This is a genomic window from Brachyspira innocens ATCC 29796 (genome assembly GCF_000384655.1).
Classification (GTDB): domain Bacteria; phylum Spirochaetota; class Brachyspiria; order Brachyspirales; family Brachyspiraceae; genus Brachyspira; species Brachyspira innocens.
In genome coordinates this window covers 1-57671 of record NZ_ARQI01000127.1, presented here as the reverse complement: position 1 = coordinate 57671, position 57671 = coordinate 1, and the positions used below count along the sequence as shown (strand labels likewise).

Sequence of the window (57671 nt, the reverse complement as noted above, 5' to 3'; positions counted from 1 at the left end):
AGTAAACACATAAAAAATAATAGCAATAAATATTTATTTCTTAATTAGAGCCATTAATAGCATGTTTAAACCAATCTTTTCCTTCAACTATTCTTGAAACTAACATACCAGCCACATTATCACCAACAGAATTAACCATAGTAGCAGGAGGGTCAACTAGTATACCAATAGTAGCTATTAGAGGGAAAGCCTCTGGAGGAAAACCGTATATAGAAACTATTAACATTTCACTGATAAGTCCTCCGCCCGGTATTGCACCGTTAGCCATACCAGCAAGCACTACAAATACTATAGAACCAACCCAAACATCAATACCTGTAAAATTCATTCCAAATACACCGTAAAGAAAAGCTATTTTTAAGATTCCGCTCAAACAAGTTCCGTCCATATGAGCAGTTGCACCTATAGGTAAAACTATATTTCTAACATCTTCACTTATTCCTATTTTTTCAGATGCTTCCAAGTTTATAGGAAGTGTAGCAATAGAACTTTGAGTTGATAATGATGTTATCATAGGAGTTATCAAATGCTTCATAGATTTTACACCATATTTTCCAGCGGCAATATAACCGTATATAGGGAAGAAAATAATAAAATATAAAAATGCAGCAGGATAATAAACCGCACATGCTCTGGCATAAGTACCTATCAATTCTGGTCCGAACTTTCCTACTAAATTGGCAAAATAAGCACCCAAACCTATAGGAGCATAATACATTATAATACTTACCAATTTCATCAATGCCAATGTAGCACCGTCAATAACAGCAACAAGTGGTTTGGCTTTTTCTCCTACTAGCTTTATAGAAAAACCAAAGAATAAAGAAAATACTATAAGAGGAAGCATGTTGCTTATAGAAAGCAAATCTTTAAAATCTGTAACTGTTATCATTTTTACCAACTGTTCTGATACTTTAGGAGGATTAGGCTCTTCTACCTGAGTTATAGGAATTTGGAAACCTTCAGCTGGATTAAATACTCTTACTGTAATTATCATTATAGTTGCGGCAATAAGTCCAGTAATAATAAACACTACAAACATTGAAGCCACTATTTTTCCTAATCTTTTCATATCGTCCATCTGAATGATAGAGTTGGTAATAGATAAAAATATTAAAGGAACAACTACTGTGAAAAGTATATTAATAAAAACATCCCCAAAAGGTTTTAATACGGCAGCTTTTTCCTTTAGTATTATACCCAATATACTTCCGATTACTACTCCAGAAACTAAAAGTATAGGAAATCTGTAATTTTTCCAGAAAGAACTTTTCATATTATGCCTCCTATTTTTTATTTATAATTTTTATTTTTTAATTGTGAAGATACTTTATTTACAAACTCTTCTATATATTTAAAATCAGTTGCCACATTAACTCTTATAAATCCCTTACAATTATCAGAAAACCATTCACCAAAATCTATAGCTATTTTACAGTCATCTTGTATAAACTCTTTTACTCTATCTGGATTAACAACTTTTCTTAAATCTATAAAAGGCAAATAAGTACCTTCCAAAGGGCTTGTTATTATTTCTGGAACTTTTGCTTTTAATTCATCTCTTATATATTCATAATTGCGTCTTATTGTTTTTAAAAGTCCGTCAACCCAATCTTCTCCGTATCTGTATGCTGCTTCTGCTGCTACCATACCAAGTAAACTTAATTCTGTTCTATTAACCGTATTTACAAATTTATTATATTTTTCTCTCATTTTCTCATCTGGTATAACTATATGAGAGTTTAAAAGACATGCCAAATTAAATGTTTTTGAAGGAGAAGTTAAAACAACTAATCTGTCCATATATTTATCTTTATTTTTTATAGAAAGTGCTGAAATAAAAGGACGATAACCCAAATTTATATCTTGGTGAATTTCATCAGAAACAATATACACATTATGTCTTTTACATATATCAAAAGTTTTATCTATTTCTTCATCAGTCCATACCCTTCCAGCCGGATTATGAGGATTGCAGAATATCATTAATTTTACATTATTTTTTACTATATCATCTTCTAACTTTTCAAAATCTATAGAAAATACTCCGTTATCATTTTTTAGCTCGCATTTAATCAAATTTCTTTCATTATCTTTAACTGCATTATGAAAAGGATAATAAACAGGAGTAAGTATTACTACACTGTCGCCTTTATTTGTATATGCATTAACTAGCCAATATAATGCTGTTACAAGTCCAGTTGAAAAATTTATCCATTCTTCTTTTAAGTCTATATTATATCTTTTCTTCTGCCAGTTAAAAAATGCTTCAAAATAACTGTCCCACAAAACAGTATATCCAAAAACCCCATGATTTACTCTCTTGTTTAAAGCCTCTATTACTTCATCAGGAGCTCTGAATTCCATATCTGCCACCCACATAGGTATAAGTCCGCCTACTTTAAATCTCCTGTCCTTTATTGTGTCCCATTTTTGAGAGTTTGTACCTTCTCTGTTTACTAAATACTTGCTGTTAAATTCTTCTATTGTCATAAAATATTCCTTAATTAAATATATCAATATATATAATATAGTATATACAAATAGTTTATACTGTCAACAAAATTTGATAGTTTATATATTATTTTTATATTTTATCATAAAAACGTATGGCATATTTGTTTTTTATATAATTATAAGATATAATACATTTAATAATAATTAATGGGGTAATTTTATGGATAATTATACTAAGTCTGGTTCTGTAGTATTAGATGATACGGATAGAGCTATAATACAATCATATGAAAATGCTGTAAAAGGAATAGCAAATATATTTGGAACATATTGCGAGGTATTAGTTCATTCATTAGATAATTATGAACATGCTGTTTTATTCATAGAAAACGGGCATAATTCTTCAAGAGATGTAGGAGCTCCAATAACCGATTTAGCTTTAGAGCTCATAAATTCAGTACATAAAGATAAAAAATTTTTAGAATCTTATGAATCAAAATTTCCAAATGGAGACAGATGCAAATCCGTTACAATACCTATAAAAAATAAAGACAAATTAATCGGCTTACTATGCATCAATATAAATATGGAAGTAAGTCTCATAGATTTTATGAAACAATTTTCTATAAATAAAAATGAAAGTGAAGAACATACTCATTCTGAAAACTATAGTTCAAATATTGATGATATGATAAAATCTATACTTAATAAAAATATTAATGATATAATACTTGATATGTCGATACCAAATCAGGAAAAAAATAAACAGATCATATTAAAACTTCATAAAATAGGATTTTTTCAATTAAAAGGTTCTGTGGAAGCATTAGCTGAAAAACTTCATATTTCAGTTCATACAGTTTATTCAAATATAAGAAAATATACATAAAATATATCAAACTTGTTTTAAAACTTATTCATATTATTTTTAATTTAGTGAATTATATATGTTTTTTAATATTTGAAGAATACAAAATATCTTCAAACAAATATAGTTATAGTCATTGAAAAAACTGGATTTTAAAAGCTTAAATATATAATTTAAAAAATTACAAAATATATATGTCAATATGTTTTAAAACAAGTATATTAAATATTAATCCCACCAAAAATACCAAACATTAGATTTTAATAATGTGCCTGCCAATTTTCCATGATCATAATTTTCGCTGTATTGATCAATCCTATCCAAACAAAAATAATAATGTTCTATAGCAAGCTCTCTAGCCTCTTCTTCTGTATTAGGAAGTTTTTGAACAAAAATCTCCCAAGTATCATATCCTACTACTGCAGGATAAGCATTATATTTTTCATACCAATATTTGAAAATAGCTGTCTGTGTCTCTGGGTTAGGACAATCATTAAAGCCTCCCATAGGGATATAACATGCCAATTCATAAGGATTAAGAGTAGGAATTTTTGCTAATATTAAATCAACAGTACTTTTAGTTTCATAATCATAATATGAACCAAAACTATCAAATACTTCAAATCCACCTTCTATAGGGGCATTGAATGATTTGTTTATCTCTTCAATATATTCTTTATCCTCATAAATATCTTCTATATTTTGATTTAAATATTTTTTATAGTCTATATACTTTGACTTTTCTATATACTCATTTATTAATTTTCTTGAATCTTCTATATCGCAGTCATTATCTTCCAAAAAACACTCTATTGCCTCAGTAAGCACCTCACTTGGTATTATAATTAAAGGGGTATATCCTTCTTTTTTTCCTTTTTCAAGATTTTCTTTATACCAATTCATTATATCAGTATCATCTTCAAGTCCGCCCTCAAGTATCTCATAATCGCATTTTAGAAAATCTGTTATAAACTTAATATCTTCATTCATATGTATTCTCTATTATCATTTTTATATAAAAACACTATGTAATTATAATTGTAAAAAATTATAATATAATTTACTCTGACATATATGCCTTACTAAAATTATATATTCCAAATATATCATAAATCACATCATTAAGATTTTTACTTTGCATAACAGTACCAGAATAATAGAATATAGGTATAATAGCCATATCGTCCATAGCTATGCTTTCGGCTTTATGCAGATATTCGCTTCGCTCTAAATCACTTTGAGAGAATGCCGCATCATACAATGCCTTATCAAATTCAGCATTACTATATCTTCCCTCATTAAGAACATAACCTGTTTTTACCAAAGATAAAAATGCCTGAGGACTGTTATATCCGCCTATCCAGCCCTGTCTAGCCATATCAAAATTTCCATCTCTTCTAGTCTGAAGCAGTACAGCCCATTCTTCCTGCCTTATTACCATATCTATATTAAGTGCCTCTTTAAGCATAGACTGCACACTTTCTGCAATAGTTACATGAAATCCGGGATTAGTTAAAAATTCAAATACTGGAAAACCCTCACCATTAGGATATCCAGCCTCTGCAAGCAAAGCCCTAGCCTCTTCAACATTTTTCTGATAATCTTCACTATTAACAGAAAAATATCCGTCTTTTTGATATCTGAAATCATTAGTACCATAAACATCTTTTATATTATAAGGTACTATAGCAGCTGCAGGTTTCTCTCCAGCATTCATTATATTATTTACTATATATTCCCTATCTATAGCTAAAGAAATAGCTTTCCTCACTCTAGCATCATTAAAAGGTGCTTTTTTATGATTAACTTCATAAAAATAAAGTGATACATTAGGAACTACCCTAGCAACTCCATCTTCAATAAGTTTTGCTCTGTCATTAATAGGGGCATTATGATAAAAAGAGATCTCTCCGTTTAAAATTGCAGACATTGCTGTATTATCATTATCTATAAACTCAAAATTTATTATATCAGGCTTAATCTCTTTATAATTCCAATAATCAGTATTTTTTCGTACTACTAATCTTGAATTATGTTCCCATCGTACAATCTGAAAAGCTCCGTTGCCAACCATAGTATCCGTTTTTAAAGTCCAGCCGTCTTCATCTTGACTTACAATATCTTCACGCAAAGGTGTATATGCAGTATGAGCCGCCATCTCTGGAAAATATGGTACTGGATATTCTAACTCTACATATAAAGTTTTATCATCTAATGCCTTAACTGCTAATGTATCTTTATCTTTATTTTCCATCATAATATCGCTTGCATTCTTTATAACATCTAAAAGTATAGAATACGATGCTCCGTTTTTAGGATCAACTATTCTTTTCCAAGCATAAACAAAGTCATCTGCAGTTACGTCCATTCCATCGCACCATTTAGCATTGCTTCTAATATTAAATATATATATTGTGTTATTATTTGATGATGTCCAGCTTTCAGCAGCACCTGGTATTATATTGCCATTTTCATCTTTAATTGTGAGATTTTCAAATAAATGCGTTGTATATATCATGGCATCTACTGCTGAGTTTATAGTAGGATCTATTGTCTGGGGTTCTGGACCTACAGAAACTGTTATTTCATTTAAAATATTTTTAGGTTCTTTACCGCAAGATACAGAAAAACAAATTATTATAAATAAAAAAACAGTGATTAATATATTCTTTCTCATAAAATCATATTCCCAACTTAAAATTATTATTTTTTATTATTGCTAATAAAAATTGTTCGCTAAAAATATATAGCAAATGAATTTGCTATATGCTCACAATTTTTATAATTGGCTTTATAATATTAAAAATTATTATTTTTTAATATCGAAAAAAAATATGATTAACTAATTAAAATATTTTAATTTTAGATAGTTTCATATATTAATACTTTTTCATTATCTATAATGCTCTTAAAACTATTATCTACAGTATTATAATCAATGATATCAGCAATATAAATTAAATCACTTTCCTCAAAATCATCTTTTATTCTTGACATCTCATTTAATGATAATTTGGTATTAATATCTATAACTATATCAATATCTGAAAATTTTTTATTTGTACCTTTTACTCTTGAACCAAATAAATATACTTTTCCGTATTTTATATGTTTTTTTAGAATATCTTTGATAATTTGAATTTCATTTTCAGTTAGGCTAATCATTCATTATTTTCCTCTAAACGTTTTAAAAGATATTTGGCATAAGGTAAAAATGCTACTGCTTCATTAATTACTTCCATAGAAACTTCATTTGAATAAATATGAGAAGTAGAATTTCTAGCATCTTTAAATCTTATCCATTTTTCAACATCATCTATAAGTAAATGTTTAGCTGCCAATCTGAATAATTCTTTTTTAGTTATGCCGCTAGTTATGTCTGGATTTATATTCTCATTGAGCCATCTTTGTATAAATTTCCAACTTTGTTCAAAAGCTATTTCAAAGTTCTTTATTACTCCAGATCTTATTGTAAGTATTAAATCTTCATCATCTGTTTTAATTCTATTATATACATTGATTGATTTTTCTAATGCCACTATAGATTTTTTCAGACTATCTAAATTTAATATCATAAAAAACCTTAAAAATAGGGCATCTTTCATAATAAAAGATACCCTATCAATTTTAATATTTATTATTTATATTTTTATAAACAAAAATTATTTCAATGCTATATTATAAGTATCCATAGCTATAGCTTTTTCTTCATCAGTAGCTATAACATAAAGTTTAATAGCAGCACCGTCTTTTTCAAAACTAGCACATCCTCTAGCTTTAGAGTTTTTATCAGCATCGCATTTAATACCAAGCTCATCTAAACCTTCAAGTATTCTTCCTCTAATGCTGGCACTATTTTCACCTATACCGCCAGTAAATACAATACCGTCAAGATGACCAAGAGCAGCCATATAAGCACCTATGTATTTTTTTACTCTGTAGCAGAACATTTGTATAGCAAGTTCAGCTTTATGATTGGTTTTAGAAGCCTCTTCCAAGTTTCTCATATCATTGCTTACTCCAGAAACTCCTAAAAGTCCGCTTTTTTTATTTAAAATATTATCCATTTCTTTTGGAGATAAATTTTCTTTAGCCATAACAAAAGTAGCAACAGCAGGATCCATATCTCCAGATCTAGTACCCATTACTAAACCTTCTAATGGAGTTAAACCCATACTTGTATCTACTGATTCTCCGTTTTTTACAGCAGTTACACTTGCACCATTACCTAAATGGCAAACTATAACATTAGCATTAGGTTTGTTTACAGCTTTGCAGAACTCTCCGTAAACATATCTATGTGAAGTACCATGGAAACCATAACGGCGTATTTTATATTTATCATACCATTCATGAGGAACAGCATACATATAGGCATATTCTGGTATTGTTTGATGGAAACTAGTATCAAAAACAGCAACCATTTTTACATCTTTTAATATTTCTTTACAAGCAGCTATACCCTGCAAACCAGCTGGATTATGTAAAGGAGCTATATCACAGCATGCTTCTATAGCTTTTATAGCTTCATCTGTAATCAAAGTACTTTTGCTGAATGATTCTCCTCCATGTACAACTCTGTGACCTACACCTGATATTTCGCTCATATCAGATATAACGCCAACTTCCTTATCTGTTAGAAGAGAGAAAATCAAAGACATACCTGCTTTATGGTCAGCAACTTTTTGTTCCAATTTTTTTTCTTTGCCTTTTTCTACAGCTGTGTGTTTTAATGCACTTGTTTCTTCGCCTATCTTTTCTAAAAGACCTTTAGCTAAAACTTTTGCTTCCGGCATAGCAAATAATTGATATTTAATGCTAGAACTGCCTGAATTAATTACCAATACGTTCATATAATGACTCCATAGTTTTTAATAATTATAATTTGAGCTTATTATAACATAATGTATATATTTATCAATGAATTTTTATTTTATTGCATTAATTAAATATAACAAAAAATACAATAAAAAGCATTTAAAAGTTTAAAAAATTATTAATAGTTTTTAATTTGTAATTTTTTAATTATAGTTTTGTCTTTTAAAATCACATACTAGATATACAAAAACCATACAAACTTTTAAATTTAAAAAATTAATTTTTAAGAAATTATAGTTGTTCATAATAAAATAAAAAGACTTTAAATATTATAAATATCTAAAGTCTTATTATATTATTTTATTATTTACTTTCTAAACGAAGAAATAATATATCATTAATATTTCTTAACATTTCCGTCTTTATCAAACAATATATTTCTATATTTAGGAACATACGGCTTACTGCTTTGAGAAGATGATTTATACTGCATAGCATTTATACTATTTGGTATTTGTATATTTACTGCACTTGGACTATCTCCTACATATGTATCTTTATTTAAAGCTATTTCAATATTAGAATTTAATTTTCTTGTAGACAAATTATTATCGCTAATACTTCCCAAAGTTCCATAATAAACAACCAAAGCACCCGGATATAATGCCACTGTTTCACCAGAATGTCTCAAAACTGGATTTACACCAGATACCTGATAACTAAATACTCCTTCCATCCAGTTCAATAATAATTCTTCCCAGCTGCTTGCTATACCTCTGCTAGAAACTGAACTAATAACTTTATTATAATCATTAACCTGAGATGAAGAGGCTATATCTCTAAATACAGTTTTATCATTTCCGCTTGCACTATAAAGCCAATTCATAAACACAGAAGCTGAAGGATAATTTGCAAATACATTTATAGGAAGCTCCCAAGTATAAAAACAGTAATATCCTCCCATAGAATTAAATTCATCTATTCTTGAAGAAGTTGTTGTAGGGCTATACAATATAGAAGTAGATTCTGAAAGTGACTCATTTAGCCATAAGTCCATAGATCTTCCTTTGTTTATATCATTAACATTAAAATTAATTAAATGCTGAAGCTCATGGAGTATTGTACCAGACATTATTTCAGGATAATTATTAACATAATTTAAGTCCATATATAATATTTCTGCATCATTAAAATAACCTGATAATAAATCTGCTCCATAAAAATAACCTAATGTAACAGTAGACGCTCCTGCAGGATTCATAGAAAATAGCAAAATATTTATTTTACCATTCCTATCAACATCTGTATGATTTCCATATATACTTACTAAATCACTATAATATTTATTAAAATCAGATCCTATTTTTGACACAGAACTCCTTTGTACATTAGCTCCGTTTTCCACATAGATTGCCAAATTATCGGATTCTGCATATACTCTAAATATTTTTGTTTCTGTTCTATTATTTTCATTTATAACCTTGAATACTTTCATAGAAGAACTATATTCATCATAGTAAGTTAATACTCCGTCATCATATACAGCATTATTATAATCTCCACCAAGTATACTGCTCACAACCCCGCATGAGTTTAAAAATATAATAGAAAAAATAAACAATATAATATATTTCCTCACAATCCCTCCAATAAAAATAAGATAAAACTTTACATAATATAATACATTATAAATATAAAAAATCAATTCGTAAATATTTCATACATACTAAAATTTGTATTTTTATACATGTAAAATTAAAAATATATGGTATAATTTTTATTATAAATTTTATCTATAATAAATATATATCTATTATTACTCATTTTATTATTTTTTATCTTTTATTTTTTACAATGTTGCTGTAAAATAGCATTTATATAATAAAGATATATTTTTTATAAAAAAATAATCAAATTGGAGATTACAAAATGAAAAAGTTAAGTTTAGTAGTAATATTTATATTTTTATCAACTTTAATACTTAGTGCCGACACAATAGAAGATGAAGTATTCAGATTAATTAATTTAGAAAGAAGCAAAGTATCTCTCCCTCCTCTTCCTAATAATCAAAGACTTCACTCTTTAGCTTTATACCATGCTGATAATATGGCCAAAAATAAATTTTTCAGCAATATAGATTTAGACGGATTAGATTCCAAAGCAAGACAAGTAAAATTATATCCAGAAATGGTTGGAAATATAAGCGAGAGTTTTGGAAAATTAGATGTTATACCTTTCACAGATAAAAAAGCAGCTGAAAGTATAGTGAAAAATTTAATGGCTTCGCCAGACAGCAAAAAAAATATATTAGATAAAAATTTTAATGCTATAGGAGTAGGATCTGTAAAAAGAGGTGTGGGAGTATACGTTACTGTAACATTTGCTGATATAGTTGCTGAGTCTGTTGATTTTACACCTACTGCCAAATATGAAGATGATATCACTGTGAAATACAGAATATTAAATGGTGCTGCTTTTACTGATTTTAAAATTGCAGTTGAAATGGCTGATAAAGAAGCACGCATTACTGGAGATGACGGAAAAACTTATATAGGAAATGTTATATATGATGTTAAAGATATGGGAAACAGTATATTAGGAAGAACTTTTAAAGCTGAATATGGAAAAGGAGATTATAAAATTTCTATACTATATAAAGGTCAGCATTTTTTAAGCAATGTAAGAACTATAACTGTAGAATAAATATTCAAATAAATATCTTTAAACGGAAAATTATAAATGAAGTTCAGAAGAAGATTTGATATAAAAAGCGGAATAGATTTAACCCCCATGATAGATATAGTATTTAATTTACTTATATTTTTCATGGTGGGTACTACTATCATAGAAACTCCTCAAATAGAGATAAGTCTGCCAAAATCTACTTCAGCTGTAGGTGCTGAAAAAAACGAAACTATAATAATAAGCATATCCAAAGATGGCAAGCAGTATATCAACGGATATGAAGTAGAAAATCTTGATAATAACCTTAAAGAATTAGCAAGTACAGAAGGAGAACTGGAAAAGCCTGTAGAAATACGCTCTGACGAAGATGTAAGAACTCAGGTTTTAATATCAGTAATAGACAGTGTAAAAAATGCTGGGTTTACAAGATTAAGCATAGCAACTGAAACTAAGCAGGAATAATTATAAATCTAATAAAAAATTAAAATCTTTCTTCTTTCTATAAACTAATGATTTAGGTAAAAAAATAGTTATTTTCATTTTATTAAAAATAGTAAAAACTATTTTATATCTCATATTATTGTAGGCTGCATTTATATTAAATATTTTATTACCAAAGCAGATATTATTTTTAAAAATACAAGCATATCTTATTTTTACTGTTCTATTTAAATTGTTGCATATAAGGCTTATATCATAAGAATGCTTAATATAACTAATAATATTTTTAATATAATCTATATAATATCCATCAATGGAATAATATTTCATTCTTCCAACTTTTAAAAACGGGAACCCATACATAATTGTTTTAATCACATTAGTATAAACTAAATCATTCCAATCATTTTCATTTTCTTTTATAGAAGAATCTAAAAATGATGACATACTGCATCCATGTTCTTTGAATAATACACTCATACCTATCTCATATTTTTTTACAATATCAATTTTAGACAATTCTTTTTTTATAGAACGAATAAAATATTCATACCAATTTGATAAAAAAACTTTTTGTTTCATTGAAACAAAATAACTTTGTAAATGCTCTTCATAACCTTCACATTTTAAAAATTTAAACATACCCCAAACATCAGTATTTTTACCTTCCATATTTTCTACTATTTCTTGGAAATTAAAAAAAGGGCCATAACAAGAATCATTACAAAGTATTAAATAGTCATAGTTTTTTAATATATTATTTTCTTTAGCGTATAAATATCCTCTTTTATAAGAGCCAAAATCATATTCTTCATGCCTGCCATTTATTATATGTATACAATAATCAGATATTTTTTCTAATTCACTATCAAGCATATTGCAATCAGATACATAAATTATATCTGCTATTTTTTTAAGTTCTTTTATATAATAAACAACATAATCATCTACTATACCGTCTTTATCATACCCAGCAAATATAGCTATTCTTTTTTTCATAATCATATCTCACATATATTATTATTTTACTTAGATGAATAATTTAATTCTATCCATTTTTGGTATTCGCCGCTTTTGACATCATATACCCATTCTTTATTATTTAAATACCAATCTATAGTTATATCGATAGCAGTATTAAAATCATATTGTCTTTGCCAGCCTAATTCTTTTTTTATTTTATCGCAGTTAATGGCATATCTCCTGTCATGGCCTGCTCTATCTTTCACAAACTTTATTAACTTTTTATAATAATCTTTATCTTTATTCATTTTATAAGCTAATTTTTCGCATAAAATATTTACCATATCAATATTGGTAATTTCATTTTCTCCGCCAATATTATAAGTCTCACCTACTCTGCCATTATGTATAATATCAAATACAGCATTATTATGATCTTCAACAAATATCCAGTCTCTTATATTCTTACCATCTCCATAAACAGGCAAATCTTTTTCTTCAATAATATTTGATATCATAAGCGGTATTAATTTTTCAGGGAATTGATACGGTCCGTAATTATTGCTGCAATTAGATATTGTAACAGGTAAATTATAAGTATGATAATATGCTTTTACAATATGATCGCTTGAAGCCTTTGAAGCAGAGTAAGGGCTTCTAGGATCATATGCTGTTGTTTCATAAAAATAACCAGTATCTGATAATGAACCGTAAACTTCATCTGTACTTATATGATGAAAAAGTTTTCCGTCTGAATTATCCTTCCATAAATTACGTGCAGCTTCTAATAATGTAAATGTACCAATAATATTAGTATCTATAAAATTTTTAGGACCGAATATTGAACGATCAACATGACTTTCTGCTGCAAAATGCACTATACAGTCTGGTTTATACTTTTCAAATATACTATTAACTTTTTTAGCATCACAAATATTTACTCTCTCAAAAAAGTATCTATCTTTATTTTCTATATCTATTAAATTTTTTATATTACCAGCATAAGTTAAGGCATCTATATTGATAATTTTATAATTAGTTTTATCAAAAATATATTTAATAAAATTAGTGCCTATAAAACCGCATCCGCCAGTTACCAAAACAGTATCAAACTTTCTCATACATTCTCCATAACTATTTTATTAAATTAAATAAATAATTTCCATATTCTGTATTTTTTAATCTAAAAGCAATTTTATCAATATCTTCTTTATTAATCCATTCGTTATTATAAGCTATCTCTTCAAGACAGGCAATCTGCATACCTTCAACATTTTCAACTGATGAAACAAACTCAGAAGCTCTTAATAAACTATCTCTAGTACCAGTATCAAGCCAAGCAAATCCTCTTCCTAATACCTCAACTTTTAATTTCTTATTTTCTAAATAAACTTTATTAACATCAGTTATCTCTAATTCTCCTCTGGAAGATGGTTTTATATTTTTAGCTATATTAATTACATCATTATCATAAAAATAAAGGCCTGTAACAGCATAAGGCGATTTTGGATTTTTAGGTTTTTCTTCTATTGAAATAGCATTATTATTTTCATCTATCTCTACAATACCAAAACGTTCTGGATCTTTAACTCTATAAGCAAATATAACAGCTCCATCATTAATTTTAGAACTTCTTTCTAATATATGAGTAAAACTTTGTCCAAAAAATATATTATCTCCAAGTATCATAGAAACATTATCTTTAGATATAAAATATTTACCTATAATAAATGCCTCAGCAAGTCCATTAGGTTCCTTTTGTATAGCATATTCTATATTAATACCCCATTGACTGCCGTCCTGTAATAATCTTTTGAAAAGAGGCGTATCGTTTTCAGTTGAAATTACAAGTATATCCCTAATTCCAGCAAGCATCAAAACAGATAAAGGATAATATATCATAGGCTTATCATATACAGGTAATAACTGTTTTGATATAACATTTGTCATAGGATAAAGCCTTGTACCGCTTCCTCCCGCTAACACTATTCCTTTCATAAAAACTCCAATAACTATTTATTTTTATATATATCAAAAAATTTATTTAAGCTATACTCATAATCATATATTTTAGCATATTTTCTAATTTTTTCTATAGATAAAACACTATATTTTGGTCTTTGTGCTTTGGTAGGATATTCTTCACTATTACACTGATTTACTATGCAGTCATTACTTATAATATTAAACTCTTTTCCTTTTTTATATATAGCCTTTGCAAAATCATACCAAGAAATATTACCATCATTAGTATAATGATAAAGTCCATAATCAAAATTCTTTTTATTTATTATATCAAAAACTGTATAAGCTACATCTAATGTATGTGTTGGAGAACCGAATTGATCATTAACTACTTTTATACTATCTTTACTGTTCATCAAATTTATCATAGTATATACAAAGTTTTTTCCATATATACCATAAAGCCAAGATATTCTAATGACAATAGAATTTTCTAATGATAATGCATATTTTTCACCTTCAAGTTTACTTTTACCATAAACATTAATAGGATTAGTTTTATCTTCCTCTGTGTATGGTTTATTAGCTTCGCCATCAAATACATAATCAGTAGAAAAATGAATTAAATCAGCTTTAATATTTGATGCTATTTCAGATATATTTTTAACGCCATCACCATTAACTTTATAACAAATATCCTTTTCATCTTCTGCTAAATCAACCTTTGTATAAGCAGAACAATTAATAATAGTTTTGATATTTTTATCTTTTACAAAATCATTAAGTATATCTATATTCGTAATATCTATATCTGAAGCTGTTGCTATGTATTCTGTATTATTTTTATTAAATACATTAATTATATCATTAGCAAGCATTCCATTTTTACCAATAATCCAAATCATAAAAATTATTCTCCAATCCAAGTACCGTCTAATGAGAAATATTTTTTATTTTTATCAAACTTTGGCAATTTTAAATCCTTATCAGAAACAATTAGATTATTAATATCACAAGTCCAGTCTATATTAATAGTTTTATCATTATAAATTATACCGCCCTCATCTTCGGGGTGATAAAAATCAGAACACTTATATGCAAAAACTGCTGTTTCACTTAAAACAATAAAACCATGAGCAAACCCCTTTGGAATAAAAAATTGTTTTTTATTTTCTTCTGTAAGTAATACTCCATAATATTTTCCAAAAGTAGTAGAATCATTTCTTAAATCTACTGCAATATCAAATACTTCGCCTTCCAAAACTCTAACCAATTTAGCCTGACAGAATTTTTTCTGATAATGAAGTCCTCTTAATACATTTTTAGTAGATTTTGACTGATTATCCTGAACAAATTTTTCATTAATACCAGCTTCAAAAAAATCTTTTTCGCTATAAGTTTCTAAAAAATATCCCCTGCTGTCTCCAAAAACTCTAGGCTCTGCTATAAAAAGCCCCTCTATATCTAATTTTTCAAAAATAAATGGCATTTCAAACTCTTTTTAATATTAATAAAACTATTCTCTAAACTGTAAAGAATATAAATACTGATACTTACCGCCTCTTTTCATTAATTCTTCATGTGTTCCAGACTCTATTATTTTACCATTTTCAACAACACATATATAAGTAGCGTTTTTTATAGTAGAAAGTCTGTGTGCTATAACAAATGTAGTTTGAAGATTAATAATCTCATTTAAAGCTTTCTGAACATACATTTCACTCTCTGTATCTAATGCACTAGTAGCTTCATCAAGTATAAGTATAGAAGGTTTTTTTACTACTGCTCTTGCCAAAGCTATACGCTGACGCTGACCTCCAGATAACATTACACCTCTAGGACCTATATGTGTATCATAACCATTAGGAAGTTTAAGAATAAACTCATCAGCATGTGCTATTTTTGCTGCTCTCACTAAATCATCATCGGTAGCATCAGGATTAGCATACAGAATATTTTCTCTTACAGTGCCGTAAAATAAAATATTTTCCTGTGATACAACGCCTATCTGATTTCTTACACTTCTAGTATTTAATTCATTTATATCAATACCATCAAATCTTATAACTCCGCTGCTTGGAGTAAATAATTTAGGTATTAAACTTATAAGTGTAGTTTTACCGCCTCCAGAATTACCCACAAAAGCAACCACATCTCCTTTCTTCACATTAAAACTAATAGGTCCCAAATGAAAAGGTTTTGCATCACTTCTTCTAGGATATTCAAAATTTACATTTTCAAAAGTAATAGAATGTTCTATAGGTTTCATCTGTTTTTTAGTAGGATCATTAACATTTTCTGCAGGTAAATCTATAATTTCAAAAACTCTCATAGCTATCATTTTAGTCATTTGCAAATTTATAATTATACCAGATAAATCCCTTACAGGAGTAGATATATTAAGCATATAAAGCAAAAATCCCCATAAAAACTCAAAAGGCATTTCCCCTTTAAATATCAAAAATCCACCGTAAGCAAGTATTATAAGCATAGCGACTATCATTACAAGTTCTGTCATAGGTCTATTTAATGAAGTAAGCAAACTAATTTTTCTCATTAAATTAATAAGCTCACTGTATAAAGTTTTATATCTTGAAACTTCGGCATCCTCTTTAGAAAATATTTTTATAACCTCTATTCCCCTTATATCTTCCTGAATAATAGAAGTTGTACTTCCCAAAAAATTCTGCTGTGCTGTAACTCTTGTTCTTATTAGTTTTGAAACCTTGTCTATACCCAAAGCTATCAAAGGTGCTGCCACAAAACAGGCTATAGTAAGTTTTACATTTAATATCAAAAGCATACATAATGTAAGTATTAAAGTTAAAGGCACAGTTATCATATTAGGCAATGTACCAGATAAAAAACTTTCTATCGTACCAGATTCATTAATAACTCTGCTCATTAAATCACCTTCTTTTTCCTGTTTAAAATATGCTATGTCAGTATTAAGAAGACCTTTCATCATATCAGCACGTACATCTTTTCCTATTTCCTGAGCAGTGAAAGCAAAAAGAAAAGTCTTTACATAGTCAAAACCTACTCTAAATAAAACATAAATAAATCCTATTATAATAATAAATGTAAACTGTGCTATTATAACAGGATTTGCAATAGAGTCAGTAGTTAAAAACTGCTGTGCCAAATCTTTTGTATTTATATTACTAAATTTAGCCGTTAAATCCGCAACAAATGGTATTTTATCCAAAATATCAACTCTTTTTCCTCCTGTTATAGCTATCGCCATTTGTCCGAAAAACGGAGGAAGTATATTTATTATTGTATAACCAACACTTAAAACAAAAGAAGGTATAAATAATTTTTTATGCCTCATAGCGTAAGAAAACATTCTTCTATAAGGATGTTTTTCAGGATTAGAATAATATTTTTTTCTATGCTCTTCAGTAACAGCACCATAATCAAATGGTCTATTATCCTTTTTAAAAAATTCTTTTACTTTTTTTATTAACATAAACTAATATCCTATTTTTAATATTTTGTAATTTTCTTAATGATTAATATTCTATTAAATTTTCACCATACTCCAAACGCAGTTTTCTATCAGCCATATTGGCTATAGATACTGAATGAGTAACAATTATTAAAGAAGCATTACTCTGTTTGGTCATATTCCATAAAAGCTCTCTTACAAGCTCAGCATTTTTTTTATCTAAATTTCCTGTAGGCTCATCAGCTAATACAACACTTGGTTTATTTATTAATGCCCTAGCTATAGCAACTCTCTGAGCCTCTCCTCCAGAAAGCTCCCCTATTCGATGATCCATTCTATCTTTTAATCCAACTGTTTCAAGTAAATATTCAGCCTTTTGTTTGGCTTCTTTTTTGTTATATTTAAGCATTAAAGAAGGTATCATAACATTTTCTACAGCACTAAACTCTCCAAGCAGATTATGAAACTGAAACACATATCCAAGTGAACTATTTCTAAAATGAGCAAGCTGACCTTCATTCATTTTTCCTATGTTATTTCCAGCTATATTTATAATACCGTCTGTTATATTGTCTATTCCGCCTATTAAATTTAAAAGCGTAGTTTTTCCGCTTCCAGACTCTCCTGTTATAGCAAGTATTTCATTCTTATATACTTTAAGATTCAATGACTTTAATACCTCAACTTTAGGAGGACCAACATAAGTTTTTTTTAAGTTTTCTATACTAATTATAACATCACTCATACCTTAGTACCTCCGCAGGTTTATATCTGCTTGCGATATAAGCAGGTATTATAGCAAATAATACTGAAAGTAAAAATGAAATACAAGCTACCATTATAACCTGAGAAGCATGTATTATAGAAGGAAGACCGCCGCTTACATAGTATATATCTGAAGGGAAAAAGTCTGGAACTATAGGTATTGATATATTAGGGCTAATAGCTGACGGTATAAACCAAATAATATTAACTATAACCTGCAGTATTATTCTTATACCCTCCAAAGCCTCATTTACATAATTGGCAAGAAGTACACCGAATATCACACCAAGCACCGTACCTATTACACCTATTATAGCCCCTTCCAAAAAGAAAACTTTAGCAACATTTGAAGGTCTCAAACCTAATGTCTTTATTATAGCAATATCACGCCTTTTATCTTTTACAAATATTATCTGGCTTGAAGCAATATTTAAAGCGGCTATTAATATTATAAAAGAAAGGATCAAAGCAAGCATCAATTTTTCAGTATGAAGTGCCTGAAAGAAATTCCTGTCAAAAAGCATCCAAGGCATAACATTATAAAACTCTTTTAAATCACTGTCTATTTGTTTGGCTACTTTATCAGCATCAAAAAAATTTTTTACCTTAACTGCCACACCAGTAACAGCATTATTATAGCCAACCATAGACTGACCTGCAGAAAGCGGTACTATAACCATTCTGCTATCATATTCATAATATCCTGTTTTATACACCCCCTTAATTGTAAAAGTTGTTTTTTGAGGTTTAAATCCTCTATCAAAACTGCCCGAAGCAGAGATTATATCTATAGTATCTCCAACTGATAAGGCATAATCTTTTGCCATTTCTGAACCTATTAATGCCTCATTAGTTTTCATATCTTTGTTATTGCCTTCAACAAAATTAAAATATTTTATGAAATCTTTATCAGTAGAAAATATATTATCTTCAAATGCTCTTACAGTAATTAAGATAGTAAAATTATAAGAACGCATTATACAAGGAATAACTATATACGGATATGCACTGGTTATCTCTTTATTGTCCATTATATTATCAACAACATATTTATAATCACTGAGAGCCCCATCGTTATAAGAACTAATATTTATATGGGCACGCATTCCAAGTATTTTATCTCTAATATCGTCCTGAAAACCATTCATAACAGAAAGCACAGTAATCATTACCATATCGCCTACTAATATACCAAGAACACATATAATTGTAATAACTGAAACAAACGAAAATTTTTTTTTGGCTCTTAAATATCTGACGCCAAGCATTAACTCTAATCTCAAAACATCTCCTTGTGCTTCATAATTAATATATTATATATTATATATAATAAATTTAAACCTATTTTCTTACTGTATGAAAAATTATTTTTTATAATAAAACTTGTATAAACTTTGAATAATGTTAAAATACATACAAAAATTAACTTGGATATAAATTATGAGCGATAATACAAATGAAAATAAAAAAATAAAACAGCCTAAATTAAGCCTAAAAGAAAGATACAATGATGATTTTTTGGAAAAAGCAGAACTTAGAAGAAAAGCTCTGAAATATCAGAGAATGCATGTAGGTCAGATAAATAACAAAAGAATTGAACATATGCTTAAACTTCTTTATCAAGTTCATCAAAATTATTATTTCGGATACTTTGAAGCAAGCTGCACACTTGTTGGAAGTATGTTTGAACAATCACTTATGATCCTTTTAGAAGAAAAAATAGAAGAAAATGGATTTATTTCTATACAGAAATTTAATAATGGAAAGAAGTATGAAGAAAAAATAACAAATATAGAAGACTTGGCACAATGCAATATAGGAATGCTGATATCTATAGTTAATAATTACAGAATGCTTCCAAAAAATGAATATAATTTGGCTAAAACACTTCAATCTGTAAGAAACTGCGTAGTTCATGACATGCTTCCTCAATTTAATATAAATGGTCAATATTATGAAGCAGAATTAAAAATAAATTTAAGCTACAATACCACCAAGACTATACAAATACCAGTTGATGAAATAAATACTTATACAATAGGACAAAGCTCTATAGAGTTATGGTCATATTTTTTATTGACACGTACTAGAAAACTAATAGAGTTTTTATTCAAGGAAAGAGTAAAAAAATACCCTCCAGATTTTTTAAACTAAAAAAATATTATTTGCTTGAAGATTTAGTTTCCCAAGGAAATAAGAGCCAATTATCATGATTAATATTTTTATAATTGTATCTAGGCTTTATTTTACTTGTATGCTCTCTCACAAAAAGAGTTGCTATGTCAAATTTTTGGTCATCAAAATATTTTAGAGTTTCTCCAGTATCTGATATATCATCAACTATTAAAGCAGCCTTATTTTTTACCTTTAATCTCCAAACCTCTTCCATATTGAGAACCATAGGAATTTTAAGTCTATGTGAAAGCATAACAGCAGGAACTAATCCGCCTCTTGCCAAACCGTAAATTACTTCATAATGTATTTTTGAATCTTCTATCTGTTTAGCCAAAATCTCAATAGCTTCATCTATATCTGCCCAAGAAATTACATCATATTCCATATAAAAGCCCCTGTAAATTTAAGAACGTAAACTAATATTAAATCTTGTTTTAAGCATTTCAAGCAAAGATTTTTCAGCATTATTAATATCTTCTTCTCTTAATGTTTTATTAGGATCATAGTATGTAATAGATATGGCTATAGACTGCTTGCCTTCTCCTACCTGTTCTCCTACATATCTATCAACAACATCAACATTTTGTATAATATTATTGAATCTGCTTATTGATTTTATAACTTTATTAAACTCTATATTATTATCGCATACCAAAGCCAAATCTCTAAATACTGCAGGATATTTACCAATATCTTTTAATTTTTGTTTTTTAACTCTTTCTTTAACAAGTTTTAAAGTTTTTCTAATATCAATATCAAAGAAATATACTTCTGTATTTATATCAAAAATAGATAATAGTTTTGGATGAAGCCTTCCTATTATACCGATTCTCTCTCCGAATATCATTATCTCAGCAGACATTGTAGGTACAAACCATTTATGTTCTTTAGGTATCAAATTATAATCGGTGCATCTCAAATCTTTAATCAAAAGCTCTTCAACAACCCCGCTCATATCAAAGAAATCATAAGGTCTTGAATCTTTATTCCATAATTTTTCCTGATAAAGCCCGAACATAACAGCTGAAAGATGCTTTTCTTCTACAAAATTATCATTTTCTTTATAGAATATATTTCCAACCTCAAATAAAGCTCCGTTTTTATGTCTATGATTCTGATTATAAACAACACTATCAAGAAGAGATACCAAAGTAGTAGGTCTTAAAACGTCCATTTCGCTTGTAAGAGGATTAACAACTTTGATTAATTTTTCTTCTTCTATGCCTATTGATTTAAATACATTACTGTCGCCCATAGAATACTGCTTAGTTTCATAAAGTCCGTAAGAAGCCATTCTATGTTTTACAAAACTTACTTCTTTATAATCAGTTTTTATAGGATTACATTTTATATGAGGTACATTCGATTCTATATTATTATATCCGTAAACTCTGGCTATTTCTTCTATCAAGTCTTCGGCTATAGATAAATCATGTCTATAATAAGGTATTTCAACTTTTAAATTATTTTCACCAAGTGCAACTGCCTTAAAACCATATCTTTTAAATATGGAAGATATTTCCATTTTATTCATATTAAGACCTAAATATCTTTTTACAAGTCCGCAGTCAAATACTATAATAGTAGAGTCAAATTGTCTTACATTAAGTTCTTTAGACCTTGAAGCTATTTTACAGCCATTATCCAAAGTAACTATTAAATCAACTACTCTATTTAAAGCAGCAAGAGTTAAAGTATGATCTATCTCTCTTTCAAATCTGTATGAAGCATCTGTTTTTGTATTGGTAATTATGGTAGATTTTTTTACAGCTATATGATCAAAATATGCACTTTCTATTAAAATAGTTTTGGTTTCAGGCTCTATTTTAGTAGAATCTCCACCCATAACACCAGCAACACCTATAGGTTTTTCACTATCTGCTATAACCAACACTTCATCAGTAAGATCAACATCTCTTCCATCAAGTAATTTTATTTTCTCTCCATTTCTGGCATTTCTAACTATGATTTTACCATCTTTAACTTTATCAAAATCATAAGCATGCAAAGGCTGACCATATTCTAACATAACATAATTTGTAACATCAACTATATTATTGATAGGATTGATTCCGCACATTATAAGTCTTTTCTGCATCCAGTCTGGAGAAGGACCAACTGTTATATCTTTTATAAGTCTGCCTACATATTTGTAACAGCTTTCCTGATTTTCTACGGTTATATCAATATTTCCTCCCGCAGCATCATAAGTATTAACCGAAGGAATGCTTACTCTTCTTTCTAATACCAAAGAACATTCGCGGGCAAAACCTATAATACTAACCAAATCTCCTCTGTTGGCAGTAATTTCCACATTAAATATATGATCTGTACTTCCAACTATTGTAGAAAGAGAATTTCCCAAAATACTATCTTTATCAGCATTAACTTTTTCTATATCATCATCAAGTATCCAAATACCATAAACACCTTCTATTTCTTCATATCCTAATTCGGATCTTGAACATATCATACCATTACTTTCAAAACCGCGTATAGAAGCCTTTTTTATGGTAAGTCCGTTAGGCAATTTAGCACCTATCATAGCAATAGGAACATATATGCCCTCTCTTACATTAGGAGCTCCGCATACTATTGAGAGTGTATCTCCATCTCCAACATCAACTTTACAAACGCTTAATTTATCCGCATCAGGGTGTTTATGAACAGATATTATTTTACCAATTATAACACTAGGAATATCTCCGCCTGTTGTTTCTATTGATGAAATTTCACTTCCTGCAAGCGTTATTTTTTTGGCGATTTCTTCTACAGTAAAACCGTCTAAATTAACAAATTCTTTAAGCCAACTTAATGGAACTCTCATTATTATATCCTCTAATTAATTCAATAAATCTATATTAAAAATGCTGTAAACATTAAATATTAATTACCATTGTTTTAAGAAATCTATATCATTTTCATAGAACATTCTTATATCGGTTATACCGTACTTAATCATAGCTACACGTTCTATACCCATACCGAAAGCAAAACCTGTATATTTTGTTATGTCATAACCGACATGTTTAAACACATTAGGGTGAATCATACCTGCTCCCATAAGCTCAAGCCAGCCTTCACCGCCGCAAGTTTTACATCCGCTGCCGCCGCATATTACACAAGTAGCACTCAAATCGGCACCTGGTTCAACAAATGGGAAATAATCTGGTCTTAATCTTATCTGTGTTTTATCTCCAAACATCTTTTTACAGAATAATTCTAATATTCCTTTCAAATCATTAAAACTTATACCATTATCAACCATAATACCTTCTACCTGATGAAATACAGGTGAGTGCTTTGAATCTATAGAATCTCTTCTTGCACATTTACCTGGAGAAACAACAGCTATAGGAGGAGGAGTTTCAAGCATAGTTCTTATCTGCATGCCAGATGTATGAGTTCTTAGTACATTTTCTTTAGATATAAAGAATGAATCATGGCTGTCTCTTGAAGGGTGATAATAAGGGATATTTAAAGCTTCAAAATTATGAAAATCATCTTCTATTTCATTGCCCTCAACTACTCTGAAACCTATCTCAGTTAAAATAGACACTATTTCTTCTTCTACTCTTGTAAGAAGATTGACACTTGCTGCTTTAGGTCTTCTGCCGGGCATAGTAATGTCTATTTTATTTTTTTCCAAAGATAAAAGGAATTCTCTTTCTGCAATTTCATTCTTCTTTTCAGATAAAGCGTTTTCACAATAATTTTTTATTTCATTAATCTTTTTTCCAAATTCTTTTTTTTCTTCTATACTTTCTATAGATGATAAACTTTTTAAAAGCTCTGTAATTTTTCCTTTACGTCCAAGATAATTAATTCTTATATCATCTATTTCTGCCTGAGTATTAGAATTTTCTATGCTGTTTTTTAAAAAACTGTAAAGCTCCTCTAAATTATCCATTGTTTTTCCCTAAACTAAAATTAACTATTCTATTATAATATAACATAAAATTATTTTCAATACAATAAAATACTATAATAAATTAGTGAAAATTATAGAAAATAATTTACACAATTTTTTTAATATTTTCAATAAGAATTCTTATCTTTTCTCAAATATTTTAATTAATATCGTTAAAAACATTGCAACATATAACATTTTTTACGTCTTTTTAAAAATTTGATGGTATTTTCATATGAGATTAAAACATGTTATTATATTTTATACTGGATTTATATATATGAGAAATTATAATGATATATAATGTATATAAATAAAAAGTTTGAGGCAAGTATCAATTATAAAAATATTTTAATAGTGCAGTATTTATCAGTTTTTAGACAAATATATTATTTTTTATAAAAATAAAAATTTTTTTAAATAAATTCAAAAAACATGTAATTATTAACAATACAAAAAATAACATTCTTTAAATTAATATGTTTTATATAAAGGAGGTGATAAAATAATAATCATTTGCAGATTTAAGAACATACCGATAATCATTAAAACAATATAATCATATTTTTTGCAAAATAATAAATAAAAAAATAATAAAAAAACGGGAAATATTAATAATTTACGTATTATATAATGGAAGAGGTTATGGGAGATAATAAAAAAACTGGAGACAATAAAAAAAAATTAGAGGAAATAATAATGGAATATTTTACAGATATTTTTAAACAAAAAAATATGACAAAGAAAAATTTAACTATGTTCGATAAAATAATAATAGATTCTTCAAATAGTAATGATAGTAAATCATTCCTTGATGAAAAATGTTCCATTATAAAGAATATCACACATGATTACCTTGATAAATATTTAGAAATAAAAGATATCATATGTTTTTCAATACCCAATCATAATTTTATATTACATGAAGAATATGAGGAATATGATGAAGATGATAATAAAGTTGTAGGATTTAGTAAAAATTATTCTAATGAAAGAACTATAAAATTAAACTATGTTGATAGCAACTTACCTGCATATCTAACTTTTGATGATTCTAAAGTATATATCACTGGAAATACAGAAAATATCGAAAATATTATATCAGATTTATTAATAATAAACTTGAAAAACAAGGAAAAAATAAAATTATGTACATTTAATCGTTCTTTATTTTCAAATTATAACTATGAAAATATTTTTTATGAAAAAAATAAAATTTTTTTAATAAAAAAGTATACTTCTTAAAAAAATTACGTATTTATATATGTACTATATAAAATATATTTTCATTTATAAGATTAAATTATTTTTAAAAAATTACAAATAAAGGTTATTTATGAATCACCCTATAACTATATATATTTCGGATTTACAAAAAAGTACAAATAAAACAAAAGCACTTGAAAGTTTATCTTTTATGATTAATCATCTAAGAAGAATATATCCTAAAAGATTAATAAAATTGCATACAACTTTATATACAGATTTAGAAATTGCAATGGCTAAATTGGCTGCTGAATATCAAATAGTTATAGAAATAATAACACAAAATATTATAAATAAAAATAATGAAGATATAGAATATATATTAAAAAGAGCAAATTCAAGTTTCATTATTAATGAAGACATTTCTAATCAGCAATTAATATCATTAATATCGCATAAAACAGATATATCTCTATTTATATGTGACAATAATGTAAATATAAACAGCTATATAAAAAATAATACTAAAAAAGATTATAATATACCTGTACTATCATTTCAAAATTATTATAATACTCCTTTCACATTAAGCATAGATTTAAATAAAGATATAAATGAAATAGAAGATTATATTTTAAATAATATTAACAGCGATAAATGCTCAAAAGTAATAGGAGAAAAGATCCCTAAAAAAGCATCATATTTAAGTATGACTGTAGCTTGGGTTTTATCCTTTCTTTTTGTATCTGTACTTGGAATTTTTGCTTGGAAAGAGTTTTGTTTAAAAGAATACGGAGAAAATATAAGCATATTCACAGCATTTTATAAAACTTTGCAGATATTTCAATTAGAAGCTAGTTTTGATATGGAAGAGTTGCCTCCCCTATTAAACTTAGTAAGATTTCTTGCCCCTATAACATTAGCAGGTGCTTTATTTCAAGTTATAAAAAATCTTTTTTCTGATTTAATAACTAGAACTGTTATATCAATATTTTTTAAAAAACATACTATTATATGCGGCTGTAATGTTAAATCATTATGCGTATTAAATGGAATGTCCAAAGATAAAAAAATTGTGCTTATATGCAATGAAGATGAAGTTAATACAAAAGATATTTTCAATAAAAATGTAATAAAACTTAAAGGAGATTATACTCAGGCTTCTACCCTATTTAATGCTGGAATATTAAAATGCAGTGAAATATTTTGTATTTCTGAATATGATGATAAAAATATAGAAACTATGAATATAGCTTCTAAAATAATAAGAACATATAAAATAAATCATACTATAGAATTAGTAGTAGATATAGAAGATAATAATAAATATAAAAATTATGAAAAAATACTTCCAGTCTCATACAGTAAAGACCCAGTTTATGTACGTTTTTCATCATTTAAAAAGAATGCTATACGTTTCTTTATTGATAAAATTTCAAAATACTCTGTAATACGAAATATTAACATCAATGAAGGGAATGCCCCTATAATACTTATATTTGGAATTAATGATAATGTTATAGATGTAATAAGAGAGCTTATTCTTCTTGTTGTAGGAAAAGAGAGTAATATTAATCTCATATTTGTAGATAAAAATCAGGAGTTTTATAATAATGTACTTATAAATAAGCTTCCAGAATTAAGCAGAATTGCATCGCTTCATTTTTTGGATTATCCGTCTTTTATTAACAATGAAATACCTGATAATATAGCTTCTCTGCTTAGCAGATTATCTTCCTGTTTAATTTATGCAGATAATGAAGAAAACTCATTAAATTGGGCTATTGAAACAAGACAAATACTATTTAAAAATCTATCTATCAAAGATGAACCTAAAATATTTGTATTTTTAGATTCAGCTACAAATATATTAGAAACTAATCCAGACCTCTACAATAAATACTATAAAATAGGAATAGAAATTTTCCCATCTATAAACTATCTTTCATCTATAGATTATTCACTTCAGTATAATGATTTGGATACTATAGCACAAAAAATATACTCTGAATACTGCAAAATGCCTACTGCCAATAATAACGGAGCTTGGAATAATATATCAGAAGGCGAAAAAAATGATAACAGATATGCAGCAAGATTTTTAGCTATAAAACTTGATTATTTGGGATTATCAATATTGGATTTTAATGATAAAAGAAAACATGCAAATTTGAAAGATATAAAAAATATAGATTTACTAGCCAGACTAGAACATAAAAGATGGTATGTATCAAAAATATTATCAGGTTTTGACAGCATAGGCTCTGATTATCCTAAAGAAACTTTATCATTTATTAAATCACATATGAGACTTCACAATCTATTAGTACCATTTGAAGAGCTATCCGATGAAGAATTATATAAAGATTCTATGGGGCTTATAGATATACCTATAACAATCAATAATGATGAATATGAAATGATTATAAAAAATTTAGATACTAAAGATAGAGAGTTTGTGAATGAACATTATATTTTGGAGGATAACAATACAAAAAACAGAAGTTTATCAGGAAGTTTTATTCTTAATTATGAACTGATTGATAAAATGAGATACCTTCTTCTTAATAACAGAGAGTTAGGTTCTTTTATAAAATACAAAATAGGTAAAAGTTATTAATTATGTGGGAAATAATTGACTTAATCGATTCCATTGACAGAAATTATAAAAACTATATCAGCAGAGTGTATTCAAAAATAGGCAACTATGAAGACGCTAAAGATATTATGCAGGAAATTTATGTGGAATTGTTAAACAAAATAGGAAACGGTTTTGAAAAAGAAGGCTATGAACTAATAGACGGATATATATACATAATGATCAACTCTAGGGTAATAGATTATATTAGAAAGAAAAAAAGTAAAATGAAGAAAAAATACAAACTGCAGGGATTGAATGATGAGCTTCTTAATTTAGTAATACCCGATGATGAAATAAATGATTTATACCAAGAGTACAAAGAGGGACTATTTCTATTTCTTGAAGCCATTACAAAACAAAGTATGGATACTATATGCCAAGAATGTAATATGTGCGATCAAAGACTCTCAAATCTTATAGAGGTAAAAAATAAAAAATCACAATTAATAGAGGATAGTTTTATTATATACAAAGAGTATGTTTTCTCTTTTCTTCATAAAGACTTAAAACAAAAAGACATAAAAACAAAATATAATATATCAGGTCATATTTTAGATAAAATAAAATCAGCATATAATAATAAAATAAAAGACTGCATAAAAAAACTTACTAATAAAAATATATAAAAATAAGATATCTTGGTATAATAACATGATAAACAAAGAAGTAATTTATAATTATGATGTATTCATAAGCTATAGACATCTTGATGATGAATGGGCAAAGTGGCTTTTAGAATCTCTTGAAACTTGGAAAGTACCTAAAGAACTAGTAAAAAAAGGCTTCCCTGAAAGAATAGGAAGAGTATTCAGAGATGAAGAAGAATTATCCTCAAGCTCTAATCTAACTAAAAGCATAGAAAAAGCATTAATTCAGTCAAAATATTTAGTAGTTATTTGCTCGAAAGAAACATCAAAATCTAAGTGGGTAGAAGCTGAAATAAAAATATTCAAAGAATTAGGACGCTCTGATAGAATAATCGTTATGCTTATAGACGGTAAAGAATCTATAAGCGAAGAATTAAGATATATAGATACTGATAAAAAAATCCCATTAAACCCGATAATTGCTGATGTAAGAGATAAAGAAAATAAAAAAGAGACAAAACAAAAAGCATTGATCCAGATATTATCATGTGTTTTGGCATGCGATTTTGAAGACCTAATTGAAAAAGAAAAAATAAGAGAAAAAATAATATTAATAAATAAAATAACTATATTGTTATGCATTCTTATTATTATCATATTTTCTATAGTACTCATATGGAAACATAATAAAGTAAAATTGTCATATTATAATGATTTTGTATATCAGTATGGGGTGCCTAAAGGAATAGGAAAATTAACAAAAAAACAATATCATCAAAGGGCAAGTACATATATCTTTGAACATCAAAAAGGTATTTTAAAACGTGTAAAAAGAGTAAACAGTTACGGTATATTAGATAAAAATTATAATATAAGTATATGGATACCAGAAATAGATTCAAAAGGAAATATAAAAAGAATAATATGCAAAGACCATAATAATAAAATAGTAATGATTAAAGAATACAGTTCAGATTTAAAAATAATTACATTCCAAAATGAATTTAATTTTCCATTCATATTTAATGGAAATTCTACCGTAAGATACAAAGCAGAATATAATGAAAATGGTTATATAACAAATGAACTTTATTATAAGGATTCATGGAATACTCCGATATCAGACAAGAATGGTTTTTACGGCAAACAATACGAGGTTGATGAAAGCGGAGTTATTACAGCGGAATACGGAATTAATTCCAACGGAAATATTATTCCTAATAAAGAAGGAATATATAAAATAAAATACACATATGATGATAGTTATAATCTTATAAAAGAAGAATTTGTTGATAAAAATGATAATTTAATTTATATAGCTGGATATGATTACGGATATTCTTATATAATAAGAGATTATGACATAAACGGAAACCTAATAAAAAAATCATACTTCAATGAAAATAAACAAAGAATATTAAAAGATAATGATAAACCTTCATGTATAGTTTACAACATAGACAATAGGGGAAATACAACAAATATAATAAATTATGATGAAAAGAAAAAACTATTTTTAGATATAAATTATGACCAAATACAATATCATACCTGCAGTATGTCATATGATAATAGAGGAAATATTATAGAAACTTCTTTTTATAATTTAAGCAATGATGAATATGTTTCTCCTATAAGTTCAAGTAAATACAAAATGATATATGATGACAATAATAACATAATTGAAAAAAGTTATTATGATAAAGATAATAATTTGGTAAACTGCTTTAACAAATACTCTATTTTAAAGATGAAATATGACTCTAATTATAACCTCGTAGAAGAAAGCTATTATAACACTAATAATGAACCTACTGTATATAGGAATGATAATTACCATAAAATAGAATATGAATATGATGATTATAATAATCTTATAGAAAAAAGATATTTTGATATTGACGGAAAATTAGTAGTACTAAATAAATACGGTAATGAAGGATATGAAATAAAAATAAATTACGATAAAAGAGGGAATATTATAGAAGAAAGTTATAATGATCAAAATGGAAAACTTATTCTCAATAATAATAAATACGCACTAAAAAAAATCGAATACAATGAAATAGGACTAAAAACAGAAGAAAGATATTACGGAACAAATAATGAAGCAGTTCTTTTTTTTAAGCAGTCATATTATATAGGTAAAGATGATTACACATATCATAAAATAAAATACAAATATGATGACTTAGGAAATAATATAGAAATTTCCTATTATGATACAAATGATAAATTAATCATAACAGAATTAGAACATGACTCTATGTTTATAAATGCAGCCAAAATAAAATATGAATATTCAAATTTTAATCTTACAAAAGAATCTTATTATGGAACAAATAATGAACCAATAAATGCCTATAGTAATTTAGGTATGATTAAATATGAATATACAGATTACAGTGCAATTACAAATTTAATAAAAGATGAAACTATAAAAATAAAAAATATTATAAAAACTTCATATTATGACAAAGATGAAAAACCTATACTTAATAAATATAATTATCATGCAAAATACATAGGAAAAGATAATGACAGTGAAATAAATATATATTGCGGCACTAACAATGAATTAGTTATAAACAATGAAGGCAATATATCCTACTCTATAGAAAATACATATTATGACAGCAATAATTATAAAGTAAGAACTTTAAGGACATTCGGTACTAATAATGAGCCTGTTATTTATAATAATCATTGCTTTAAATTCGTTACAAAATATTTTGGAAATTATGATATAGCAGAAAGTGAATGCTATGGAACAAACAATGAACCTATATTAGGCAGAAACGGATATTTTAAGTATGAAGGTATATATGATGATAATTATAATCTTGTATCATACAGACTATATGGTACTAATAATCAATTAACGTTATTTAAAAACAACTATGCCAGAGTGGATTATAAATATGACAAAAATAACAGAAAAATATCAGCAAAATACTATGGAACTAATGAAAAGCCTATAATGAATATATGGGGATATGCCTCTTATAAAATAACTTATGACAGTAAAGAAAATGCTGTTACTAATTACTATGATGATAAAGGAAAAGAAATAAGCATTATTGATTAATTTTTCAATTATGCTACAATACTAATTATATATGATAAACTAAAACATTCTTTATTTACTTATATTATGACAGATAGAGAAATAATTTATAATTATGACGTATTTATAAGCTACAGACATCTTAGTAGTGATAAGAAATGGGCTAAATGGTTATTAGAATCTCTTGAAACTTGGAGAGCTCCCAAAGAATTAATAAAAAAAGGATTTCCTCAAAGAATAGGAAGAGTATTCAGAGATGAAGAAGAATTATCTACAAGCTCTAATCTAAGTAAAAGTATAGAAAAAGCATTAATACATTCTAAATATCTAGTTGTTATATGTTCCAAAGATACAGCACAGTCGGTTTGGGTAGAGCGTGAAATAAAAATATTTAAAGAACTTGGAAGATTTGACAGAATAATAGTTCTTCTTATAGATGGTGAGCCTAACAAATCATTTAATAAGGAATTAACTTTTATAGAAGAAAACGGAATTATAAAAGAAACAGAGCCGTTTTATGCTGATGTGAGAAATAATAAATTTCAAAAAGATAAAGAAATTAAACAAACAGCATTAATAAAAATATTATCTTGTATTTTGTCATGCAGTTTTGATTATTTGATGAATATAGAAAAATCGAGATATAAAAAGAGAGTCAGAAATATTATACTTGCTTTATTATCATTATTTATAATTTTATCTTCTGCATCATTTTTTATATGGGATTATAACAGAACAAAAATTGAATACTATAATACTTTTGTATATCAGTACGGCATTCCAAAAGGTATTGGAAAATTAACAAAAAAACAATATTTGCATCGTAATGTAAGCTATGTATTTGAAAGCAAAAGAGGTATATTAAAACAAGTAAAAAGAGTTAATAGTTATGGAAGATTGAGAGATGATATAGAAAACTTTAATATAAGTATATGGATACCAAATATAGATATAAACGGAGAAGCAAAAAGAGTAATATGCAAGGATCATAATAATAGAATAGTTATGATTAGAGAGTATAGTTCTAATTTAAAAATAATAGAGTTTAAAAATGAATTTAATCTGCCTTTTATTGCATCAGGCAATGAGATAATAAGATATGAAGTAGAATACAATAAAAACGGATATGTAACTAATGAACTTTATTACAGAGATTTATGGAATACTCCTATTGCAAATAAGGACGGATTCTACGGAAAAATATATGAAGTCGATAATAATGGAGCTGTTACTGCTGAATATGGTATAAACTCAGACGGAAATATAGAAGAAAACAGATACGGAATATTTAAATTACAGATAAGTTATGACAGTAAATACAATATAATAAAAGAAGAGTTTTTGGATTATAATAATAACTTAATATATATAGGAGATAATTACGGGTACTCTTATATAGAAAAAGAATATGATAAAAATGGTAATTTGATAAAAAAATCTTTCTTCAATGAAAATAAACAAAGCATATTATCCAACTATTTTGGAAGTGCTTCTATAGTTTATAATCCAGACAGCAAAGGAAATATTACAAATATAATAAGCTATGATGAAAATGGAAAATTGTTTTTGATTCCCTATATAATTGATAATTTTATCACATACTGCATACATACAATGAAATACGATAATAATGGAAATATTATAGAAGGTGCATTCTATGATGTCAATACAAACAAATATATTACAGGCGAAATATACCATAAATACAGAAGAAAATATGATGATAATGATAACTTAATAGAAGAAAGCTATTATGATAAAGATGATAATTTAATAATATGTGATAGTAATTACTCTATATATAAAAGAAAATACGATGAAAAACTATAATCTAATAGAAGAAAGTTATTATGATGCAAATGGTAAGCCTACTATTCAGGAGGAATATTATCATTTAGCAGAATATAAATATGACAAATACAATCAAATTACAAATAAAAAATATTATGGTCCAAGCAATAAATTGGTACTTGGGTTTTATGGCTTTAATTCTAAATTTGCAGATACGAGAATAAAATATGACAGAATAGGAAATGTTATAGAAGAAAGATATTATGATGATTTCAATAACCTTATATTAAACTCTAAAAATTATGCTGTAAGAAAAATAAACTATAATGATAAAGGTCTCAAAATAGATGAAAGTTTCTACGGAACAAATGAAGAACCTATTCTTATAACTGATACATATGATTTTTTAATACAAATAAATACCAATCTGGAATGCAGAAAATAAAATATGAATATGATTCTAAAGGCAATATAATAGAAAAATCTTTTTACGGCACAGATGGAAAACCTATAATATCAAAAATAGACGGCTCTCATATAGCTACATATAATATGTGGGAAATTATTTATATTAATACTGCCAAAATAAAATATGAATATTCAAATTCTATTCTCATTAAAGAATCATATTACGGAATTAACGGAGAACCGATAAATGCATATCATAATTTGGGAACTGTAAAATATGATTATTTAAATTACACTGATGTTACAAATTTTATAAAGTATAATACTATCAGCAATTTAAGCATAACAAAAACTTCATATTACGATAAATACCTAAACCCTATAATATTAGATGAGATGAATTATCATACAAAATATGAAGGCTCTAATTATAATAATGAAGTATATATCTTCTGCAACACCAATAATAGACTTACTATCAATTTCCAGAAAAAAGCATATGTAATTACATACTATCTAAAAGAGGGAACAAGAACCAGAGTTACAAAAACTTTCGGTACAAATAATGAACCTATACTTAATTATGAAAATTATTTTAAACAGATAGTAAGATTTAATGATAAATACTATATATGCTCCATTGAAAATTATGGTATTAATGAAGAACCAATTATCGGAAGCAAAGGATATTTTATTATGACAAATACTTATGATGAAAATGTAAATTGGGTAACACAGGAACTTCATGGTACAAATAATGATCTTGTACTTTCAAAAAAATTAAACTATTCAGTACTGCATTTAGAATATGATGAAGATAATAAAAATACAGCGGCATTCTATTATGGTACAAACAGAAAACCTACTATGATTAATTTAGGATATTCCAGCATAAGAATATATTATGATGAATACGGAAATACTACTACAAACTATTACGATGATAAAGGAAATCAAATATATCCTTATAAATAGTATTTCATTCCATATTATAATATAGATAAAAAATTGTATATGATAAAATAATACTATATTTAATTTTTGATTTATTTTTATAAAGTTAGTTCATTATTACAAAAATCATAAAATTATTTTTAGTCTTGGTTATATATACGAGCCTCTGCCAATATAAAGATTTCAATACAGCAATTTTTATGATGGTTATCAACTCTTTTAATATGATTCTTTATAAAAAATAACATATACTCTAATGCCTGTGTACATTCAGAAAGAATACCTATTTTTTAAAACTAAAAAGAATATCTATGGCATTTAAACATATAGTTGTTTATGTATATATTGAAATAAATACATCTACATAGTATACTTGTTTTTATAATATGATTTAAGGAAAAACTATGAAGAAAATATTTTTACTCATTACAATAATGTCTTTAATTATAATTCAATGCGGTAATAAAACTGATAATCAAACTAATACAAATACTGTTAATACAAATGAAGCAGTACAGTCAAATGAAACTATACCAGCAACAAAAATATTATCACAGGAAGATTCTGCATTTTTGGATAAGGTAAAAAATAAAATAATTATAAGCGGCAGTGCTAAATACACTTTCAAAGATAATGGTGATATAGAGTATGTATTTGAGCATGGAAGTTATAGAGAAGATAAAAATTATATCTTTGAATCTTCAAAAGACTCAACTAATGCCTATTATTATGAACTTTATAATATACAAGATAAGTACGAAAAAGGACCAAGTAATATTGCTACAAATTATAAAGGATTTTCTGTAAAAAACGGAATTCTTTATGAAGATAATTATCAAGGTTATGAAAGCGACCCTAATGAAACTATAATTACTAAATGGGAAAAAGAAAATTATTATTCTAATTACTATTACAGAGAAGTAAAAGAAAATCCTAACTTTGATAATTTCCCTTATGAGAATAAAGCAGATGTAACTTTTCAGAAATATAATGAAAGAATGGAAGGTATATTAATATCAGAATCAGATTACAGACCAGAAGAAGTAGGCGATATTAATACTTATAATTTTGATGGGGTATATTCAAATAATAATTCTTCTATAGAATTAAAGAAAAATGATGACGGGACATTCTATTTATACGCTATTAATATAACTACAGACGAAAACGGACAGACAGTAACTAATATTCAAAGTACAGATACAAATAAAATGGTATTACAAGAAAATCAGTATGTTGAACCTTATTGCGGTATAGGTTCTCAGACTTTAGATTATGAAGAGACTGTAGGTGCTGATGGAGGTTATATTATATCTATTCAGCCTATAAGTGCTGATACTATTATAGTAACAGAGCCTAACGGAAGCTATGGATTTACTGGTATATATAAAAAAGCTCCTGAAATAATAAATGCTAATGATAAAAGCACTAAAGAAAAGGCGTATTATAATGCTTGCAGATGGTATGCTGAAAATTACAGTGAATTAAATGATATTTTTAATAAAATTGTAGATTTTGATTTTGAGGGCGGCGGATATTATGAGATTAATATGGAGAATGTTTATCTCTATATATCCAAATTTGAGAACTCTGGATATTTTTCTGACAATTATATTAAAAATTTAGAAAATCGTTTTGAAGAAATAAAAAATTATTTGGAAGAAAATAAACAAAATGATGGAGCTGTTGAGGGTATGGAAGCAGACTGGTTTTTAGCTACACAGGAGATTGATTATTATCTTAATATTATAACTAATGAAATGACGCTTAAAGATATAGTAAATTATGATGGAGATTCTCTATGCATAAGGAGCGATGCAGGAGAGTCTGTAATTTTAGAGGTTAAAAAATATGGCGATGAGTGGCTTATTGAAAAATAAATAAACATGAACAAATAGTATATACCTAAACAATTATAATTTGTAAAAATTAGTTTTTATGTTTTTATTATTTTCGGGGAATAGCCCCCGAACCCCCACTTCTTTTGCGACCGTAGGAAGTGCCTGTGGTATTGCCACAAAGAAGCAAAAAGGCTACATTTCAGTCTGAATTTAGTAATTTATTCTACATGTAAAACATGAATTAGTACTATTTAGTATTATTTTTATACTTTCACTTTTTGGTTCTTTTGGTGAAGCCCGCAGAGCGAAGGCGGGAAAAAGAACAATAAAAAAATTGACAAACTTAAAAATTTTCAGTATATAACATTTAAGGCTTTACATTATAACAGATACAAAAATTAATGTATTTATGATAATGATAAAGTCTTAATTATAAATTCAAAAAATACTATAATAAATATTTATTTAATACTCTTGTTTTTATTATACTTTTTATTAAGTACTCTAGAAGAGCAGTCCAAACTATAATCAGCAAAACTTTCTTTATCTTTCATATAATATGCAAGTCCTGCTACCATAGCGGCATTGTCAGTAGTATATTTTAAAGCTGGAAGATAGCACTCGAAATCTTTTGAGTTTCCAAATCTCTCACGAAGATAACTATTGCAGGCAACCCCTCCAGATAATGTAACTCTTTTTATACCGATTTTTTGTGAGTATTTAAGAGTTTTTATATATAAAGGCTCTATGGCACTTATTTGAAAGGCTGCAGCTATATTTTCATTTGTGGCTTCGTATCCTTCTTTTAAATATTTTTTAGTAGAGTATACGCAAGCTGTTTTAAGTCCGCTGTATGAGAAATTATATTCATCTATGCCATTAAGTAAAATAACAGGGTATTTTATGGCTTCTTTATTTCCTTCTTTCGCAAGTCTGTCTATTATAGGGCCGCCCGGGTATCCTAGATTTAAAAACTTAGCTACTTTATCAAAAGCTTCACCTACAGCATCATCTAATGTGGTGCCTACAACTTTATATTCCCCGTAGTCATGAACTTCTGTTATTATAGTATGCCCTCCAGATACAACCAATGCTATATATGGAAACTCTATATTATTTGTAAGATGAGGTGAGTAAATATGTGCTGCTATATGGTCTAATGCTAGTAATGGTTTATTTAATGAAAAAGCCAATGCCTTTGCACTTCCTACTCCCACAAGAAGAGAGCCTAAAAGCCCCGGTCTGTTTGTAACAGCAAATAAATCTATTTCATCTAATGATGTATCAGCATCTTTTATAGCTTTATCTATTACATAAAGTATAGCTTCCAAATGTTTTCTTGCAGCAATTTCTGGAACTACTCCTTGAAAATCTTTATGAGCGTCTATTGATGAGCTTAACACTGATGATAAAACTTTATTTCCATCTTCAACTATTGCCACAGAAGTATCATCACAGGAAGTATCTATACCTAATATTTTCATATGTTCTCCAATATATTTTTAGTGATTATAATATATATATTTATATTTGCAAATAGTTTTTTATTGATGTAAAAGTTATCTGCTGTCATTACTGCTTATATTTTTTAATATACTCTTTATTTCAAATGGGGAGAGATTTTTATTTTTTTCTTTGAGAAGAGCAACTATCCCTGATATATGCGGAGCAGCAAAACTATTTCCAAGCATTGTCATATATGAATTGTTAACCCAAGGTACTTTTACATATAAACCTCTTGCCAAAAACTCTATGCAGTTACTGTCTCTGAAATAAAACTCATATTTATCATCGCTTGCTATAGCTTCAACAGATATCACTGAAGAAAATATTGACGGTATGCTGGGTATAGGTTCATTATTATCAGCGGCAACTAAAGTTATGTTTTCATAATATGCCTTGTCTAATAAATTATAAAAATTGCTGCTGTATGTCTGATTTGTAGTTCCTAAACTCAAATTTATAATATCCATTTTATTTTCTATAGCCCACTCTAAACCTTTTAAAAATACATCTACTTTTCCATACAATCTATTTCCCAATACCTGTATGCTGTAGAGTTCTGCATCTTTAGCTATAGAATGTATTATTCCAGCACATGCAGTTCCATGTCCGTACTGATCATATCCTTTATAATCTTTAATAACAGCTTCATCATTTTCGTATTCTACTACAACCCCGCCTTTTATTGGGTTATTATCTTTAAATGCATCATGAGAGGCTTCTATACCGCTGTCTATAATTCCTATTTTTACTCCCTTTCCGCTTAAACCTTTTAATATGTCATCTTTATCTATATGGAATATTTCAGACTTCATAATTTATTTCCTTAAGATCATTTTTTCCAAATGAACTAAATAATTATTTAAAAATTGTTTGCAGAAAGCTAATTCTCTTTCATTGATATTTCCTATTTTATTTAAAAGATTTGAAATTTCTAGTGCCTCTTTTAATATTGGGTTTTTAGTATACTCATCAAGCTGTTTAATAACTTTTTCTTTTTGAGAAACATCTTTAAGTGATGAAGCTAATATTTCCCTTATATTTCTATCAGTATAATTATCTTCAATAACAATAGAGGCTATTTTTGCAAATGAATATAAATGATTCATGTCCTGCTGCGAAAAATGAGAATTATCCTTTTTATTTATAACTTCCAAAACTCCTATAACTTCATTTTTTATTTTTATAGGTACTATTGCTATATCATCTATTTCTATTTTTATAGTGTTTTCTGTATCATGCAAAGCAGCACTTACAGATTTATACATCTCTCTGTTTTCTGATACATCGGCAATGTTTAAAGCCTGTCCAGACATAAATACATTTCCTGTAATACCTCTGCCTATATGTACTTTAAAATCTTCAACCTTTTCATTGTTTATTGTCTTATATGCTTTTAATACCAAATACTCCATATCATCATCTAATAAAAGCAAATGTCCAGCCTCAGCATCTGTTATTGATACAGCAGTATCTATGATTATATTAAAACAATCCTCTTCCTGCTGTGAAGCTGTAATTAAAAGTGCAAGATCTATCTGCTTTATAAGTGAATCCAGATCCAAACTATCCATATTATATAATACCTTTGTCAAAAACTATATTTAATTAAATATATTAAATAGTATTATAGTGTATTTAATTAAATATCTTTATATATTAATTAACATATTTTTATAAAACTTCAAGTAAAATATTTTATTTATGTAATTTTATGATTAAATAAATTATTATACAAAATCTCAAATATTCATAATTTTTATTTATAATTGTTTTATTATGGCATTATTTTTGTTGTAGTAATTTGTATATGATTTTCCAGTATAGTAATAATCAATAGTCATTTTGGCATATACAAATCTGATTTCAGTGAGATTATTATTTAATATCATAGAAACTCGTTTAATTATTATGTTACTATTATCATATTTCTATATAATTCTGTATATTAAATTTCAAAAAATATCATAATGAAATTAAGGTTAATAAAAATGATTTTTATAAAAAACAGTCTTATTTTTAAAAGCTATTACATTTTATATTTTTATATATTATTTTTTTATTTCCGCATCTTAAAATTTTATTATAGATATACCTTTAGTAACATCTATTGCTTTTTGATTAGTTCCCAAATATATAATTTTAGTTATTTTAGAGTTATCATATTCATACATAATTCCAGCACATTTTACTTTGTCAAAAGCTGAATATTTATATTTTACATCTGCCATACATAAATTATTATCTGCATCATAAAATAAAATTTTTATAACATTACCATTATTATCATATTCACGTGTAAGTTTATGAAATCCGTAAAAGCATTTTTTTGTGTTATTATATAATGTTTTATTTTCATTACTGTCATAATAAGTTTCTTCTACAGGCAGTCCTATATCATTATAACTGTATCTGCATATTGCATATCCTGATGATATATTTTTATAATTTCCGTTTTCATCTAAATAGGCATTTTCTATAATGTTGCCTTTTTTATCATATTCTATTAAATGAGAAGCATAACTTTCATAGCCTAAATATTCATGGCTATATACATAGGCATTTATTTTATTATCGCTAATATCATAATATGAAATATTAGTAATCCTATTATGATCATTATACATTACTAATTTTTTATGATAATTATAATTATTTAAAATCTTATTTGTATAGTTTCCGTAGTATGAAACAGAGCTTTTATTAAAATTATTATCATATTCTATTCTTTTTATAGAATACCCGTCTTTTATAAAAGAAATATTTGTATTGGCATCATAATATGTTTTTTCTATTATATTATCATTATTATCATATTTTATAGAACATATAGAATAACCATTTGTATTATAAGCATTTTGATTGCTCATATTCTGAAAATATGTATATATATTATTGCCTAATTCATCATATTTGAAATAACATTTTGAGTATGAGAAATGTATATATTCATCTTTAGAATCCAAATAATTTGCACAAGATATATTTCCGAAACTGTCTAATTCATAATATACAGAAGAATAAAAATTATTTAAAGGTATTATCCTATTATGATTATTGTCAAAAAATGATTTTTTTATTAAATTGCCGTATTTATCATATTCTTTTTCTATATATGAATATCCGTAATCATCATGCATATTATAAAACAAATTATTTTCACTATCCAAGAATTCTTCTTTTATAATACTGTATAGTCTGTTATAGTAGAATTTTATTTTAAATACACCGTTTCTATTTATGATGGTTTCTCCTTCCATATTAATACCATATTCTGTTATTATCATACCATTATTATCAACTTCATATCTTTTTCCGTAAAAGCCGTCTATATCTGATACAAATGTGTTCCAAGAATCCCTATAAAAAAATTCATTTGTAATATATCCTTTATCATTATATTCTACCTCATATCTTACTATAGAACTTTCGTCAGATACAAATGGAAGATTAAATTCATTTTGAAACTCTATTATTTTTAAATCAGAGCTGTATTCTCTAATCATTACTATTTTATTATTATGATCTTTGCATATTATTCTTTTTACATTTCCAGACACATCAGTTTCTGGAATCCATACACTTATATTAAAATTATTTTCATCATCTCTTAATCTTCCAAAACTATTAACTCTCCTTACCTGCTTTAAAACACGCCTTTGCTCTTCAAATATATATGTAACAGCTCTTTTTAAATACATAGACTTTTTTAATTTTCCTATGCCTTTAGGAAGTCCGTATTGATATACAAAATTATTATAGTAAGTAATTTTTAATCTATTATAATCCCATATCAAAATAACAGCTAACGATAATGCCGCAAAAAAACATGATAATATTATAAATTTATTTCTAAATTTTCTCTTTTCTCTTATTTTTTCTCTTTGTCTTAAATCATCAAAATTACAGGCCAATATACATGATAATATTTTTAATAATGCTATTTTTTTAGTTTCTTTTTCTTTTTGATCCGTTTTATTTCTTACATCAGCAGCAAGCGGTTCTATTTTTTTTATTGTACCGTTTTCTTCTATAAATGTTAATTCATCAGGAAAAGCTTCATAAGGCTCTCCGTCTATTAATAAAGCAACTATTCTTTCAGAACGGCCTAATTCTTTAAATATCTTTATTTCATTTTCTATTCTTTCAGATTTTTTACTATTCTTTGAACATATTACCACTAAATATTTTGAATGTATTAATGCTTTTTCTATGTTTATATTGATATCTTTTGAGGATTCTTCACTGTCTTTAAATACCCTTCCTATTCTTTTTTGAAAACCTTTTTTTATTAATTCTTTAGGCACACTCCAATTTTCAAATTCTTTAATAAGCCAATTAGCCCATTTTCTGTCTAAATCTGTATTTCTAGAGCTTATAAAGACATCATAATTATATATAGCTTCTTCATCAATCATTATAATGTATCCTAATCAAATATAATATTTAATAATACAAAATTAGTAATATGATAATATGAGTGTATAGAATCAATTCAGTTATTCATCTGATTATATCATAATTGTAAATTTAGGCAATATAAAGTATATAATAAGATTGTTTAAGAGCAATAGATATTCTTTTTAGTAAAAAAAGCATGCATTCCTTAAACAAAAAAGGAATATCTATGAAATAATACAAATCATGAAAAAAGATAGTATTAATTATTAATAAAGCTAAAAATAAAAGAGTACAAGCTCTCAAATTTAATATTATTATAAGAACTTTATTATTGGAAGAAGAAAATATCAAAATATGTACTGCTGATCTTAAAACTATTTAAGTTTAATTATTCAATACTTTTATGTTATAAATAATTATAATACATAAGTATTTGATATATTTGATACTAATACTATAATTTTTTAATAAATAAATATTGACATTGGAGTGCACTCTAATGCTATAATATACAAAAATAAAGGAGGTAATTAATATTATGACAATAGCAGAAGTTAGCAAAAAAACTGAATTATCTGCCGACACTTTAAGGTATTATGAAAGAATAGGGCTAATACCTGAAGTAGGAAGAAGCGAAAGCGGAATAAGAAACTATACTGATTATGATTTGGGTTGGATAGAGTTTTCAAAATGTATGCGAAACTCAGGTATGTCTATAGAATCTATAATAGAATATATAAAGCTCTACAATAAAGGTGATGTTACATTAGAAGCTAGAAAACAGCTTTTAGTAAGTCAGAGAGATGTTATGCAGGAAAAATTAAATGAACTTCAGGCTACTTTAGATAAACTAAATAAAAAAATAGAAAATTACGGACATCAAATGTCAGTACATGAAAAAGATATGCTTAAAAATAAAAATGATTAAGGATAAATATTATGAAAATAAAAAAATATTTTTTAAGTTTATTAATTTTTTCTATTATGTCATCTATAGCATGCAATTCAGTTTATGGAGATAATACAACTATGGAAAATTTAAATACTTTGAATACTACAATTAATGTAAAAATAAAAGATAAAGAATACAAATTAAAATTATATGATAATCAAACAGCAAAAGATTTTTTAACTCTTCTTCCTTTGACTGTTAATATGAATGATTTAAACAGAAATGAAAAATATTATAACTTGAGCAAAAACCTTACAACTAAAACTGAAAATATAGGCAGTATAAAAACAGGTGATTTCTTACTATACGGTAATAACTGCATAGTATTATTCTATGAGAGTTTTAGAACTTCATACAGTTATACAAGACTTGGATATATAGAAAATACAGAAGGTTTAAAAGAAGCACTTGGAAGAGGGAACATTGAAATAACTTTTACTGTAAATTAAAAAATTATAAGAATGACTATTGACATTGGAGTGAACTCTAATGCTATAATTTGAAGACAATTAATAATGTTGAATGTAAATTTTATTATAAGTGAGTTTATTGATAGCAACAAATATAAAAATTATGAGAATGTGTTAAATTTATTTAAAAGATAATCTGCCAAAGGTGAACAATTTTTATTAGCAATAACCATAAAAATTGTGAGCATCTGCTAAATTTATTTAGCAGATACTTGGAGCGAACAATTTTTATTAACAATAATAGGAGCAAGTATGAAAACTGTAAAATTAAATAATGGACTTGAAATGCCTATATTAGGATTCGGTGTTTTTCAAATACCAGATTATGAAGAATGTAAAAAATCAGTATTAAATGCCATAGAAGCAGGATACAGATTGGTAGATACTGCCTCAGCATATTTTAATGAAAAAGCTGTAGGTGATGCTATAAAAGAAAGCGGTATTGATAGAAAAGAATTATTCATCACTACTAAATTATGGATAACAGATGCAGGATATGATAATGCCAAAAAGGCTTTTGAAGTATCTATGGAAAAACTAGGTTTAGATTATTTGGATTTATATTTGATACATCAGCCTTTCGGTGATTATTATGGTTCTTGGAGAGCTATGGAAGATTTATATAGTGAAGGAAAAATTAAAGCTATAGGTGTATGCAATTTTTATCCAGATAGATTATTAGATTTAGTTATGCATAATAAAATGGCTCCTATGATTAATCAAATAGAAACTCATCCATTTTTTCAAAGGGAAAAGGATAATAAACTTATGAAAGAATATGGCATTCAAATAGAATCTTGGGGACCTTTTGCTGAAGGAAAAAATAATATGTTTACTAATGAAACCCTTACAAAAATAGCAAAAAAACATAATAAAACTGTTGCTCAGGTTATATTAAATTGGCTTATAAAAAGAAATGTTGTTGTCATACCTAAAAGTGTTCATAAAGAAAGAATTATAGAAAACTTTAATGTGTTTGATTTTGAATTAGATGATAATGATATGAATGAGATATTAAAACTTGATACAAAAAAGAGTTTATTTTTATCGCATACTGATATTGAAACTGTAAAATATTTATGCAACTATAAAATTTAATATTTTGTAATTTAATTATAAATTTCTTCCATAGAAATAAACAAATATCGTAATGCATTATAGGTGTATAGTTTATAAATTAATAAAAAGGATAAACAATGAAAAAAGTATTTTTTGGTTTGTTATTTACTTTTATTTTAATTATAACAATATTTTCATTAAATAATAAAGCAGAGGCAAATACTAATATGGAAAACAATAAAGTAGTTTTTAACTTTAATACAAAAACAGCAAAATTAAACAGCGGATATGAAATACCATTAAACGGCATAGGTACATATAGTCTATTAAATGATGAATGCTACAATTCTATACTATTTGCTTTACAAAATGGTGTCAGATTAATCGATACAGCTTATATATACAGAAATGAAGAAGAAGTTGGAAAAGCTGTGAAAGACTCAAAGGTTGATAGAAAAGATATTTTTATTATTACAAAATTATATCCCAATCAATACAGCTATGCAGAAAATGCTATAAATGAGGCATTAAAAAAGTTAGATGTTGAATATATTGATATGATGCTTCTTCATCACCCAGGACAAAATGATGTTGAAGCATACAAGGCTATTGAGAAAGCGGTAAAAGAAGGAAAGATTCGATCTATTGGACTTTCTAATTGGTACATTAAAGAATTAAAAGAGTTTCTTCCTAAAATAAATATAATTCCTGCTTTAGTTCAGAATGAAATACACCCATATTATCAGGATAGTGATGTTATAGAGTATATTCAAAGTTTGGGTGTAGCTGTTCAAGGCTGGTATCCTTTGGGAGGAAGAGGACATCAGAAGGAACTTTTAAATGATAAAGTATTAAAAGATATTGCTCAAAAATATGATAAGTCAGCTGCACAAATTATATTAAGATGGAATTTACAAAGAGAAGTAATTGTAATACCGGGCTCTAGTAATATAGAACATATAATAGAAAATACAGAGATATACGATTTTGAATTAAGTGATGAAGATATGAAGAAAATAGCAGCATTAAACCGTGATGAAAAACATGATTGGTATTAAAAATTAATTGAGATGTGGTTTATATATAGAGTTTTTAAAGTACATATTTTTTAAGTAAATAAAAAATTATATAGTAAATTTGGTTAATATCTCATTTTAAATGAGTTTATTGATAGCAAAAAATATAAAAATTTTTGGTGTCTTTTAAGAGTCTTTAAGCCCTAAATTTTTATTAACAACAATAGGAGCAATTATGCAAAAAAGAAAATTAGGAAATTTAGAAGTATCAGAAATAGGTTTAGGCTGTATGGGATACGGTGTCGTGTATGATGAGCATTATGACAAAAGAGAATTAATATCCGTTATACATGAGGCTATAGAATTGGGTGTTAATTTCTTTGATACAGCAGAGGCGTACGGTCCATACAAAAATGAAGAGGTTGTAGGAGAGGCATTAGAAAAATACAGGGATAAAGTTGTAATAGCTACAAAATGCGGAATAAAAACTGTAAATGGCAAACCTGTACTTAATGCTAAAAGAGAAACTATAATAAAATCATTGGAAGGTTCATTAAAAAGACTTAAAACGGACTGTATTGATTTGTACTATATTCATAGAGTTGATCCTAATACTCCAATAGAAGAGGCAGCCGATACAATGAAAGATTTAATAAAAGAGGGTAAAATAAAGCATTGGGGTATTTCTGAAGCAGGTATTAATACTATAAAAAAAGCTGATGAAGTATGCAAATTGACAGCTATACAAAGCGAATATTCTATAATGTGGAGAGAGCCTGAAAAAGAACTTATACCGTTGTTAGAAAAATTAAATATTGGTTTTGTACCTTTCTCACCTTTGGGTAAAGGATTTTTAACAGGAAGATTTAATAATGCTTCTGACTTTTCAAATAATGATTTTAGAAGTTCCATTCCTAGATTTCAAAAAGAAAATATAAAAGATAATTATAGTTTAGTTGAAGTTTTGGAAGATATAGCTAGAAGAAAAAATGTAACAAAATCTCAAATAGCATTAGCTTGGGTAGTGCATCAAAAACCATTTATAGTACCAATATTCGGAACAAGAAAAATAGAGAGATTAAGAGAGAATATAGCTTCTGTCAATGTAGAGTTTAGCAAAGAGGAATTAGAAGATATTAATAAAGCTATTTCAAGCATAAAAATATATGGAGACAGATATCCAAAGGAGCATTTAGAGATAGTAGGAAAATAAAGAATTAATTAAAAACAAGTTTATTTATAAGAGTAAATATAAAAATTTTTGGTGTATTTTAGGAGCCTTTAAGCCAGAAATTTTTATTAGCAATAACCATAAAAATTGTGAACATCTGCTAAATTTATTTGGCAGATACTTGGGGCGAACAATTTTTATTAGCAACAATAAAAAATAAACGAGCCTCTAGCAACTTTAGTTGCTAGAGAATTCAAGCGAGTTTATTGGTAACAATAATAGGAGCTTAAAATGAAAATATTAATAGCATATTATTCGCATTCAGCAAATACTAAAAAACTTGCTGAACTTATAGGAAAAGTTTTAAAATCAGAATTTCAAAATGTAAAAATAGACTTCTTCTATACTGAACCAGAAAAACCATACTCATCAAACTATAATAAAGTACTAGACGAAGCTAAAAGAGATATAAAAAATAATCATAAACCCAAATTAAAAAACAATATTGGAAGCATAGATGATTATGATATTATATTTATAGGAAGTCCTAATTGGTGGAATACAATGGCAAGTCCTGTAGTATCTTTTATAAGCAGTTTTGACTTTTCTAATAAAATTATTATGCCTTTCTGTACGCATGGAGGAGGCGGAGCTGGTATTATCAGAGCAGATATAGAAAAATTAACTAAATCAAAACAGGTTGGAAAAATATTGAGCATATATGGAAATACAAGCAGTATAAATAATTCAGAAAGTGAAATAGAAAAGTGGATTAAAAATATAAAAATAAATGTAAAATAAAAAATTTAATAATTAAAAAATAATTAAAAAATAAGGAGAAATAAAATGTCAGATTATGAATACCAAAAAGCACCAGAAAAAACAGTATTTATAAAAAAAGGCGAAGGAAGAAAATTCAAAGGTTCAAAAGAATGTTTCACAGGCGATGTTGAAGTAGAATTATTGACAGATGCTAATGAAGATTCTCATTTTTCTGTAGCATATGTAACATTTGAAGCGGGTGCAAGAACTGCATGGCATACTCACCCTTGCGGTCAGCATTTGATAGTAGTTGAAGGCATAGGACTTACTCAGGAAGAAGGAGGAGAGATTTTAGAGTTTTATGAGGGAGAAGCACTTTACTGCCCTAAAGATAAAAAACATTGGCATGGAGCATCTCCAGACTGCAGAATGAAGCATATTGCAATAACAGGAGATAAAGACGGTAATAATGTTACTTGGTTAGAGCATGTTACTGATGAAGAATATAATGCTTATAAAAATAATAAAAAATAATATGTGATTTTTATTCTATAACTTTTTCTACATACTTTTTCATCTTAAATAAATATTAGTAAAATATATTATAAACTTCATTTTTAATTAAAAGGAGGAAATTATGAAAAATAAAAAAATAATATCAATATCTGTTCTGGTTATAGCCGTAATAGTTTTTTATACATTAAACAAATCAGAGAATAATATAATTCAAAATCAGCAGGTTTTTGCTCAGGAAGTAAACAAACAGGTAAATAATTCAGGAGATGAAAAAATGATAAATGATAATTTGATATTATTAGAAGGCGGAACTTTCATGATGGGAAGCCCAGATAGTGAAAGACAGCGTGATAAAGATGAAGTTTTACATGAAGTTACACTAAATCCATTTTACATAGATCCGTATGAAGTTACTCAAAAGGATTATCAAAATATTATGGGTAAAAATCCAAGCCATTTTAAAGGTGAAAATCTTCCAGTAGAAAATGTTACTTGGTATGATGCTATAGAGTACTGCAATGCTTTAAGCAAGGCCAAAGGACTTACTCCAGCATATACTATAGAGGGAAATACAGTAAAATGGAATAGAAATGCTAATGGATACAGACTTTTAACTGAAGCAGAATGGGAATATGCAGCAAGAGCTGCTACAAGAACAGTATTTAATTCTCTTAATCATATTACAAGCGACAATGCCAATTTTGAAGGAAGCTATCCGTATCTTATAGAAGAAAATTATGTTAACCCTCATAACCCTGATGTAAAAACAAGCCGTTATAGAGGAAGAACATTAGAAGTAAATAGTTTAAGTCCTAATCAATTCGGGCTTTATAATATGCATGGAAATGTATCAGAATGGTGCTTTGATTATTACGGGGAATATGATACAGAAAATAATCATAATCCCTTCGGTAGTCAAAACGGTTCTTTAAGAGTAAGCAGAGGAGGAAGCTATATTGACTTTGCCAAACATTTAAGAGCTGCATACCGTTCTGCATGCAATCCTTTAAGCACAGACAGAAATACAGGATTTAGAATAGCAAGAAATGCCAAACCTATTAATGACATTATAGAAACAGTTTATTCTCTAAATATAAAAATACCTCAAAACCCTAAAATATTAATAGCTTATTTTTCTTATTCTGGAAATACCAGAAACGCTGCTGAGATTATAAAAGAAAAAACTGGGGCTGATATAATAGAAATAAAAATGAAGACCCCATACAGAGGAAGAGGAAACATATACGAAACATCTCAGATAGATTTAAATAATAATGTATATCCAGAATTAACAGATCATGTTCAAAATATGGAAGAGTACGATGTCATACTTTTAGGCTACCCTACTTGGTGGGCTACTATGCCAATGCCTGTATTTTCATTTATAAAAGAATATGATTTTTCTGGAAAAAGTGTTATTACATTCAGCAGTCATGGAGGTACTATGTTTGGAGAAAGCGTTTCTGATTTGGCTAAACTTATACCAGATGCTTATGTAGGATTAGCTTTAGAGTTTAATTATTCTGGAGGAAGAGAATTAGAAAATAGAATTTCTGAGTGGTTAAAATTAAATGCTATAAATGAAATATAATTGAAATTTTAGGTAAAATTTTTTTATTTTACTTTTATTTATATAGTTTATATACTCCCAATATTTATAAAGGTATTGGGAGTTAAGTAAAAAATTTAATAAGGCAGACTGCTAATGAAATTAAAAAAAATAATAAAAATTATAATAGATATTCTAATGTACATTATATTTATTTATCTTATGAGCTACAGACCCGGAAGAGGTTTATTTCTTCATGGTATATTTGGTTTTACTCTATTTATTTTATTTATACTTCATCATCTATTAAATATAAAATGGTATGGCAGCATTATAAAAGGAAAATACGGATTTATAAAAAAACTATTTATAACTATTAATTTTTTATTATTTTTTGATATGATTGTAATGGCAGTAAGTTCTATCATGATGTCTGGAGATATATTTGCATTCTCTCCTTTCATATCTAATCAGTTTGCAAGAAATTTGCATGTAGTATCAACATCGTCTGGATTTGTACTTATGATATTTCATCTAGGACTTCATACCAATAATATTTTCATAAGCATATATACAAAAGTGAAAGATACATATTTAAAATACATTTATATTGTTTTATTTTTAATAATTTTATTTTTAGGACTATACTCTTTTATAATAAGCGGAATTATTAACTCTATATTCCTTATACCTAAAGAAAATCATTCATTTTATGATTTATATTTTTATTTTCAGTATATAATGATGACTATAGGAGCTTCTCAAATAGTACATTTAATTTTTATAGTTTCATACAAAATAAATAAAAAAATGAATAAACATTAATTGCCTAATTTTTCTTTAACTTTATCTAAAAATATCTTAGAGGCTTTTGAAAATACTTGATTTTTCTTCCATATAATACTTGAAGTTACATATAATTTGGGTTTTAAAGGTATAAAACATAATTCACTTTCACTTACTGTATTTATAAGTTTATCCATAGTAACCGCATATCCTATACCCTCTTCAACCATAATAGCAGCATTATAAATAAGATTATAAGTTAAAACTATGTTTAATTTATCAATATCTTCACCAATCCATTCATAAAATTTATTACTTTTTGATTTATTATTAAAAAATCTTTTGGGACATATTATTGGAATATTTAACAAATCCTCTTTAGTTATATACTTTTTTTTAGATAGATGAGAATCTTTTTTCATTAATAAACCATACAATTCTTTATAAGGCATTTCTATATAATCGTATTTAGCATCATCAAAACTTCCTATTAATAGTCCGAAATCAGCAAGTCCTCTGTCTAACTTTTCTGTAATATCTGAATATACTCCGCTATGAATATGATATATTATATTTGGATATAAATCTCTTAACTCTTTTATAATATCCGCTATAATTTTTATATAATATGTCTCTCCGCTTCCTATATAAATGTCTCCTGCGATTACATCTTCAGAAGACTTAAACTCCATTTTAGTTTTTTCTATTAAATCAATTATCTCTTCGGCTCTCTTTTTTAAAAGCACTCCATCAGGAGTAAGTTTTATACTATAATTGCTTCTTACAAAAAGTTTTTTTCCTATCTCTTTTTCTAAATTATTTATTTGTCTTGAAAGATTAGGCTGAGTAAGATTAAGAGTATTTGCTGCTTTTGTAATGCTTCCCTCTCTAGCTGAAGTAAGAAAATATTTTAATGATTTTATATCCATAAATAAATATTCCAATTATTATTTTTTACTTATCATATCATATATAACAATATTTAGTAATACTTTTTTATTATAACTAAATATAAGATATAAGTATTTGATATATTAAGATTAATACATTAAAATAGGCTCATAATTAATAATAAGGAGTACATCATGACTATATCAGAAGTAAGCCAATTAACAGGACTAACCAAAGACACTTTAAGATACTACGAAAAAATAGGAGTAATACCAGAAATAGGAAGAAGCGAAAGCGGCATCAGAAACTATAATGAATATAATTTGAAATGCATAGAGTTTTCAAAATCAATGCGTGATTTAGGCATATCAATAGACTCCATTATAAAATATATTAAACTTTACAAAAAAGGTACAAATACAATAAATGAAAGAAAATCAATACTAATCAATGAAAGAGATGAAATGCAAAGACATTTTAATGAATTAAAAATAAAATTAGAGAAGCTAAACAAAAAACTAGAAGAGAAAGATTTTTTTAATTAAAAATTATTATAGTTTGAATTATGAAGATAATAATTTTATCCTTCATAATTCACTTTTATTTAAATTAACATCTCTCTAAATATGATACAACTTCTATATGATAAGTATCAGCAAACATATCTACAATACTTAAATCTAATAATTTGTAATAGTCTTTTAATAAATTAATATCACGAGAAAAAGTCATAGGATCGCATGAAACATATATGATTTTTTTGGGCTTAATTCTTATTATTTCTTTTATAGTTTTTTTATCAATGCCTTCTCTTGGAGGGTCTAATACTAATACATCAATATCATAATTAATATTTTTTAATGTTATAAAAGATTCTTCATTCTTTATATTAAAATTATATTTGTTTGCTATATATACAGAATCCTTGCTTATCTCAGAAGAAATAAATTTATATTGTTTATTAAAACTTATTAATTTACTTTCTATAGCTGCAGTAAAAAATCCGCTTCCTGCATAAAGTTCTATTATAGTATTATCATCTTGAGTTATATATTTTAAAGCCTCATCTTGAAAAATATCAAGTAAATATAAATTACTCTGAAAAAATGTTTTATGCCCTATGCCTATATTACCATATTTAGTTTTATAAGTCATACTCATATCGCCAAAACTTCTAACTGTTTTATTATATTTTACAGTTATGCCATTAAAATATTTTTCAAAAGATTTTATATTTATTTTTTTATTACACTCTAAAAAAGCAAGAGACTCTCTATCATTATTTTCTATAGCATAAATACTGCCTGTAATATTATTTTCTTTTGAGAAATCTTTTATTCTTTTAAATAAACTATCTTTCAAAATAATACATTCATCAATTGCTGCAAAATCATTAGTTTTAAATCTATAAAAACCAATACTGCCATTTATTGCTATCATATTTACTCTAAGTCTGTAATTATAATTTTTATCATAAATAATCTTTATATCTTTTTTATATTCAATATTTCTAACAGCATTTAAAACTATATTCTTTTTTATAGAAAGCTGTTTATTATAATCTATATGATTAAATACACACCCTCCGCAAATACCAGCATATTTACATCTTGGTTTTATTCTGTATTTGGAAGGCTCTATTATTTTTTCTATATATCCATAAGAAAATTTCTTACTTTCTTTTGTTATATTTATATCTAATACATCTCCCTCAACACTATGAGGAATAAATATAATTTTCCCATCATTATTTTTAGCAATTCCGTATCCGCCGTAAGCCGTGTCTATAATTTCAACTTTCATAAAAAATTTTATCCATTATAATATAAAAAACTTGTTCGTAACAATACATATCATTCTTACAAATGGCAGGCACTGATAAGTTTTTTATTTTTTATATACTGAGTACTGTTAATTCACTAATAAATATTTTTTGCAATATAATACAATATTCTTTTTATAAAATTATTATTTCCTACTAATTGTATTTCAACAAGTACCTTTTTACCATCTTTAGTTTTTGCTTTAACATCGAGGATAGACTCTTTTAAATTCTCATTTTCTGCCAAGTTATAAGGATTAATTATTTCAAGATTTCCTATAGACTCAAAACCAACATCATACAGCATTGACAATATTTTCTAATATATCCTCATTGCCTTCAGTACCGATTAAGTATCGTACGAATAAATCATTAAGCCTATTGATCTCTTTCATAGTATTATTATACTAAAATAAATATAAATTGTCAAAGAGGCATAATATTATTAACTTAAAAATAATCAGAAAAGTAAACTTGCTCTTTTGGTATAATAGATTCAAGTAAATTAATACCTTTTATACTAGATTCTATTCTTCCTATTTTGTATAAATAAGACGGACTTTTATAGCTCATAAGCATAGCTGTAAGTGTCTGAATATTCATCTTTATAATATATCTGTCTTTAGAGTTTCTTTTATATTCTTTATTTAATCTTTTGCATATAGTGTTTCTATCTTCGTCCCAATATATTAGAAAGCTGCCATTATTCCATTTTGCCATATTATCTTTTATTATCAAATTAATTTTTTTATTTTTAGGCTTTCTTAAAAAAGGATAATTGATAATAAACGCTTTAACATCAGTAATTCTAGCCATTATATAAGGTCTTATAGTTTCTTTTATCTCGCTGTCTTCGAGTAAAAATGCCATAGGTTCATTTGTATAATTATAACCATGAACTTTATCAACCATAGAAAAATGTGCCGATATATAATTCCAAAGCCCAAGCCTTGCCTCAAAATTAAGATAAACCATCTCTTTGACATGAAAAATATCATTTTCTATAACATAAACTAAAAAACCCTTAGCCTCATCTTTTTCATCATAATATATGGCAACTATAGTATCATCGACGTCCCATCTCCAATACTCTTCCCACTCTAAATCACCCCTAATCAATGCACCATGCCTCATATGAGAAAACTTATCATAAAGCTCTTTCAAATCTTTACTATCTGAAGCAACACGCTCTACCCTTCCGCTATTTGTAATAGTTTTTGGAAGCTGAGTATCTTTAATTTCAAAACTCATCTTATCTGAAATAATCTCCCAGCCCTTTCTCCTATAAAAAGGTATAGAGTAAGGATATAACACCGATATAGTCTGACCCTCCTTTTTCATAATCTCTATACTTTTTATCATCAAATCATTCATAAGACCAAGATTAGAATATTCTGGATATGTAGCAACACCTGTAACACCAGCCATTTTATATATAACGCCATGTATATTCATCTTCATAGGATACACAGCTATTTGAGAAGCTAGTTTTTCTCCGTCAAACCAGCCAAGTACTTTAGCTTTAGTCAATACAGCTGATTTTGCCTGTTTTATTTCATCTATTTCATAACCTAAAGTAATAAGCTCATTATTGCTTACCTGAAACGCGTATCTTAAAAGATTATTAAACATTTCTAAATCTTCTAATGTCAGATATCTTATTTTAAACTTATCTTTTTTTCTTTTTATTATATTTTCTTTTGAATATTCTTTTTTATTATGACTGCTCATAAAGTTCCTATTTTTTATAATTAATGACATGCAGAATTAATGAGTCTTTATAAAAAATTAATTGTCATTAGAATTTTCTATATTAGCCATAAAAAGCTCATCTGACGGAAGAACTAAATCCTCAATATTATCTTCTTTTCCCTGACATAACTTAAAGAAATCGCAAAACTCACAATGCCTTCCCATTTTTTTATCAAAGGCTCTATCATATCTTATATCATCAACTATTTCATCAAACCATTCTCTTAAATAATTAATAGATTCTGGAGTAAACTCTACAGTATCAAATTTATCATCTTCAAAATGATAATAAGATCCGCTTGTAACTTTGAATTTAAGACCATCTAATATACATGCATATAATTTTAACTGTATAGTTTTTCTGTCCCTTTCATCATTATCTTCGCCTACATCATAATATTTGGTTGTTTTATAGTCAACTATTTGTAATGTACCGTCAGCAGATAAATCTATTCTGTCTATTCTGCCAAATAAAATATAATCTCTAACCCTATTTTCCATATAGCTTTCCATTTTATAAGGCACTTTATTTGAGAAAGAATTAAAGAAATTAGAGAGCATATAAAGTCCTCTCTCTCCCAATTCCTTTTCTTCTTCTCTGCTGTTAAAGAAAGCTCTTATACCGCTTCTTTTCCATACATTTCTAAATATAGTATATAAATTCTCTAATGTTCTCTCCTCAGCCCTCTGCTCATAAAACTCCTTACAAGCCAAATGAATAGCATTACCAAAGATAAAGTAAACATTAACACTTCTTTTTTGTTTTTTAAAAGGCTTTTCAATATATGTATATCTGTACTTTCTAGGACAAAGCAAATATGTAGACATACTATATTCACTAAATCTTTGTAATTTTTTTGCTTCCATAAAACAATATAAAGAATATAAAAAATTATTGATTTGCAGGCTGGGTATTATCTACAGTCATATATTTATTTAATAATGCTTCTATATCAGTATCATTAGTGACATTAACAGCTCTTTTACCTTCTATATCAGCAATATTAGCATCAGCACCATTATTTAAAAGAATCTCAACAGCTCTATAACTATCTGAAGCTGCAGCAAAATGTAATGGAGTCCAGCCGTCATCATCTTGCATATTAACATCGGCTTTATATCTAATTAAAATAGATATGACTGTTACCTGATTATTCATAGCAGCCCACATTAAAGGTGTAGTACCAGTATTATCACCTACATTAACAATATCTATTTTAGAGTTTCTAGCAGCAGCAGAATCTAATATAGCCTCAACAACCTTATAATATCCTTTTGCTGAAGCAATATGTATAGCCATAGCATCATCTATACTGTCTTTAGCTAAAATATCTGCCCCATAACTCAAAAGCATAGTTACTATATCACTATATCCGTAATATGCCGCAAGCAAAAGAGGTGTTTGTCCGTCAGCATACCATTTAGTATCTGAATCTGTAAATACACTGTCAACAGGAAGTGTAGGGTTCATATTAATTTTTTTGTGTGATAATAATTCTTTTACTATAGCAGGCTTATTAGCTTTCACGGCTAAATGCAAAGCTGACCAGCCTTCAGCATTCGTACTATTAACATCTGTACCATTTTTAAGAAGTTCTCTAACTTTAAAAATATCTCCGCTTTCTATAGCAGTAAAAAATATGCTGTTAGAATTAATGGTTTCTTCTCCATTATTATTGGAATTAGTAAAAAGTTCAGAATTTGTAATTTCCTGAGAATATAAAGCAAAACTTAAGAAAAATAAACTAAAAATAATATATATTTTTTTCATAAAAAATTATATCCTTCCATATTAATATTATAACATTGCAAATTATATTATAAAAGTTTAAAATACACAATAAGAAATATAAGAATTTTAATATAATATTATTCAATATATTGACTTATATGTAGTAATATTATATTATAAGGAGATGATTAATGAAAAAACCACAACACACAACACACAACACACAACACACAACACACAACACACAACACACAACACACAACACACAACACACAACACACAACACACAACACACA

At 26.8% G+C, this 57671-nt stretch carries 51 protein-coding genes and 1 pseudogene; 22 read left to right on the top strand and 30 right to left on the bottom strand.

Annotated features, from left to right (window positions below; genetic code table 11):
• Window positions 1–40: 40 nt before the first annotated feature.
• Window positions 41–1276, bottom strand: a complete 1236-nt coding sequence (locus F811_RS0113265) for a dicarboxylate/amino acid:cation symporter (RefSeq protein WP_020005722.1) — start codon at window positions 1274–1276, stop codon at window positions 41–43.
• Window positions 1277–1293: 17 nt separating this feature from the next.
• Complete coding sequence (locus F811_RS0113260) at window positions 1294–2493, bottom strand: MalY/PatB family protein (protein ID WP_020005721.1); 1200 nt, start codon at window positions 2491–2493, stop codon at window positions 1294–1296.
• A gap of 184 nt (window positions 2494–2677) precedes the next feature.
• Between F811_RS0113260 and F811_RS0113255 the strand changes: the two genes are divergently transcribed.
• Window positions 2678–3346 carry a helix-turn-helix transcriptional regulator gene (locus F811_RS0113255; RefSeq protein ID WP_020005720.1) on the top strand — a complete coding sequence of 223 codons (669 nt, stop codon included), beginning with the start codon at window positions 2678–2680 and terminating at the stop codon, window positions 3344–3346.
• Between the two features lie 207 nt (window positions 3347–3553).
• On the opposite strand, the gene F811_RS0113250 is transcribed toward F811_RS0113255, so the two are convergent.
• The 6 genes from F811_RS0113250 to F811_RS0113225 all read right to left on the bottom strand — a co-directional run bounded on the left by F811_RS0113250 (window position 3554) and on the right by F811_RS0113225 (window position 9782).
• Entirely contained in the window at window positions 3554–4315 is a 762-nt protein-coding gene (locus tag F811_RS0113250) for a DUF4253 domain-containing protein (RefSeq protein WP_020005719.1), read from the bottom strand.
• Between the two features lie 70 nt (window positions 4316–4385).
• Window positions 4386–6002, bottom strand: coding sequence for a peptide ABC transporter substrate-binding protein (locus F811_RS0113245; protein WP_020005718.1), 1617 nt, complete (start codon window positions 6000–6002; stop codon window positions 4386–4388).
• Between the two features lie 185 nt (window positions 6003–6187).
• Complete coding sequence (locus tag F811_RS0113240) at window positions 6188–6490, bottom strand: nucleotidyltransferase family protein (RefSeq protein ID WP_020005717.1); 303 nt, start codon at window positions 6488–6490, stop codon at window positions 6188–6190.
• The gene (locus F811_RS0113235; RefSeq protein WP_020005716.1) at window positions 6487–6930 is read right to left on the bottom strand and encodes an HI0074 family nucleotidyltransferase substrate-binding subunit; all 444 of its coding nucleotides are present in this window, start codon (window positions 6928–6930) and stop codon (window positions 6487–6489) included. Before F811_RS0113235 ends, F811_RS0113240 begins: the two co-directional genes overlap by 4 nt.
• Window positions 6931–6987: 57 nt before the next feature.
• Complete coding sequence (locus tag F811_RS0113230) at window positions 6988–8178, bottom strand: acetate/propionate family kinase (protein WP_020005715.1); 1191 nt, start codon at window positions 8176–8178, stop codon at window positions 6988–6990.
• 362 nt (window positions 8179–8540) lie between these two features.
• The gene (locus tag F811_RS0113225) at window positions 8541–9782 is read right to left on the bottom strand and encodes a hypothetical protein (protein WP_020005714.1); all 1242 of its coding nucleotides are present in this window, start codon (window positions 9780–9782) and stop codon (window positions 8541–8543) included.
• Between the two features lie 290 nt (window positions 9783–10072).
• Between F811_RS0113225 and F811_RS0113220 the strand changes: the two genes are divergently transcribed.
• Together F811_RS0113220 and F811_RS0113215 are read left to right on the top strand one after the other, a co-directional pair.
• Complete coding sequence (locus F811_RS0113220) at window positions 10073–10846, top strand: CAP domain-containing protein (protein ID WP_020005713.1); 774 nt, start codon at window positions 10073–10075, stop codon at window positions 10844–10846.
• A 36-nt stretch (window positions 10847–10882) separates the two neighbouring features.
• Window positions 10883–11290 carry an ExbD/TolR family protein gene (locus F811_RS0113215; protein ID WP_020005712.1) on the top strand — a complete coding sequence of 136 codons (408 nt, stop codon included), beginning with the start codon at window positions 10883–10885 and terminating at the stop codon, window positions 11288–11290.
• Here the strand turns inward: F811_RS0113215 and F811_RS0113210 are convergent, their stop codons facing one another.
• From F811_RS0113210 to F811_RS0113175, 8 genes are read right to left on the bottom strand one after another with little or no spacing between them, the layout of a single operon-like run.
• On the bottom strand, window positions 11291–12268 hold the full coding sequence (locus tag F811_RS0113210) for a rhamnan synthesis F family protein (RefSeq protein WP_020005711.1): 978 nt from the start codon (window positions 12266–12268) through the stop codon (window positions 11291–11293).
• Window positions 12269–12294: 26 nt separating this feature from the next.
• Window positions 12295–13353 carry a dTDP-glucose 4,6-dehydratase gene (rfbB, locus tag F811_RS0113205; RefSeq protein ID WP_020005710.1) on the bottom strand — a complete coding sequence of 353 codons (1059 nt, stop codon included), beginning with the start codon at window positions 13351–13353 and terminating at the stop codon, window positions 12295–12297.
• Between the two features lie 13 nt (window positions 13354–13366).
• Complete coding sequence (gene rfbA / locus F811_RS0113200) at window positions 13367–14230, bottom strand: glucose-1-phosphate thymidylyltransferase RfbA (RefSeq protein ID WP_020005709.1); 864 nt, start codon at window positions 14228–14230, stop codon at window positions 13367–13369.
• Between the two features lie 14 nt (window positions 14231–14244).
• Window positions 14245–15102: a dTDP-4-dehydrorhamnose reductase gene (gene rfbD / locus F811_RS0113195; RefSeq protein ID WP_020005708.1), complete on the bottom strand. Its 858-nt coding sequence runs from the start codon at window positions 15100–15102 to the stop codon at window positions 14245–14247.
• A 5-nt stretch (window positions 15103–15107) separates the two neighbouring features.
• Window positions 15108–15686 carry a dTDP-4-dehydrorhamnose 3,5-epimerase gene (gene rfbC / locus F811_RS0113190; RefSeq protein WP_020005707.1) on the bottom strand — a complete coding sequence of 193 codons (579 nt, stop codon included), beginning with the start codon at window positions 15684–15686 and terminating at the stop codon, window positions 15108–15110.
• Window positions 15687–15713: 27 nt separating this feature from the next.
• Window positions 15714–17669: an ABC transporter ATP-binding protein gene (locus F811_RS0113185; RefSeq protein ID WP_020005706.1), complete on the bottom strand. Its 1956-nt coding sequence runs from the start codon at window positions 17667–17669 to the stop codon at window positions 15714–15716.
• 43 nt (window positions 17670–17712) lie between these two features.
• Window positions 17713–18393 (bottom strand): ABC transporter ATP-binding protein, encoded by a 681-nt coding sequence (locus F811_RS0113180; RefSeq protein WP_020005705.1) that lies wholly within the window; start codon window positions 18391–18393, stop codon window positions 17713–17715.
• Window positions 18386–19681 carry an ABC transporter permease gene (locus F811_RS0113175; RefSeq protein WP_033425272.1) on the bottom strand — a complete coding sequence of 432 codons (1296 nt, stop codon included), beginning with the start codon at window positions 19679–19681 and terminating at the stop codon, window positions 18386–18388. The genes F811_RS0113180 and F811_RS0113175 overlap by 8 nt, the downstream gene beginning before the upstream one ends.
• A gap of 172 nt (window positions 19682–19853) precedes the next feature.
• On the opposite strand from F811_RS0113175, the gene F811_RS0113170 reads away from it, so the two are divergent.
• Window positions 19854–20567, top strand: a complete 714-nt coding sequence (locus F811_RS0113170) for a hypothetical protein (RefSeq protein WP_020005703.1) — start codon at window positions 19854–19856, stop codon at window positions 20565–20567.
• 7 nt (window positions 20568–20574) lie between these two features.
• On the opposite strand, the gene F811_RS0113165 is transcribed toward F811_RS0113170, so the two are convergent.
• The 3 genes from F811_RS0113165 to pheS form a co-directional block, all read right to left on the bottom strand.
• Window positions 20575–20973, bottom strand: coding sequence for a phosphoribosyltransferase (locus F811_RS0113165; protein WP_013112813.1), 399 nt, complete (start codon window positions 20971–20973; stop codon window positions 20575–20577).
• 18 nt (window positions 20974–20991) lie between these two features.
• A complete protein-coding gene (gene pheT, locus F811_RS0113160; RefSeq protein WP_020005702.1) occupies window positions 20992–23415 on the bottom strand; it encodes a phenylalanine--tRNA ligase subunit beta in 2424 nt (807 codons plus the stop codon).
• A 63-nt stretch (window positions 23416–23478) separates the two neighbouring features.
• Window positions 23479–24498, bottom strand: a complete 1020-nt coding sequence (pheS, locus tag F811_RS0113155) for a phenylalanine--tRNA ligase subunit alpha (protein WP_020005701.1) — start codon at window positions 24496–24498, stop codon at window positions 23479–23481.
• Window positions 24499–25143: 645 nt separating this feature from the next.
• Here pheS and F811_RS0113150 point away from each other — a divergent pair.
• The 8 genes from F811_RS0113150 to F811_RS0113115 all read left to right on the top strand — a co-directional run bounded on the left by F811_RS0113150 (window position 25144) and on the right by F811_RS0113115 (window position 37032).
• Complete coding sequence (locus F811_RS0113150; protein WP_020005700.1) at window positions 25144–25743, top strand: hypothetical protein; 600 nt, start codon at window positions 25144–25146, stop codon at window positions 25741–25743.
• Between the two features lie 91 nt (window positions 25744–25834).
• Window positions 25835–28324, top strand: coding sequence for an NAD-binding protein (locus tag F811_RS0113145; RefSeq protein WP_020005699.1), 2490 nt, complete (start codon window positions 25835–25837; stop codon window positions 28322–28324).
• 2 nt (window positions 28325–28326) lie between these two features.
• Window positions 28327–28971 (top strand): sigma factor, encoded by a 645-nt coding sequence (locus tag F811_RS0113140; RefSeq protein WP_020005698.1) that lies wholly within the window; start codon window positions 28327–28329, stop codon window positions 28969–28971.
• 25 nt (window positions 28972–28996) lie between these two features.
• Window positions 28997–32020, top strand: coding sequence for a toll/interleukin-1 receptor domain-containing protein (locus F811_RS0113135; protein ID WP_020005697.1), 3024 nt, complete (start codon window positions 28997–28999; stop codon window positions 32018–32020).
• A gap of 66 nt (window positions 32021–32086) precedes the next feature.
• Complete coding sequence (locus F811_RS0113130; RefSeq protein WP_020005696.1) at window positions 32087–33829, top strand: toll/interleukin-1 receptor domain-containing protein; 1743 nt, start codon at window positions 32087–32089, stop codon at window positions 33827–33829.
• Entirely contained in the window at window positions 33816–34235 is a 420-nt protein-coding gene (locus F811_RS0113125; protein WP_020005695.1) for a hypothetical protein, read from the top strand. Before F811_RS0113130 ends, F811_RS0113125 begins: the two co-directional genes overlap by 14 nt.
• Window positions 34223–35173: a hypothetical protein gene (locus F811_RS0113120; protein WP_020005694.1), complete on the top strand. Its 951-nt coding sequence runs from the start codon at window positions 34223–34225 to the stop codon at window positions 35171–35173. The genes F811_RS0113125 and F811_RS0113120 overlap by 13 nt, the downstream gene beginning before the upstream one ends.
• 383 nt (window positions 35174–35556) lie before the next feature.
• Window positions 35557–37032 carry a hypothetical protein gene (locus F811_RS0113115; RefSeq protein ID WP_020005693.1) on the top strand — a complete coding sequence of 492 codons (1476 nt, stop codon included), beginning with the start codon at window positions 35557–35559 and terminating at the stop codon, window positions 37030–37032.
• A gap of 422 nt (window positions 37033–37454) precedes the next feature.
• On the opposite strand, the gene tsaD is transcribed toward F811_RS0113115, so the two are convergent.
• The 5 genes from tsaD to F811_RS0113095 all read right to left on the bottom strand — a co-directional run bounded on the left by tsaD (window position 37455) and on the right by F811_RS0113095 (window position 42914).
• On the bottom strand, window positions 37455–38477 hold the full coding sequence (gene tsaD, locus F811_RS0113110) for a tRNA (adenosine(37)-N6)-threonylcarbamoyltransferase complex transferase subunit TsaD (RefSeq protein WP_020005692.1): 1023 nt from the start codon (window positions 38475–38477) through the stop codon (window positions 37455–37457).
• Window positions 38478–38552: 75 nt separating this feature from the next.
• Window positions 38553–39311: a S8 family peptidase gene (locus F811_RS15830; RefSeq protein WP_020005691.1), complete on the bottom strand. Its 759-nt coding sequence runs from the start codon at window positions 39309–39311 to the stop codon at window positions 38553–38555.
• A 3-nt stretch (window positions 39312–39314) separates the two neighbouring features.
• The gene (locus F811_RS0113100; protein ID WP_020005690.1) at window positions 39315–40070 is read right to left on the bottom strand and encodes a GAF domain-containing protein; all 756 of its coding nucleotides are present in this window, start codon (window positions 40068–40070) and stop codon (window positions 39315–39317) included.
• A 189-nt stretch (window positions 40071–40259) separates the two neighbouring features.
• Window positions 40260–40388 carry a hypothetical protein gene (locus F811_RS17130; RefSeq protein WP_281167088.1) on the bottom strand — a complete coding sequence of 43 codons (129 nt, stop codon included), beginning with the start codon at window positions 40386–40388 and terminating at the stop codon, window positions 40260–40262.
• Between the two features lie 180 nt (window positions 40389–40568).
• Window positions 40569–42914: a toll/interleukin-1 receptor domain-containing protein gene (locus F811_RS0113095; protein WP_020005689.1), complete on the bottom strand. Its 2346-nt coding sequence runs from the start codon at window positions 42912–42914 to the stop codon at window positions 40569–40571.
• 521 nt (window positions 42915–43435) lie between these two features.
• Between F811_RS0113095 and F811_RS0113085 the strand changes: the two genes are divergently transcribed.
• The 9 genes from F811_RS0113085 (at window position 43436) to F811_RS0113045 (ending at window position 51217) form a co-directional block, all read left to right on the top strand.
• Window positions 43436–43825, top strand: a complete 390-nt coding sequence (locus F811_RS0113085) for a MerR family transcriptional regulator (protein WP_020005687.1) — start codon at window positions 43436–43438, stop codon at window positions 43823–43825.
• Between the two features lie 11 nt (window positions 43826–43836).
• Entirely contained in the window at window positions 43837–44298 is a 462-nt protein-coding gene (locus F811_RS0113080) for a cyclophilin-like fold protein (protein WP_020005686.1), read from the top strand.
• A 273-nt stretch (window positions 44299–44571) separates the two neighbouring features.
• Complete coding sequence (locus F811_RS0113075; RefSeq protein WP_020005685.1) at window positions 44572–45417, top strand: aldo/keto reductase; 846 nt, start codon at window positions 44572–44574, stop codon at window positions 45415–45417.
• Window positions 45418–45515: 98 nt separating this feature from the next.
• Complete coding sequence (locus F811_RS0113070) at window positions 45516–46436, top strand: aldo/keto reductase (RefSeq protein ID WP_020005684.1); 921 nt, start codon at window positions 45516–45518, stop codon at window positions 46434–46436.
• Between the two features lie 193 nt (window positions 46437–46629).
• Complete coding sequence (locus tag F811_RS0113065) at window positions 46630–47607, top strand: aldo/keto reductase (RefSeq protein ID WP_020005683.1); 978 nt, start codon at window positions 46630–46632, stop codon at window positions 47605–47607.
• Window positions 47608–47856: 249 nt separating this feature from the next.
• A complete protein-coding gene (locus F811_RS0113060) occupies window positions 47857–48366 on the top strand; it encodes a flavodoxin (RefSeq protein WP_020005682.1) in 510 nt (169 codons plus the stop codon).
• Window positions 48367–48411: 45 nt separating this feature from the next.
• Window positions 48412–48861 (top strand): (R)-mandelonitrile lyase, encoded by a 450-nt coding sequence (locus F811_RS0113055; RefSeq protein ID WP_020005681.1) that lies wholly within the window; start codon window positions 48412–48414, stop codon window positions 48859–48861.
• A gap of 103 nt (window positions 48862–48964) precedes the next feature.
• Window positions 48965–50434, top strand: coding sequence for a flavodoxin (locus F811_RS0113050; protein ID WP_020005680.1), 1470 nt, complete (start codon window positions 48965–48967; stop codon window positions 50432–50434).
• 114 nt (window positions 50435–50548) lie between these two features.
• The gene (locus F811_RS0113045) at window positions 50549–51217 is read left to right on the top strand and encodes a DUF4405 domain-containing protein (protein ID WP_020005679.1); all 669 of its coding nucleotides are present in this window, start codon (window positions 50549–50551) and stop codon (window positions 51215–51217) included.
• On the opposite strand, the gene F811_RS0113040 is transcribed toward F811_RS0113045, so the two are convergent.
• Complete coding sequence (locus tag F811_RS0113040) at window positions 51214–52107, bottom strand: LysR family transcriptional regulator (protein ID WP_020005678.1); 894 nt, start codon at window positions 52105–52107, stop codon at window positions 51214–51216. The genes F811_RS0113045 and F811_RS0113040 overlap by 4 nt on opposite strands.
• A 156-nt stretch (window positions 52108–52263) precedes the next feature.
• On the opposite strand from F811_RS0113040, the gene F811_RS0113035 reads away from it, so the two are divergent.
• The gene (locus tag F811_RS0113035; RefSeq protein WP_020005677.1) at window positions 52264–52614 is read left to right on the top strand and encodes a MerR family transcriptional regulator; all 351 of its coding nucleotides are present in this window, start codon (window positions 52264–52266) and stop codon (window positions 52612–52614) included.
• A gap of 64 nt (window positions 52615–52678) precedes the next feature.
• Here F811_RS0113035 and F811_RS0113030 read toward each other — a convergent pair whose 3' ends face one another.
• The 5 genes and pseudogenes from F811_RS0113030 to F811_RS0113010 all read right to left on the bottom strand — a co-directional run bounded on the left by F811_RS0113030 (window position 52679) and on the right by F811_RS0113010 (window position 57414).
• The gene (locus F811_RS0113030; protein ID WP_020005676.1) at window positions 52679–53872 is read right to left on the bottom strand and encodes a class I SAM-dependent RNA methyltransferase; all 1194 of its coding nucleotides are present in this window, start codon (window positions 53870–53872) and stop codon (window positions 52679–52681) included.
• Between the two features lie 122 nt (window positions 53873–53994).
• A pseudogene (locus F811_RS16130) lies at window positions 53995–54286 on the bottom strand (Rpn family recombination-promoting nuclease/putative transposase); the annotation flags it as partial.
• A gap of 55 nt (window positions 54287–54341) precedes the next feature.
• Entirely contained in the window at window positions 54342–55622 is a 1281-nt protein-coding gene (locus F811_RS0113020) for a GNAT family N-acetyltransferase (RefSeq protein WP_020005674.1), read from the bottom strand.
• A 57-nt stretch (window positions 55623–55679) separates the two neighbouring features.
• Window positions 55680–56510, bottom strand: a complete 831-nt coding sequence (locus F811_RS0113015; RefSeq protein ID WP_026364461.1) for a RecB family exonuclease — start codon at window positions 56508–56510, stop codon at window positions 55680–55682.
• A gap of 25 nt (window positions 56511–56535) precedes the next feature.
• On the bottom strand, window positions 56536–57414 hold the full coding sequence (locus F811_RS0113010; RefSeq protein ID WP_020005672.1) for an ankyrin repeat domain-containing protein: 879 nt from the start codon (window positions 57412–57414) through the stop codon (window positions 56536–56538).
• Window positions 57415–57671 lie beyond the last annotated feature (257 nt).

What these genes read in the sequence shown, in the direction of transcription:
- F811_RS0113215 (WP_020005712.1), top strand. Translation starts at nt 10,883, where the DNA reads ATGAAGTTCAGAAGAAGATTTGATATAAAAAGCGGAATAGATTTAACC.
- F811_RS0113020 (WP_020005674.1), bottom strand. Translation starts at nt 55,622, where the DNA reads ATGAGCAGTCATAATAAAAAAGAATATTCAAAAGAAAATATAATAAAA.
- F811_RS0113085 (WP_020005687.1), top strand. Translation starts at nt 43,436, where the DNA reads ATGACAATAGCAGAAGTTAGCAAAAAAACTGAATTATCTGCCGACACT.
- pheT (WP_020005702.1), bottom strand. Translation starts at nt 23,415, where the DNA reads ATGAGAGTTCCATTAAGTTGGCTTAAAGAATTTGTTAATTTAGACGGT.
- rfbA (WP_020005709.1), bottom strand. Translation starts at nt 14,230, where the DNA reads ATGAAAGGAATAGTGTTAGCGGGAGGAAGCGGTACAAGGCTTTATCCT.
- F811_RS15830 (WP_020005691.1), bottom strand. Translation starts at nt 39,311, where the DNA reads ATGAAGTCTGAAATATTCCATATAGATAAAGATGACATATTAAAAGGT.
- F811_RS0113255 (WP_020005720.1), top strand. Translation starts at nt 2,678, where the DNA reads ATGGATAATTATACTAAGTCTGGTTCTGTAGTATTAGATGATACGGAT.
- F811_RS0113260 (WP_020005721.1), bottom strand. Translation starts at nt 2,493, where the DNA reads ATGACAATAGAAGAATTTAACAGCAAGTATTTAGTAAACAGAGAAGGT.
- F811_RS0113240 (WP_020005717.1), bottom strand. Translation starts at nt 6,490, where the DNA reads ATGATTAGCCTAACTGAAAATGAAATTCAAATTATCAAAGATATTCTA.
- F811_RS0113165 (WP_013112813.1), bottom strand. Translation starts at nt 20,973, where the DNA reads ATGGAATATGATGTAATTTCTTGGGCAGATATAGATGAAGCTATTGAG.
- F811_RS0113230 (WP_020005715.1), bottom strand. Translation starts at nt 8,178, where the DNA reads ATGAACGTATTGGTAATTAATTCAGGCAGTTCTAGCATTAAATATCAA.
- F811_RS0113250 (WP_020005719.1), bottom strand. Translation starts at nt 4,315, where the DNA reads ATGAATGAAGATATTAAGTTTATAACAGATTTTCTAAAATGCGATTAT.
- F811_RS0113135 (WP_020005697.1), top strand. Translation starts at nt 28,997, where the DNA reads ATGATAAACAAAGAAGTAATTTATAATTATGATGTATTCATAAGCTAT.
- F811_RS0113075 (WP_020005685.1), top strand. Translation starts at nt 44,572, where the DNA reads ATGAAAACTGTAAAATTAAATAATGGACTTGAAATGCCTATATTAGGA.
- F811_RS0113125 (WP_020005695.1), top strand. Translation starts at nt 33,816, where the DNA reads ATGAAAAACTATAATCTAATAGAAGAAAGTTATTATGATGCAAATGGT.
- F811_RS0113100 (WP_020005690.1), bottom strand. Translation starts at nt 40,070, where the DNA reads ATGGATAGTTTGGATCTGGATTCACTTATAAAGCAGATAGATCTTGCA.
- F811_RS0113080 (WP_020005686.1), top strand. Translation starts at nt 43,837, where the DNA reads ATGAAAATAAAAAAATATTTTTTAAGTTTATTAATTTTTTCTATTATG.
- F811_RS0113185 (WP_020005706.1), bottom strand. Translation starts at nt 17,669, where the DNA reads ATGTTAATAAAAAAAGTAAAAGAATTTTTTAAAAAGGATAATAGACCA.
- F811_RS0113095 (WP_020005689.1), bottom strand. Translation starts at nt 42,914, where the DNA reads ATGATTGATGAAGAAGCTATATATAATTATGATGTCTTTATAAGCTCT.
- tsaD (WP_020005692.1), bottom strand. Translation starts at nt 38,477, where the DNA reads ATGAAAATATTAGGTATAGATACTTCCTGTGATGATACTTCTGTGGCA.
- rfbD (WP_020005708.1), bottom strand. Translation starts at nt 15,102, where the DNA reads ATGATTTGGATTATTGGTAAAAATGGAATGCTTGCTAATGATATAATT.
- F811_RS0113245 (WP_020005718.1), bottom strand. Translation starts at nt 6,002, where the DNA reads ATGAGAAAGAATATATTAATCACTGTTTTTTTATTTATAATAATTTGT.
- F811_RS0113065 (WP_020005683.1), top strand. Translation starts at nt 46,630, where the DNA reads ATGCAAAAAAGAAAATTAGGAAATTTAGAAGTATCAGAAATAGGTTTA.
- rfbB (WP_020005710.1), bottom strand. Translation starts at nt 13,353, where the DNA reads ATGAGAAAGTTTGATACTGTTTTGGTAACTGGCGGATGCGGTTTTATA.
- F811_RS0113220 (WP_020005713.1), top strand. Translation starts at nt 10,073, where the DNA reads ATGAAAAAGTTAAGTTTAGTAGTAATATTTATATTTTTATCAACTTTA.
- F811_RS0113120 (WP_020005694.1), top strand. Translation starts at nt 34,223, where the DNA reads ATGCAGAAAATAAAATATGAATATGATTCTAAAGGCAATATAATAGAA.
- F811_RS0113265 (WP_020005722.1), bottom strand. Translation starts at nt 1,276, where the DNA reads ATGAAAAGTTCTTTCTGGAAAAATTACAGATTTCCTATACTTTTAGTT.
- F811_RS0113130 (WP_020005696.1), top strand. Translation starts at nt 32,087, where the DNA reads ATGACAGATAGAGAAATAATTTATAATTATGACGTATTTATAAGCTAC.
- F811_RS0113055 (WP_020005681.1), top strand. Translation starts at nt 48,412, where the DNA reads ATGTCAGATTATGAATACCAAAAAGCACCAGAAAAAACAGTATTTATA.
- F811_RS0113060 (WP_020005682.1), top strand. Translation starts at nt 47,857, where the DNA reads ATGAAAATATTAATAGCATATTATTCGCATTCAGCAAATACTAAAAAA.
- F811_RS0113180 (WP_020005705.1), bottom strand. Translation starts at nt 18,393, where the DNA reads ATGAGTGATGTTATAATTAGTATAGAAAACTTAAAAAAAACTTATGTT.
- F811_RS0113035 (WP_020005677.1), top strand. Translation starts at nt 52,264, where the DNA reads ATGACTATATCAGAAGTAAGCCAATTAACAGGACTAACCAAAGACACT.
- rfbC (WP_020005707.1), bottom strand. Translation starts at nt 15,686, where the DNA reads ATGCCATTTATTTTTGAAAAATTAGATATAGAGGGGCTTTTTATAGCA.
- F811_RS0113030 (WP_020005676.1), bottom strand. Translation starts at nt 53,872, where the DNA reads ATGAAAGTTGAAATTATAGACACGGCTTACGGCGGATACGGAATTGCT.
- F811_RS0113040 (WP_020005678.1), bottom strand. Translation starts at nt 52,107, where the DNA reads ATGGATATAAAATCATTAAAATATTTTCTTACTTCAGCTAGAGAGGGA.
- F811_RS0113175 (WP_033425272.1), bottom strand. Translation starts at nt 19,681, where the DNA reads ATGCTTGGCGTCAGATATTTAAGAGCCAAAAAAAAATTTTCGTTTGTT.
- F811_RS17130 (WP_281167088.1), bottom strand. Translation starts at nt 40,388, where the DNA reads ATGATATTAAATAATAATCTCACTGAAATCAGATTTGTATATGCCAAA.
- F811_RS0113210 (WP_020005711.1), bottom strand. Translation starts at nt 12,268, where the DNA reads ATGAAAAAAAGAATAGCTATATTTGCTGGGTATGATAAAGACGGTATA.
- F811_RS0113140 (WP_020005698.1), top strand. Translation starts at nt 28,327, where the DNA reads ATGTGGGAAATAATTGACTTAATCGATTCCATTGACAGAAATTATAAA.
- F811_RS0113050 (WP_020005680.1), top strand. Translation starts at nt 48,965, where the DNA reads ATGAAAAATAAAAAAATAATATCAATATCTGTTCTGGTTATAGCCGTA.
- F811_RS0113010 (WP_020005672.1), bottom strand. Translation starts at nt 57,414, where the DNA reads ATGAAAAAAATATATATTATTTTTAGTTTATTTTTCTTAAGTTTTGCT.
- F811_RS0113150 (WP_020005700.1), top strand. Translation starts at nt 25,144, where the DNA reads ATGGGAGATAATAAAAAAACTGGAGACAATAAAAAAAAATTAGAGGAA.
- F811_RS0113115 (WP_020005693.1), top strand. Translation starts at nt 35,557, where the DNA reads ATGAAGAAAATATTTTTACTCATTACAATAATGTCTTTAATTATAATT.
- pheS (WP_020005701.1), bottom strand. Translation starts at nt 24,498, where the DNA reads ATGGATAATTTAGAGGAGCTTTACAGTTTTTTAAAAAACAGCATAGAA.
- F811_RS0113015 (WP_026364461.1), bottom strand. Translation starts at nt 56,510, where the DNA reads ATGGAAGCAAAAAAATTACAAAGATTTAGTGAATATAGTATGTCTACA.
- F811_RS0113045 (WP_020005679.1), top strand. Translation starts at nt 50,549, where the DNA reads ATGAAATTAAAAAAAATAATAAAAATTATAATAGATATTCTAATGTAC.
- F811_RS0113170 (WP_020005703.1), top strand. Translation starts at nt 19,854, where the DNA reads ATGAGCGATAATACAAATGAAAATAAAAAAATAAAACAGCCTAAATTA.
- F811_RS0113235 (WP_020005716.1), bottom strand. Translation starts at nt 6,930, where the DNA reads ATGAAAGATGCCCTATTTTTAAGGTTTTTTATGATATTAAATTTAGAT.
- F811_RS0113145 (WP_020005699.1), top strand. Translation starts at nt 25,835, where the DNA reads ATGAATCACCCTATAACTATATATATTTCGGATTTACAAAAAAGTACA.
- F811_RS0113070 (WP_020005684.1), top strand. Translation starts at nt 45,516, where the DNA reads ATGAAAAAAGTATTTTTTGGTTTGTTATTTACTTTTATTTTAATTATA.